At 65.0% G+C, this 57289-nt stretch carries 52 protein-coding genes and 1 tRNA gene (1 of these 53 only partly in view); 31 read left to right on the forward strand and 22 right to left on the reverse strand.

Annotated elements, in window-relative coordinates:
• The 3 genes from JNM03_RS01425 to JNM03_RS01435 all read right to left on the reverse strand — a co-directional run.
• Window positions 1-195: the beginning of a DUF4402 domain-containing protein gene (locus JNM03_RS01425; protein WP_294033880.1), read on the reverse strand. It extends 357 nt beyond the left edge of the window; 195 of the gene's 552 nt are visible here — the first part of the coding sequence; its start codon is at window positions 193-195; its stop codon lies beyond the left edge, outside the window.
• 92 nt (window positions 196-287) lie between these two features.
• Entirely contained in the window at window positions 288-491 is a 204-nt protein-coding gene (locus tag JNM03_RS01430) for a zinc-finger domain-containing protein (protein ID WP_294033881.1), read from the reverse strand.
• A 42-nt stretch (window positions 492-533) separates the two neighbouring features.
• Window positions 534-1094: a DUF4402 domain-containing protein gene (locus JNM03_RS01435; RefSeq protein ID WP_294033882.1), complete on the reverse strand. Its 561-nt coding sequence runs from the start codon at window positions 1092-1094 to the stop codon at window positions 534-536.
• 101 nt (window positions 1095-1195) lie between these two features.
• On the opposite strand from JNM03_RS01435, the gene JNM03_RS01440 reads away from it, so the two are divergent.
• Both JNM03_RS01440 and nadB read left to right on the forward strand, forming a co-directional pair.
• Window positions 1196-2119: an ABC transporter ATP-binding protein gene (locus JNM03_RS01440; protein WP_294033883.1), complete on the forward strand. Its 924-nt coding sequence runs from the start codon at window positions 1196-1198 to the stop codon at window positions 2117-2119.
• Window positions 2120-2174: 55 nt separating this feature from the next.
• On the forward strand, window positions 2175-4148 hold the full coding sequence (gene nadB / locus JNM03_RS01445) for an L-aspartate oxidase (RefSeq protein ID WP_294033884.1): 1974 nt from the start codon (window positions 2175-2177) through the stop codon (window positions 4146-4148).
• On the opposite strand, the gene JNM03_RS01450 is transcribed toward nadB, so the two are convergent.
• The 5 genes from JNM03_RS01450 to JNM03_RS01470 are packed head-to-tail and all read right to left on the reverse strand — an operon-like array spanning window position 4145 to window position 8228.
• Window positions 4145-4393 carry a GlsB/YeaQ/YmgE family stress response membrane protein gene (locus tag JNM03_RS01450; RefSeq protein WP_294033885.1) on the reverse strand — a complete coding sequence of 83 codons (249 nt, stop codon included), beginning with the start codon at window positions 4391-4393 and terminating at the stop codon, window positions 4145-4147. The genes nadB and JNM03_RS01450 overlap by 4 nt on opposite strands.
• Before the next feature lie 39 nt (window positions 4394-4432).
• Entirely contained in the window at window positions 4433-5149 is a 717-nt protein-coding gene (locus JNM03_RS01455; protein WP_294033886.1) for a rhomboid family intramembrane serine protease, read from the reverse strand.
• Window positions 5150-5159: 10 nt separating this feature from the next.
• Window positions 5160-6362: a M20 family metallopeptidase gene (locus tag JNM03_RS01460; RefSeq protein ID WP_294033887.1), complete on the reverse strand. Its 1203-nt coding sequence runs from the start codon at window positions 6360-6362 to the stop codon at window positions 5160-5162.
• A 16-nt stretch (window positions 6363-6378) separates the two neighbouring features.
• The gene (locus JNM03_RS01465; RefSeq protein ID WP_294033888.1) at window positions 6379-7038 is read right to left on the reverse strand and encodes a hypothetical protein; all 660 of its coding nucleotides are present in this window, start codon (window positions 7036-7038) and stop codon (window positions 6379-6381) included.
• A 17-nt stretch (window positions 7039-7055) separates the two neighbouring features.
• Window positions 7056-8228 carry an acyl-CoA dehydrogenase family protein gene (locus JNM03_RS01470; protein ID WP_294033889.1) on the reverse strand — a complete coding sequence of 391 codons (1173 nt, stop codon included), beginning with the start codon at window positions 8226-8228 and terminating at the stop codon, window positions 7056-7058.
• 78 nt (window positions 8229-8306) lie between these two features.
• On the opposite strand from JNM03_RS01470, the gene JNM03_RS01475 reads away from it, so the two are divergent.
• Window positions 8307-9578 carry a dipeptidase gene (locus JNM03_RS01475; RefSeq protein WP_294033890.1) on the forward strand — a complete coding sequence of 424 codons (1272 nt, stop codon included), beginning with the start codon at window positions 8307-8309 and terminating at the stop codon, window positions 9576-9578.
• Window positions 9579-9629: 51 nt separating this feature from the next.
• On the opposite strand, the gene JNM03_RS01480 is transcribed toward JNM03_RS01475, so the two are convergent.
• Both JNM03_RS01480 and JNM03_RS01485 read right to left on the reverse strand, forming a co-directional pair.
• Window positions 9630-10031 carry a DoxX family protein gene (locus tag JNM03_RS01480; RefSeq protein ID WP_294033891.1) on the reverse strand — a complete coding sequence of 134 codons (402 nt, stop codon included), beginning with the start codon at window positions 10029-10031 and terminating at the stop codon, window positions 9630-9632.
• Window positions 10028-11320, reverse strand: a complete 1293-nt coding sequence (locus tag JNM03_RS01485) for an FAD-dependent oxidoreductase (RefSeq protein WP_294033892.1) — start codon at window positions 11318-11320, stop codon at window positions 10028-10030. The genes JNM03_RS01480 and JNM03_RS01485 overlap by 4 nt, the downstream gene beginning before the upstream one ends.
• A gap of 166 nt (window positions 11321-11486) precedes the next feature.
• On the opposite strand from JNM03_RS01485, the gene JNM03_RS01490 reads away from it, so the two are divergent.
• Window positions 11487-11560, forward strand: a tRNA-Gln gene (locus JNM03_RS01490).
• Window positions 11561-11738: 178 nt separating this feature from the next.
• Window positions 11739-12764 (forward strand): acyl-CoA dehydrogenase family protein, encoded by a 1026-nt coding sequence (locus JNM03_RS01495; RefSeq protein ID WP_294033893.1) that lies wholly within the window; start codon window positions 11739-11741, stop codon window positions 12762-12764.
• A 24-nt stretch (window positions 12765-12788) separates the two neighbouring features.
• Here JNM03_RS01495 and JNM03_RS01500 read toward each other — a convergent pair whose 3' ends face one another.
• Together JNM03_RS01500 and JNM03_RS01505 are read right to left on the reverse strand one after the other, a co-directional pair.
• The gene (locus JNM03_RS01500) at window positions 12789-13919 is read right to left on the reverse strand and encodes an acyl-CoA dehydrogenase family protein (protein WP_294033894.1); all 1131 of its coding nucleotides are present in this window, start codon (window positions 13917-13919) and stop codon (window positions 12789-12791) included.
• Window positions 13920-13968: 49 nt separating this feature from the next.
• Window positions 13969-14718, reverse strand: a complete 750-nt coding sequence (locus tag JNM03_RS01505; protein ID WP_294033895.1) for a helix-turn-helix transcriptional regulator — start codon at window positions 14716-14718, stop codon at window positions 13969-13971.
• 137 nt (window positions 14719-14855) lie between these two features.
• On the opposite strand from JNM03_RS01505, the gene JNM03_RS01510 reads away from it, so the two are divergent.
• The 3 genes from JNM03_RS01510 to JNM03_RS01520 all read left to right on the forward strand — a co-directional run bounded on the left by JNM03_RS01510 (window position 14856) and on the right by JNM03_RS01520 (window position 19223).
• Window positions 14856-17306 (forward strand): TonB-dependent receptor, encoded by a 2451-nt coding sequence (locus JNM03_RS01510; RefSeq protein WP_294033896.1) that lies wholly within the window; start codon window positions 14856-14858, stop codon window positions 17304-17306.
• Window positions 17307-17321: 15 nt separating this feature from the next.
• Window positions 17322-18215: an oxygenase MpaB family protein gene (locus tag JNM03_RS01515; protein ID WP_294033897.1), complete on the forward strand. Its 894-nt coding sequence runs from the start codon at window positions 17322-17324 to the stop codon at window positions 18213-18215.
• Between the two features lie 147 nt (window positions 18216-18362).
• Window positions 18363-19223, forward strand: coding sequence for an ROK family protein (locus tag JNM03_RS01520; protein WP_294033898.1), 861 nt, complete (start codon window positions 18363-18365; stop codon window positions 19221-19223).
• 42 nt (window positions 19224-19265) lie between these two features.
• Here the strand turns inward: JNM03_RS01520 and JNM03_RS01525 are convergent, their stop codons facing one another.
• Both JNM03_RS01525 and JNM03_RS01530 read right to left on the reverse strand, forming a co-directional pair.
• Window positions 19266-20963 (reverse strand): amidohydrolase family protein, encoded by a 1698-nt coding sequence (locus JNM03_RS01525; RefSeq protein WP_294033899.1) that lies wholly within the window; start codon window positions 20961-20963, stop codon window positions 19266-19268.
• Window positions 20956-21579 (reverse strand): helix-turn-helix domain-containing protein, encoded by a 624-nt coding sequence (locus JNM03_RS01530; protein ID WP_294033900.1) that lies wholly within the window; start codon window positions 21577-21579, stop codon window positions 20956-20958. Before JNM03_RS01530 ends, JNM03_RS01525 begins: the two co-directional genes overlap by 8 nt.
• A 139-nt stretch (window positions 21580-21718) precedes the next feature.
• Here JNM03_RS01530 and JNM03_RS01535 point away from each other — a divergent pair, with 139 nt between their 5' ends.
• The 8 genes from JNM03_RS01535 to JNM03_RS01570 all read left to right on the forward strand — a co-directional run bounded on the left by JNM03_RS01535 (window position 21719) and on the right by JNM03_RS01570 (window position 33116).
• Entirely contained in the window at window positions 21719-23698 is a 1980-nt protein-coding gene (locus JNM03_RS01535; RefSeq protein WP_294033901.1) for a serine hydrolase, read from the forward strand.
• Window positions 23698-24705 carry a dipeptide epimerase gene (locus JNM03_RS01540; protein ID WP_294033902.1) on the forward strand — a complete coding sequence of 336 codons (1008 nt, stop codon included), beginning with the start codon at window positions 23698-23700 and terminating at the stop codon, window positions 24703-24705. The genes JNM03_RS01535 and JNM03_RS01540 overlap by 1 nt, the downstream gene beginning before the upstream one ends.
• Before the next feature lie 82 nt (window positions 24706-24787).
• The gene (locus tag JNM03_RS01545; protein WP_294033903.1) at window positions 24788-25930 is read left to right on the forward strand and encodes a membrane dipeptidase; all 1143 of its coding nucleotides are present in this window, start codon (window positions 24788-24790) and stop codon (window positions 25928-25930) included.
• 4 nt (window positions 25931-25934) lie between these two features.
• On the forward strand, window positions 25935-28139 hold the full coding sequence (locus JNM03_RS01550; RefSeq protein ID WP_294033904.1) for a TonB-dependent receptor: 2205 nt from the start codon (window positions 25935-25937) through the stop codon (window positions 28137-28139).
• A gap of 18 nt (window positions 28140-28157) precedes the next feature.
• On the forward strand, window positions 28158-29219 hold the full coding sequence (locus JNM03_RS01555) for a DUF1611 domain-containing protein (RefSeq protein ID WP_294033905.1): 1062 nt from the start codon (window positions 28158-28160) through the stop codon (window positions 29217-29219).
• Window positions 29219-30367 (forward strand): hypothetical protein, encoded by a 1149-nt coding sequence (locus JNM03_RS01560; protein ID WP_294033906.1) that lies wholly within the window; start codon window positions 29219-29221, stop codon window positions 30365-30367. The genes JNM03_RS01555 and JNM03_RS01560 overlap by 1 nt, the downstream gene beginning before the upstream one ends.
• Window positions 30364-31941, forward strand: coding sequence for a serine hydrolase (locus tag JNM03_RS01565; RefSeq protein ID WP_294033907.1), 1578 nt, complete (start codon window positions 30364-30366; stop codon window positions 31939-31941). Before JNM03_RS01560 ends, JNM03_RS01565 begins: the two co-directional genes overlap by 4 nt.
• A complete protein-coding gene (locus tag JNM03_RS01570) occupies window positions 31938-33116 on the forward strand; it encodes a dipeptidase (RefSeq protein WP_294033908.1) in 1179 nt (392 codons plus the stop codon). The genes JNM03_RS01565 and JNM03_RS01570 overlap by 4 nt, the downstream gene beginning before the upstream one ends.
• On the opposite strand, the gene JNM03_RS01575 is transcribed toward JNM03_RS01570, so the two are convergent.
• Together JNM03_RS01575 and JNM03_RS01580 are read right to left on the reverse strand one after the other, a co-directional pair.
• On the reverse strand, window positions 33117-33362 hold the full coding sequence (locus JNM03_RS01575) for a hypothetical protein (protein WP_294033909.1): 246 nt from the start codon (window positions 33360-33362) through the stop codon (window positions 33117-33119).
• Entirely contained in the window at window positions 33362-34414 is a 1053-nt protein-coding gene (locus JNM03_RS01580) for a Glu/Leu/Phe/Val dehydrogenase dimerization domain-containing protein (RefSeq protein ID WP_294033910.1), read from the reverse strand. Before JNM03_RS01580 ends, JNM03_RS01575 begins: the two co-directional genes overlap by 1 nt.
• Window positions 34415-34539: 125 nt before the next feature.
• On the opposite strand from JNM03_RS01580, the gene JNM03_RS01585 reads away from it, so the two are divergent.
• The 7 genes from JNM03_RS01585 to JNM03_RS01615 all read left to right on the forward strand — a co-directional run bounded on the left by JNM03_RS01585 (window position 34540) and on the right by JNM03_RS01615 (window position 39796).
• Window positions 34540-35004 (forward strand): Lrp/AsnC family transcriptional regulator, encoded by a 465-nt coding sequence (locus tag JNM03_RS01585; RefSeq protein WP_294033911.1) that lies wholly within the window; start codon window positions 34540-34542, stop codon window positions 35002-35004.
• 54 nt (window positions 35005-35058) lie between these two features.
• Window positions 35059-35646: a methylated-DNA--[protein]-cysteine S-methyltransferase gene (locus tag JNM03_RS01590; RefSeq protein ID WP_294033912.1), complete on the forward strand. Its 588-nt coding sequence runs from the start codon at window positions 35059-35061 to the stop codon at window positions 35644-35646.
• A gap of 166 nt (window positions 35647-35812) precedes the next feature.
• Complete coding sequence (locus JNM03_RS01595) at window positions 35813-36706, forward strand: TauD/TfdA family dioxygenase (protein ID WP_294033913.1); 894 nt, start codon at window positions 35813-35815, stop codon at window positions 36704-36706.
• Complete coding sequence (locus JNM03_RS01600) at window positions 36703-38106, forward strand: FAD/NAD(P)-binding protein (protein WP_294033914.1); 1404 nt, start codon at window positions 36703-36705, stop codon at window positions 38104-38106. The genes JNM03_RS01595 and JNM03_RS01600 overlap by 4 nt, the downstream gene beginning before the upstream one ends.
• Before the next feature lie 232 nt (window positions 38107-38338).
• Complete coding sequence (locus tag JNM03_RS01605) at window positions 38339-38938, forward strand: hypothetical protein (RefSeq protein WP_294033915.1); 600 nt, start codon at window positions 38339-38341, stop codon at window positions 38936-38938.
• On the forward strand, window positions 38898-39473 hold the full coding sequence (locus JNM03_RS01610) for an RNA polymerase sigma factor (protein WP_294033916.1): 576 nt from the start codon (window positions 38898-38900) through the stop codon (window positions 39471-39473). The genes JNM03_RS01605 and JNM03_RS01610 overlap by 41 nt, the downstream gene beginning before the upstream one ends.
• The gene (locus JNM03_RS01615) at window positions 39470-39796 is read left to right on the forward strand and encodes a hypothetical protein (RefSeq protein WP_294033917.1); all 327 of its coding nucleotides are present in this window, start codon (window positions 39470-39472) and stop codon (window positions 39794-39796) included. The genes JNM03_RS01610 and JNM03_RS01615 overlap by 4 nt, the downstream gene beginning before the upstream one ends.
• On the opposite strand, the gene JNM03_RS01620 is transcribed toward JNM03_RS01615, so the two are convergent.
• The 3 genes from JNM03_RS01620 to JNM03_RS01630 form a co-directional block, all read right to left on the reverse strand.
• On the reverse strand, window positions 39793-40515 hold the full coding sequence (locus JNM03_RS01620) for a hypothetical protein (RefSeq protein WP_294033918.1): 723 nt from the start codon (window positions 40513-40515) through the stop codon (window positions 39793-39795). The genes JNM03_RS01615 and JNM03_RS01620 overlap by 4 nt on opposite strands.
• An 11-nt stretch (window positions 40516-40526) precedes the next feature.
• Window positions 40527-41738 carry a toxic anion resistance protein gene (locus JNM03_RS01625; protein WP_294033919.1) on the reverse strand — a complete coding sequence of 404 codons (1212 nt, stop codon included), beginning with the start codon at window positions 41736-41738 and terminating at the stop codon, window positions 40527-40529.
• 74 nt (window positions 41739-41812) lie between these two features.
• Window positions 41813-42772, reverse strand: a complete 960-nt coding sequence (locus JNM03_RS01630) for a bile acid:sodium symporter family protein (RefSeq protein ID WP_294033920.1) — start codon at window positions 42770-42772, stop codon at window positions 41813-41815.
• Between the two features lie 99 nt (window positions 42773-42871).
• Here JNM03_RS01630 and JNM03_RS01635 point away from each other — a divergent pair, with 99 nt between their 5' ends.
• The 7 genes from JNM03_RS01635 (at window position 42872) to JNM03_RS01665 (ending at window position 52017) form a co-directional block, all read left to right on the forward strand.
• Entirely contained in the window at window positions 42872-43525 is a 654-nt protein-coding gene (locus JNM03_RS01635) for a purine phosphorylase (protein ID WP_294033921.1), read from the forward strand.
• A 63-nt stretch (window positions 43526-43588) separates the two neighbouring features.
• A complete protein-coding gene (locus JNM03_RS01640; protein WP_294033922.1) occupies window positions 43589-44515 on the forward strand; it encodes a tetratricopeptide repeat protein in 927 nt (308 codons plus the stop codon).
• 26 nt (window positions 44516-44541) lie between these two features.
• Entirely contained in the window at window positions 44542-45414 is an 873-nt protein-coding gene (locus JNM03_RS01645; protein WP_294033923.1) for a hypothetical protein, read from the forward strand.
• Between the two features lie 109 nt (window positions 45415-45523).
• Window positions 45524-47356: a translational GTPase TypA gene (gene typA / locus JNM03_RS01650; protein WP_294033924.1), complete on the forward strand. Its 1833-nt coding sequence runs from the start codon at window positions 45524-45526 to the stop codon at window positions 47354-47356.
• A gap of 89 nt (window positions 47357-47445) precedes the next feature.
• On the forward strand, window positions 47446-49059 hold the full coding sequence (locus JNM03_RS01655; protein ID WP_294033926.1) for an NAD(P)/FAD-dependent oxidoreductase: 1614 nt from the start codon (window positions 47446-47448) through the stop codon (window positions 49057-49059).
• Entirely contained in the window at window positions 49056-49610 is a 555-nt protein-coding gene (locus JNM03_RS01660; RefSeq protein ID WP_294033928.1) for a pseudouridine synthase, read from the forward strand. Before JNM03_RS01655 ends, JNM03_RS01660 begins: the two co-directional genes overlap by 4 nt.
• Window positions 49611-49845: 235 nt before the next feature.
• Window positions 49846-52017, forward strand: coding sequence for a TonB-dependent siderophore receptor (locus JNM03_RS01665; protein ID WP_294033930.1), 2172 nt, complete (start codon window positions 49846-49848; stop codon window positions 52015-52017).
• 82 nt (window positions 52018-52099) lie between these two features.
• On the opposite strand, the gene JNM03_RS01670 is transcribed toward JNM03_RS01665, so the two are convergent.
• Both JNM03_RS01670 and JNM03_RS01675 read right to left on the reverse strand, forming a co-directional pair.
• The gene (locus JNM03_RS01670) at window positions 52100-52279 is read right to left on the reverse strand and encodes a hypothetical protein (RefSeq protein ID WP_294033931.1); all 180 of its coding nucleotides are present in this window, start codon (window positions 52277-52279) and stop codon (window positions 52100-52102) included.
• The gene (locus JNM03_RS01675; RefSeq protein ID WP_294033932.1) at window positions 52276-53442 is read right to left on the reverse strand and encodes a PepSY domain-containing protein; all 1167 of its coding nucleotides are present in this window, start codon (window positions 53440-53442) and stop codon (window positions 52276-52278) included. The genes JNM03_RS01670 and JNM03_RS01675 overlap by 4 nt, the downstream gene beginning before the upstream one ends.
• Window positions 53443-53656: 214 nt before the next feature.
• On the opposite strand from JNM03_RS01675, the gene JNM03_RS01680 reads away from it, so the two are divergent.
• Window positions 53657-54127 (forward strand): hemerythrin domain-containing protein, encoded by a 471-nt coding sequence (locus JNM03_RS01680; protein ID WP_294033933.1) that lies wholly within the window; start codon window positions 53657-53659, stop codon window positions 54125-54127.
• Window positions 54128-54168: 41 nt separating this feature from the next.
• Here the strand turns inward: JNM03_RS01680 and JNM03_RS01685 are convergent, their stop codons facing one another.
• On the reverse strand, window positions 54169-57105 hold the full coding sequence (locus JNM03_RS01685) for a CHAT domain-containing protein (protein WP_294033934.1): 2937 nt from the start codon (window positions 57103-57105) through the stop codon (window positions 54169-54171).
• Between the last annotated feature and the right edge of the window lie 184 nt (window positions 57106-57289).

Consider the following 57289-nt stretch of genomic DNA (forward strand, 5'->3'; position numbering starts at 1 on the left):
CGGCCCGGCGACGAGCGTGCCGAAATCGAGATCGTCCGATTTGACGAGCGTGTTGGGGCGCACGACCACCGATGTGGCGGTGCCGGTCTGGCTCGCGGCATAGGCCGGACTGCACGCAAGCGTGCCCGCCGCCGCAGCGGCGATAGCGAGGTGGCGGAGCGCCGCTCGCGAATAGCTGGTCCCTCGAATCCCCACGATTCTGCTCCTGTCTGGAACAGACCCATAAGGTCAGGCGATGAATCGATGATGCGCGGGGATGGTAAAGTCGCGCTTAACTTCTGCGCGGCTCAGGCGTGGTCCGCCACGCCGCCGGTCAGGATGAAGCGCCGGTCGCAATAGCCGCAATCGGCATAGCCCTGGTCGGGGTCGATCTCCAGCCACACGCGCGGATGGCCGAGCGCGGCGTTGGCGAGCCCGTCGCCGGTGCCGTCGCAGGCAATGCGGGTCTTGGGCGTGCGGATCGTCTCGGGCTGGGGTGCGGGCTGGGTCATCGACGCGCCTTTAGCAAGCGTGATGGCCGCCCGCAATCGGTCTCAAAGATAGTTCAGCGTGATCGTGAAGGTGCCGGCATAGTCGCCCGGCACCTGGTTCGCCCCGACTTCGAGCGTCGCGCCGACCGGGAAATTATAATTTCCGGCCGAGGTCGCGATCGTGAAGCGGGTCGGGGTCGTCGACAATATCGCCGTCGGGGTCGATCCGATCTCGAAATCGCGCACGCGCATCCGCACCCCCGGCCCGGTGATGAAGATCGAATTCGCGCCGAGCGAGATATTGACCTGGCGGTTCGGCGTGCCGAGCCCCGCGAAGCGCGCGGGTTCGCCGCCGTTGCCGGCGAGCGTGGCGCCGCCGGCACGGGTGCGTGTTCCGTCGGGCGCGATCCGCACCGTTCCGGCGGTTCCCGAAGCGATGATGTCGCCGAAGTCGAGGTCATTGACCTTGAAGAAGGAAAGCGGCCGCAGCACGATGGCGTCGGTCTGGGCCGGCGTGCTGGTCTGCGCGACGGCCGGCGATGCGATGGCGGCCGCGAACAGGGGCGCAAAGGCGATGAAGGCGCGCTGCACCGGCAGGGCGCGAAAGATGTGGCTGGTCCTCACATCACCCCCAATAGCGGCGAGTTTCCAATTTAGCGTTAACGCCGCTCTCATCAGGAAATCGCGGCTTTCGCGTCCGCAACGTCGCGGCTATGGAGACGGCCATGAGTGAAGCCGCCATCCGCATCGACGCCGTCTCCAAACTTTATGCCGGCGGCAAGCAGGCCCTCGACAATGTCAGTTTCGACGTGCCGCGCGGCCAGATTTTCGGGCTGCTGGGGCCGAACGGTGCGGGCAAATCGACACTGATCAATATTCTTGCCGGGCTGGTCAACAAGACGAGCGGCGCGGCAAGCATCTGGGGCTTCGACATCGACGCCGATCCGCGCAATGCCAAATATTCGATCGGCATCGTCCCGCAGGAGATCGTCTTCGATCCCTTCTTTACCCCGTTCGAGACGCTGGAGAATCAGGCCGGCCTTTATGGAGTGCCCAAGGACCGCCGCATTTCGGACGACCTGCTGGCCGCCGTGCATCTGTCGGACAAGCGCGATGCCTATGCCCGTACGCTGTCGGGCGGGATGAAGCGCCGCCTGCTGGTTGCAAAGGCGATGGTCCATTCGCCGCCGATCATCGTCCTCGATGAACCCACCGCGGGCGTCGACATCGAACTCCGCCAGCAGCTCTGGGAATATGTGCAGTCCTTGAACGATCGCGGCGTTACCGTCGTGCTGACGACGCACTATCTGGAAGAGGCCGAGGAGCTTTGCGACCGTATCGCGATCATCAACCATGGCAAGCTCATTGCCAACAAGCCGACCCGCGAACTGGTCGACATGGCGCGCGAGAAGGTGGTGCTCGTGACGCTCGATGCCGATGTCACGGTGCTGCCGACGCACCCGGCGTTCGAGAAAGTCGAACGCGAGGGCGAACGCGGCCTTGCGATCAGCTACAACAAGGACCGCATGAACGCAGGCGAAGTCCTCGCGGCGGTGAATGCGATGGGGCACGGCATCGTCGACGTATCGACGCGCGAGGCCGATCTGGAAGATGTGTTCCTCAACCTGACGCGCGCGGCGAATGGGTGAAGGCGGCGCCTCTTCTCCCCTCCCGCAGGCGGGAGGGGCCGGGGGTGGGCCTGTTGTGCGCAAATTCCGGCCACGCGAGACACAAAAGGCGCAAAAGCTTCGTCGCGAGGCCACTCCTCCCGAACGCTTGCTCTGGCGCGAGATCTCGAAGCGTCAGCTTGAAGGCTGGAAATTCAGCCGACAGATGCCGATCGGACCTTATGTAACCGATTTCCTATGCCGCGAAGCGAGGCTTGTCGTCGAGTTGGATGGCGTCTCCCACGATGCGCGGCAGGAGGCGGATCGTCGCAGAGATGGCTATCTGCGCGTGCAAGGCTATCAGACGCTGCGTTTTGCCAATGCCGATGTCATGTCGAATCTGGAAGGTGTGTTGATGGCGATTCTTGCGGTGCTGAATTCGGGCCCACCCCCCACCCCCTCCCGCCTGCGGGAGGGGCGAAGCATGACCGACACGACCCCTCACGACGTCATAATCGTCGGCTCGGGCGCGGCCGGCCTGACTGCCGCCATCGCGCTCGCCGATCATTGCCGGGTGCTGGTGCTTGCCAAGGGAGAACTCACCGGCGGGTCGACCGCCTGGGCGCAGGGCGGGATCGCGGCGGTGCTCGACGCGGGCGACACGTTCGAAAATCATATCGAGGATACGATGGTCGCGGGCGCCGGGCTCAACCGGCGCGAGACGGTCGAGTTCGTGGTCGAGAATGCGCCGCACGCGATCGAGCGGCTGATCGAGATGGGCGTGCCCTTCAACAAGGAAGCCGAAGCGCTGCATTTGACGCGCGAGGGCGGGCATTCGCACCGCCGTATCGTCCATGTCGACGACGCAACCGGCTGGGCGGTGCAGGCGGCGCTTTTGAAGACGGCGGAGGCGCATCCGAATATCACCCTGCTGCCGGGACAGGCGTGCATCGACCTGATCACCGGTCGGCATGAGCAACGCTATTCGGGCTCGGGCCGCGTCTGGGGCGTCTATGCGCTCGACGAGAAAAGCGGCGAGGTCCACGCGCATATCGGCCGCGCGACGATCCTTGCGAGCGGCGGGGCGGGGCGCGTCTATCAATTCTCGACCGCGCCGCGCGGCGCGACCGGCGACGGCATCGCGATGGCGTGGCGCGCGGGCTGCCGCGTCTCGAACATGGAGATGATGCAGTTCCACCCGACCTGCCTCTACAATCTGGAGGTCAAGAATTTCCTGATTACCGAGGCGGTACGCGGCGAGGGCGGCATCCTGAAACATCCGGTCACCGGACACCGTTACATGCCCGATTACGACCCACGCGCCGAACTTGCGCCGCGCGATATCGTGGCGCGCGCGAACGACGATCAGATCAAGCGCTTCGGCCTCGATTTCGTCCATCTCGACATCAGCCACAAGGACCCGGATTTCGTCGCGGGCCATTTCCCGAATATCTATGAAAAGCTGCTGACGCTCGGCATCGACATGACAAAGCAGCCGATCCCGGTGGTGCCCGCACAGCATTATACCTGCGGCGGCGTCCTGATCGACCTCGACGGGCGGACCGACCTGCCGGGGCTGTACGCCGCCGGCGAATGCACCGAAAGCGGGCTCCACGGTGCGAACCGGCTGGCGTCCAATTCCCTGCTCGAATGTTTCGTGTTCGGCGAAGCGGCGGCGAAGGATATTATCGCGCGCTGGGATCATCTCGACGCGCCGCCGGCGATTCGGCCGTGGGATGCCAGCCGCGTCACCGATTCGGATGAAGAGGTGGTGATCAAGCAGAACTGGACCGAGATCCGCCGCTTCATGTGGAACTATGTCGGCATCGTGCGCACGACGAAGCGGCTCGAGCGCGCGCAGCACCGCATCCAGATGATGACGCACGAGGTAGAGGACTATTACGGCCACTTCCGCGTCACGACCGACCTCATCGAGCTGCGCAACCTGTTGCAATGCGCCGACCTGATCGTCCGCAGCGCGCTACACCGCAAGGAAAGCCGCGGGCTGCACTATACGCTCGACTATCCGAAGATGCTCGCCGAAGCGCGCGATACGGTGCTGGTGCCTTAGCCGCCGATCCCGAGTAGCCGCCCGACGAAGATCAGCGCGATTCCACCGATGATCGAGGCGAAGCAGCCCGCGCGATGAAACTCGCCGCGTACGCCGCGGGTCGTGACCAGCCCCGCGAGCAGCGAACCGCCTATTCCGAGCAGCATCGTGGCTAGCCACCCCATCTGCACTGCACCCGGATAGAAGAAGCGCGCGAGTACGCCGATGACGAGGCCCGAGATGATCGCGCCGATAATGTTGACCACGACAATGTCCTTTCGATCCGAGATGGTCGTCCCGTAAAGCTAGGGTGTGGGATGGTCGCTCGCAAGCGGTGGTGCTTCCGTATCCGCCGTCTCGCTTGCGAGGCTGCGAAAGAAGAGCGGCGCCGCAAAAAGGCCGAACAGAAAGCCGCCGAGATGCGCCTCCCACGCCACGCCGCCTTCGCGGCCCATCAGCAGGTTCGGCACGGTGAACATCAGGAAGAGCCATCCATTGTCGCGCACGAATTCCTTGGCGAGTCGCCAGCCATGATTGCGATCGATCGGGACGATGTCCGTGCCGTCGACCGGCAGGCGGACCAATGCCCCAAACAGTCCGTATAGAGCGCCCGATGCGCCGATCATCGGCACCGTTCCGTGCGGATGGAGCACAACGAACAGCGCTGCGCCGCAAACCCCTGACCCGACGAACAACAATAGGAAGGCTTTGGCGCCCCGAAACGGATGCCCGAGCCGAGCCAGCAGCCGAGGCGCGAGCGCGTAAAGCGCGAACATGTTCATCGCGATATGGACGATCGGACCATGCGCGGCCATGTGGAGCAGGATATTCTCATAGTGTCCGGCGGCGAGTGCCTTTGCGGAAACGCCCCATGCGCCGATCCTGTCGGCCGCAAACTGCTGGACCCAGATCGCCGACATGCCGACAATCATGAGCCAGGGGAGAATATAGGCATTCCGCGGCACCGGCCAGTTGAAACGCTGGCTGTTCTCGTCGGGTTCGGGATAGTCGTTGTAGCTCACGCGGAGCGCGTCATCCGAAGCCGTCGTTCAAGTAACGTTCGGCGAGCGCCGCGTGCAGCGCCGCGCCGCGGGCCATGACCTTTTCGTCGAGCACCATGTGGTTGCTGTGCAGCCCGCAGCACTGCCGCCAGTCGCTGCCCGCCTCGCTCGCGCCGAGCCAGAACATCGCGCCCGGCACCTTTTCGAGAACGTAGGAGAAATCCTCGGCGCCCATTACCGGATTGTCCATGGTCAGCCAGGCTTCCTCGCCAAAGGTCTGCTCGACGACAGTCTGGCCGAACGCGACCGCGCGCGCGTCGCAGATGGTGACCGGGAAACCCTCTTCGATCCGGACCTCGGCGGTGCAGCCATGCGCCTCGGCGATCGCGGGGGCGAGGCGTTTCAATTCGCGCGCGACCATCGCGCGGCGCTCGGGCGACAGGGTGCGGATCGTTCCCAGCATCTCGGCGGTTTCGGGGATGATATTGTTCGTCGTTCCCGCCGCAATCTTTGCGACTGTCACCACCGCGGGGTCGAAGACCGAGATACGGCGCGTCACCATCGTCTGGATCGCGGTAACGATCGCGCAGGCGACGGGGATCGGATCGACCGCGTCGTGCGGCATCGATGCGTGGCCGCCAGCACCCTTGACCGTGATCTCCAGCAGGTCGGACGAGGCAAGCAGCGGCCCCGCGCGCCCGGCGAAGATGCCATGCGGCGCATTGGGCATGATGTGGAGCGCAAAGGCGGCATCGGGAAGCGGATCGATGATCCCATCCTCCAGCATGAAGCGCGCGCCATGGTGGCCCTCCTCGCCCGGCTGGAACATGAAGAGGACGGTCCCGGGCAATCGGTCGCGCGCCGCGCAGAGCAGCTTCGCGGCGCCGACGAGCATCGCGACATGCGTATCGTGCCCGCACGCATGCATCGCCCCGCTGATCTCGGAGGTGAAATCGAGCCCCGTCTCTTCGAGCAGGGGCAGCGCGTCCATGTCGCCGCGCAGCAGCACGGTGCGCCCGTTGGCGGGCCCCCGCAGGATCGCGATCAGCCCGGTCGTCGAGGGTCCCTCGCGAAATTCGAGCGGCAGGCCTGCGAGCGCCGCCTTGATCTTCGCCAGAGTCTTGGGGTTCTGCAGCCCCAACTCCGGCTCGCGATGAATCGCGCGGCGAAGATCGACAAGATCGTCCAGCAGGGTTTCGGCCTCGGCGGGCCAGCTTTGGGTGAACTCGTTCATGTCATTCCTCGCAATCTCATGGCGCGTAGATTTTTGAGTCCAGCCAATCCACTAGGGCTTCAACCTGCTCCAATGCTTCGAACAAATTTTCCTTTGAAACCTTCAAACGCGGCATCAGGAACCAAGACAAACTTCCTTCTTCTCTCGGCCAATCCTTCAGTTCGCTTTCGCTGGCAAAAAAAGGCGCCGGGTATTTCTTGAGTGTTTTGCCGTCGTGCACAACCTCCAAGGACGTCAAATCGGTTCTATGCTGCCCGCGATTTCGAGCCAGAATGATTTGCTCGATGATCCCTAGGTCCGCTGGGCATTCAGCCCAATCCAACTCCAAAATCTCCCCCAGCACTTGTAGATTGGGGGCTAGGAAGCCGTTCTTGAAGGCGGTGCGTTCGTTTTGGAAACGAAAGCGCACAACCCGCTCCTGAAGGGTTAGGAAGTACAGCTTCAACGAATCGGAAAGTAGTGAGACGCAGGCAAGACCTTGAACCTGTTCCGCGGCAGCGGTATCCATCCATTCGTCAAGGTACGCTGGTTCGCCATCATTACTCCAAGGTGGATCATCGTAAGGCGGCAATTCGTCTTCGATGCACCGTCGAACCTCCACGAAAGCCGGAATCGCTGTGTTATAGTAGAAGCGGATGAAGTTAGTTCGCTTCTTCAGGAAATATCCGGCGTCCACAATCACATCTTCCGCGCTTAGCGGCCCCCGAACAATTGCCGCCCCGCGAGGTCGAGCATGATTTCCTCGCTGCCGCCGCCGATCGCGTTGACGCGGACTTCGCGGTAGATGCGTTCGACCTTGCTGCCAGTGATATAGCTTGCCCCGCCCAGGATCTGCGCTGCCTCGCGGGCCACGGATTCGAGCATGCGGGTCGCTTGCACTTTCAGCATCGCGAAATCGGCGGGGCGGTCCTTGCCTTCGCGGACCTGCCAGGCGGCGAGATCGACCCACGCCTGCGTTGCCTCGATCTGGCGTTCCATGTCGGCGAGCTTGATGCGGATCGACTGGTGGCCGACGAGCGGACGCCCGAAGGTCTCGCGGTTTTGCGCCCATTCGGCGGCTTCGGCGAGCGCGACGCGGGCGTAGGCGCAGCAGCCCATCGCCATGCCGAGCCGTTCGCTGTTGAAATTGCGCATGATGCCAATGAAGCCGCCATTTTCGGGGCCGATCAGATTGTCTGCCGGGACACGGACGTCGCCGAAATGGATCGCGGCGGTGTCGCTGCAGCGCCAGCCCATCTTGTCGAGCCGCGTCCGCTCGACGCCGGGCGACGCCATGTCGATCAGCAGCAGCGAGATACCTCCCGCGCCGGGGCCGCCGGTGCGCACCGCGCAGGTCAGCCAGTCCGCGCGCATCCCGCTGGTGATGAACATCTTGCCGCCGTTGACGACATATGTGTCGCCATCGCGCACGGCCGTGGTCTTGAGGTTCGCGACGTCGCTGCCGCCGCCGGCTTCGGTGATGCCGAGCGCGATGATCTTTTCGCCCACAAGCACCGGCGGTGCGATGCGCTGCTTCAGTTCTTCGGAGCCGAGCGCGAGGATCGGCGGCAGGCCGATACCATGGGTCATCAGCGAGGCGCCCAGCCCCCCTGCACCGACCGCCGCCAGTTCCTCGGTGACGACGAGGCTGTGGAAATTGTCGAAGCCTTCCGAATGTCCGCCATATTGTTCGGGATAGCGCAGGCCGAGGATGCCGGCCTCTGCGGCTTTCCTGTGAAGCTCGCGCGGCAGTTCGCCCTCCGCCTCCCAGCGGTCGATGTGTGGCGCGATTTCGCGCGCGACGAAGCGGCGGACGCTTTGCGCCAACGCTTCGTGGGTTTCGTCATAATAGGGCGATCGGGCGCGCCAGTCGTCGAAGGCTGTCATGCCGCGATGCTGCGCGGGCCTGACGGGAACGTCAAGCGAGGCTTGCACCGCGCCGCCAACGACTTAAGGTCGCATGCCATGAACAAAGCCCCCCTGCTTGCCGGCCTGGCCGCACTCGCCCTTGTCTCCACCCCCGCGCTGGCGCAGGCCTCCCCCGAGGCGACCGCCGAAGCCGCGCTGAAGAAGGCGCCCGTCTTTGACGGGCATAATGACGTGCCCTGGGCGCTGCGCGGGCGGTTCGACAATGTCATCAACGGTTTCGATTTCGTCGACACGACCGACACGGCAAAGCCTGATGCGACCCCGCCGGCGATCGCGATGCACACCGACCTCCAGCGTTTGCGCAAGGGCCATGTCGGCGCACAATTCTGGTCGGTCTATGTCCCCGCGAACACGAACGAGCAGCAGGCGGTGCAGCAGACGCTCGAACAGATCGACGTCACCAAGCGGCTTGTCGCGCGCTACCCGAATGACCTGGCACTGGCGTCGAACAGCGCCGAACTCGAAAAGGCGATGAAGGCGGGCAAGATCGCGGGCATGATGGGGATGGAAGGCGGCCAGTCGATCGGCTCGTCGCTTGCCGTGCTGCGCCAGATGTACGCGCTCGGCGCGCGCTACATGACGCTGACCCACTCGAAGAACATCCCCTGGGCCGATAGTGCGACCGACGCGCCGTCGCTGGACGGCCTCAACGATTTCGGACGACAGGTCGTTCGCGAAATGAACCGCATAGGCATGATCGTCGACCTCAGTCACGTAAGCGAAGCGACGATGAAGGACGCGCTCGCCGAATCGAAGGCGCCGGTGATGTTCAGTCATTCCGGGGTGCGCGCGGTGAATCCGCATCCGCGCAATGTCCCCGACAGCGTATTGCCGCTGGTCAAGGCGAATGGCGGGATCGTGATGGTCGTGTTCCTGCCAAGCTTTCTTGACGCCGACGTCCGCGCGCAGGGGTTGGCGCGCACCGCCGAACAGGCGCGGCTGAAAGCGATGTATCCGGGCGATCCGGCTTCCGCCGATGCCGGGCTCAAGGCCTGGGATGCGGCGAATCCGGTGCCGACGACCAACGTTCGGAAGGTCGCCGACCATATCGACCATCTGAAGAAGACGATCGGGGTGGATCATATCGGCGTCGGCGGCGATTATGACGGGATGGATTCAGCGCCGGTCGGCATGGAGGATGTGTCGGGATACCCCGCGCTGTTCACCGAGCTGGCAAGGCGCGGCTATTCGCAGGCCGAGCTGGAAAAGATCGCGAGCGGCAACATGCTGCGCGTGCTGAAAGCGGTCGAGGCTTATGCCGCCAGCCAGAAGGGGCAGCCGCCGGTCGAAACGCCGGTTGCGAAATAGCCTATCGTCCTTGCGAGCGAAGCGACGCAGTCTCCTCGCAATGATGGCTTGTTATGTTCGTTTGCCGAACGGCCAGTCGGTTGAACCGCTGGCCCACAGCGCCCACCAGATGATCAGCGGCTGCAGTGCGAGGCGCGGGCCGTGATACCACCAGCTCAGTGTCTCGCCATGGATCGCGACATTGGCGAGCGCATGGTGGATATTCGCCGGCCAGACGCAAAGGGCATAGAGCGCGAGGCCCCAGCCGGCGGCCTTGCGGACCGGGGGAAGCATCAGCCCCAGCGCACCCGCCAGTTCGGCGACTCCGGTTGCCGCAACGACGAACGCCGGCTGTGGCACCCAGGGCGGCGTGATCGCGAGAAAGGGCGCCGGGGTCGCGAGATGGCGATAGCCCGCATAGGCATATGCGAGCGCGAGCAGCCATCGCAGTGCCGCGCGGACGGGCTGCTTCACCGCCCGATCGCGGCGAGCATCGCCTCGACGCTGGTGAATTTCTCACGCGGGTTGCCGTCGAGCGCGGCGGCGACCTCCGCAGCTTCGATCCGTCGCCAGTCGCGGAAGGTGACCGGGGTGACGGTCCGGCTTGCCAGCAGCGCGTCAAGCCCCGCGCGTCCCGTCTTGCCGGCACCGCGGCCGATGTCCTCCAGCACCAGTTCGGCGATGCGGGCGCCGTCGGGCTTGTTGGTACCGATCGTTCCTGAGGGGCCACGCCGCGCCCAGCCGACCGCATAGAGCCCGGGAAGAATTCGCCCTTCGTCGCTCGCGAAACGGCCGCGTCCATGTTCATAGGGAACGCCAGGAATCGCCGGCGTCTGATAGCCGATACAGCTTACGACGAGCCCCGCCTCGATCGCATAGGTTTCGCCGGTACCGCGACTGCGCAGATCGGCGTCGAGCCTGGTCCGTTCGATGATGACGCGCTGGACACGGCCATCCCCTTCGATCGCGATCGGCATGGCGAAGAAGTCGAAATCGATCGTCACCGGCTTCGCGACGGGGTTCGCGGCGAAGCTGCGCAGGTGCGTCACCGACTTGCGCATCCCGGGTTCGAGCATCGCATCGGCACCTTCGTCGGGCAGATCGGTGGGATCGACGCGCGGGCCGGCGCGTTCGAGGTGGCCGAGTTCGCCCAGTTCCTTCGGCGTCATCGCGATCTGGTGCGGGCCGCGCCGGCCAAGAATATGGATCTCGCGCACCGCGCTTGCCGCCAGCGCCGCGCGCGCGTGGGCGACGATGTCGCTGCCGGTAAATTCCGCGGGCGTCTTGGCAAGGATACGTGCAACGTCGAGCGCGACATTGCCGTTCCCGATCACCGCGACGCCGGGGGCATCGAGCAGCGGGTCGAGCCCTGCGAAGTCGGGGTGGCCATTGTACCAGCCGACGAAGGCGGCGCTGCCGATCACGCCGGGAAGGTCCGCGCCGGGAATGTCGAGCGGCCGATCGTGCGGTGCGCCGGTCGCCAGAACGACGGCGTCGTAAAGCTCCGCAAGCTCGTCGATACTGACGTCGGTGCCTACTGAAACATGGCCGACGAAGCGGACATTGTCGGCAAGCGCGACGCCTTCGTATCGGCGCGATACGGCCTTGATCGACTGGTGGTCGGGTGCAACGCCGGTTCGGATGAGGCCATAAGGGACGGGCAGGCGATCGATGACGTCGATTGCGATATCCTCGGCCTTTTGCAGGGCCTCCGCGGTATAATAGCCAGCGGGGCCCGACCCGACGATCGCGACATGACGCATCACCCACCTCCATGTGCGGGACCTGCGCCGGGCGCGGTCCCCCTTTTGTTATGGCGCGATGCTAGCGGCGAAATACGTGAGGGCAAGCGGGCTGTTATGCGACCGTCGCGTGCGACCGCAGCGGCCTTGACACGCGGCCCACGCAATCATATTGCGCCCGCCTCGTTGCCCCGTCGTCTAATGGTAAGACTACGGATTCTGATTCCGTCTATCGAGGTTCGAATCCTCGCGGGGCATCCAGCATTTTCCTCCACATCTCGGGCTTGATTCGGCCGCGACGCGCGCGGACCGGACCTGTTACGCCCGATAGCTGGACTTGTCGGTCCTGACCGACCAACAAGAACCGCAAGGGCGGCGTACCGTCCGCGGGGGCGTCGCGGGTGTCCTGGCCGGACCGCGTTCAACCAGGGGGAGTAATATGGCCACGCTTGATCTTCTTCTTGGTGAAGACCGACAATTGCTGCGCGACAGCGTCCAGCGCTTTCTGGCCGACCACAACCGGCCGCACTGGCGCGACCTGTCCGACGGGCTGGGCCTTGCCGGCCTTGCGCTCCCGGAGGAAGCGGGCGGATTCGGCGGCGGGCCGGCCGACATTGCGCTTGTCATGGCAGAACTTGGCCCTGCGTTGGCGGGAGCCGACTGGTTGGCGCACGCCGCAGGGTCGATGCTGCTCGCGCGGGCCGTGCCGGGGCATGCGGCGCTGCGCGATCTCGCGTCGGGCGCGCTGCGCATCGCCGCGATCTGTCCTGCCTCGGCGCTTTCGATGCCGATCGTCGATGCTGACGGCATGGTTCGCGGAACGGCGGCTCTGGTGGCGGGGGCGGCAGAGGCCGACCTGTTCCTGATTGCCGCCGACGAAGCTCTCCTGCTCGTTCCCGCCCATCCCGAGAAAGTCGAGCAGCGACATCGCGTCATGCATGACGGCTGCGTCTCGGCCGACCTTGGCTTCATGCTGAAGGCCGGGGACGCCGACATCCTTGCAACGGGTGCCGAAGCGCGCGTCCTTGCCGACCATGCGAACGCGCTGATTCTTGTGGGTCGCTGCGCCGAGGCCGTGGGCTTGATGCAACGGATGATCGCGGACAGCGCCGCATATATGGAGCAGCGCAGGCAGTTCGGGGCGGCGATTGCGTCGTTCCAGGCGTTGCGGCATCGCATTGTCGATATGCAGCTTGCGGAAATGGCGTCCGCGGCGCTGGTCGAAGCGGCGGTCGTCGCGGTCGAGGCGGATCATCCCGATCATATGGACGTTGTTGCCGCCGCCTGCGTGGAGGTTGCCGACGCGGTGCGCCGGGTCGGCGAGGGGGCGGTGCAAATCCACGGCGCCATGGGGCTGACCGAAGAGCTTGACCTTGGCGCTCATTTCAAGCGCGGCCTGGCTATTGTCGCCGCGATGCGGTCGCGGGCCGACCAGGTGGCCCGCTTTGCCGACGCGGATGCCTAGGGCCCCGACCCTGGGATCCCGACCCTAGCCCAGTATCTGCCGCGCGATCAGGTCGCGCTGGATCTCGTTCGATCCGGCATAGATGCTGGCCGCGCGGTCATTAAGGTAGCGCGGCACCGCGACCGCCAGTTCGGTCGGCGTCTGGCCGTCGCTGTCGGCCCATGCGGCATAGCCCGCGATATCGCAGGCGAGCACGTCGATACGCTGCGCCGCTTCGGTGCCGAGGATTTTCAGGGCCGAGGCGTAAAGTGCCGGGTTTCCGCCCAACCCGCGCATCGCCTTGAGTTCGAGCGCCTGTAGCGCTCGCAAGCTCACGGCTTCACGTCCGAGCCGCGTACGCAGCACGGGGTCGGCGATCGGCCGTTCGCGCAGCCGTTCGATTCGGCCAAGCAGGGATGGTGCATATTTGCCGCCGCGTTCGAATGTCAGCAGATGTTTCGCGACCGACCAGCCCTGATTCTCGGCGCCGAGACGGTTGGCCTGTGGTACGCGGACGTCATCGAAAAACACCTGATTGAACTCGTGATCGCCCGCCAGCGTGCGGATCGGTTCGATCTGGATGCCCGGGGTCGCCATGTCGAGCAGGAGGAAGCTGATTCCGGCTTGCGGCTTTCCTTCGCTCGATGTCCGGACGAGGGCGAACATGCGGTTGGCGAAATGGGCGTGGGTGGTCCAGATCTTCGATCCGTTGAGGACATAATCATCGCCGTCGGACGTCGCGCGTAGCTGGAGCGCCGCGAGGTCGGACCCCGCGCCCGGTTCCGAGAACCCCTGGCACCAATAGTCCTGGCCCGACAGGATGCGCGGCAGATAATGGGCCCGCTGTTCGGCGCTTCCATAATGCATGATGACAGGCGCGACCATCTTGAGTCCCATCGGCGCAAGGTTCGGCGCCCCCGCGCGCGCGCATTCGGCCGCGAAGATATAGCGTTCGATCTCGCTCCATCCGGGGCCGCCGAATTCCGCCGGCCAGTCGGGCGCCGCCCAGCCGCGCGCGTTCAGGATGCGCTGCCAGGGCAACGAGATGGCGGGGTCGATGAAGACGCTGGTCGCGCGCGCGGCGGCGTGGCGCAGACCGTCGGGAAGCGCCGCGTCGAGAAAGGCGCGGACTTCGCTCTGAAAGGCGTCGAGTGCCGGATCGTTCAGCATGTCCATCCGCAGGGTCTAGAGGGAAGGCGAGCCACTGGCCAAGCTGACGAATGCATCAGGCGGCCCGTGCGCCGACGAAACCCAATCCCGCAGCGATCTGGATCGACTGCGCGCGGCCCGTCGCACCGAGTTTTGCCGCGGCATTGCGCAGGTGAAAGCGCACGGTCGATACCGACAGGGTCAGGATGATGCCGATCTCTCCGTCGGTCTTGCCCGCCGCCGCCCAGCGCAAGCACTGCACTTCGCGCCGCGTCAGCGTTTGCGGGACCGTCGCGTTGCGCGGCCGGCCGCGCGCTTCATTGTGCGTCGCGACCAGTTTGAGCGCGAGATTGTGCAGATCGCCGGCGTGGCTGGCGAACAGCGCCTCGACGCCGACCGGTTCGCGCGAACACCAGAAGACCGCACCGACAAGGCCGCGCGGCAAGTGCACCGGCGCGATGATCGCTTCTCCGAAATTGGGCGTGTTTCTGGCCTGTTCGCAATCGACGGCGTCCAGCAATTCGGTCGACCGCCATGTCCGGAGCCGACCGTCGCTGTAGAAAAAGGGTTCGGCGACGAGCCGTGCGGCGGTCAGAAATGCGATCTGGAGCGCCAGCTTGCGATCGCGCCAATAGGCATAGTCGGGGTCGATCCAGCGGAAACTCGTCTCCGCATAGGGGCGCCCGCCTTGGTCCGCCATCGGCTCGGGATCGCCAAGGTCGGCCTGCGCGGCGATGAAGGGCAGACCGATCGTGTTGCCCGCATTTTGTACCGCGGCGACGAGCGATGGGAGCTCGGCCCAGCATTTTGCCCGGTGATCCGTCACGCAACCTCCTCCCTTCATCCTGCCACAGGTGCCAGCTTGCCGCCGACCGCGCAATTTAGTCCTTGGGCAGCGTCCGGTTGCTGCGACGCTCGCACAAAGACGAGCCCCGCGACAAGCCGTTTGAGGGAGGATCAGTCATGAAGACAATGCGAATTATTCTGCTGGCGGGCACTGCGGCCGGTCTTGCGATTGCGGCACCGGCCTTTGCCGCCGAAGAGGCCGGCGCGGACGCTGCGTCAGCCGAGGGCGAGATCATCGTGACGGCGCAGCGCCGTGCTGAATCGATCAACGACGTCGGCATGGCGATCCAGGCGGTCGACGGTGCAACGCTGGAAAATCTGCGCGTCACCGACCTTCGTGACCTGACTGCGGTCGCGCCCAGCTTTACCGTCTCGCAAAGCTATCAGGGCGTGCCGACCTACACACTGCGCGGGATCGGCTTCAACACGATCAACCTGTCGTCGACGTCGACCGTCGGTACCTATGTCGACGAAGTCGCCTATGCCTATCCGATCATGAACACCGGGCCGGTCATGGATCTGGAGCGGGTCGAGGTGCTCAAGGGGCCGCAAGGAACGCTTTATGGCCGCAACACCACTGCGGGGCTCATCAACTTCATCACTGCGAAGCCGACCGACAGTTTCGAGGGCAGCATCAGGGCCGATCTGGGCAATTACCAGACGTACAATATCGGCGGTCATCTCTCCGGTCCGCTTGGCGAAGGGATCGCGGCACGCATCGCCTTCCGGAGCGAGAACAGCGACAAGGGCTGGCAGGTCAGCAACACGCGCGGCGAGCGGCAGGGGGAAGTTCAAAAGCTGGGTGTGCGCGGCGCGTTGGCGATCGACCCTGCTGTCGGCACCCATTTCGACCTGTCGGTGACCTGGTGGCAGAACAAGTCGGACACGGTTGTCGGACAGGGAATCGGCTTCACGCCGGCGACCAATCCGGTGACCGGCACCAGCAACTCGCGCTTCTTCAACGCGCCGGGCCTTGCAACCTATCTTGCGGCGAATGCGCCGACCAAAGCGTCGCAGGCGGACTGGGCCCCCTATGCGCAGCGCTCGGCAGACATCGGCACGGGGCTCGGCCTCGATGGGCCGCTGGCGGAGGATAATCGCTTCTGGGGTCTCAAGCTGCGCTGGGATCAGGACCTTGGCGACACGGCGAAGCTCGTCTCGCTCACCAGCTATAATGATTTCAAGCGCAACGCGCTGTCCGACTGGAGCGGCGCGTCGTATGAAATCCTGCTGCAGAACACCGTCGGCCGGATCAAGAGCTTTGCGCAGGACGTGCATGTGGAGGGCGAGTCGGGTCCGGTGACCTGGCTGGTCGGCGCCTATTACGCCAATGACCGGATCATCGATTCCAACCGCACCATGCTGGGCCAGAACGCCAATGTCGGGCTGATCCGCGCGGCAGGTGCGCCCTTGCTTGCCAGCCCGATCTTCAACTCGGGCGGCTATACGCTGGCCCAGCTTCAGCAAGCCTTCCGCACCTATGAGGATTTCGGCCGCATCCGTACCAGGACCTGGAGTGTCTTCGCGAACGCCGACTGGGAGCTTGGCGATCAGTTCAAGATCAGCGGCGGGCTCCGCTACACCGAGGACAAGCAGCGCTACAACGGCTGTTCGCGTGACTTCAACGGCAATATGTTGCCCAACGTCAACGTCGTGAACCGGGCGCTGTACCTCCAGACCTATGGGGTCCTCGCGGCGCCGATTTCGCAGGGGCAGTGCAATACCTTCGACCCCGTGACCGGGACGTTCGGCGAAGTCCGATCGACCCTTGACGAGAATAATGTCGCGTGGCGCGTCGCGTTCAACTGGACGCCGAATTCCGACACGCTGGTCTATTCGTCGGTCTCGCGCGGCTATAAATCGGGGACGACGCCAATCAATGCGGCGAACCTTGCGCGGCAGAATGCGCCGGTGACCCAGGAAAAACTGACCGCCTATGAAGTCGGCATCAAGGCCACGCTCGCCGACCGCGCAGTGCAGGCCAACCTGTCGGCTTTCTATTATGATTATGCCGACAAGCAGATCAGCACCTATTTCGCGGACCCGATCTACACGGCGTTGTCGCGGCTCGACAATGTGCCGAAGTCGAAGGCCTATGGCGTCGAGGGCGAATTGACGGTCCGACCGGCGACGGGGTTGACGCTGGCGGCGAACGCGCTGTGGCTGAAGACGCGGATCAATGATTACAACGGGACCAACGCGGCCGGACAGGCGCAAAATTTCGACGGCGCTGAATTCATCTACAGCCCCGAATTCCAGGGTAGCCTGACGCTCGCCTATGATGCGCCGGTCAGCGATACGCTGAACCTCACCGGCGCGGTGAGCGCGCGGTATCAGAGCAAGTCGAACACGATCTTCGAGGATCTCGACCTGTACAAGGTCGATGCCTATGGCACGGTCAACGCGAGCCTGGGACTCAAGAGCGAAAGTGGCTGGTCGGTGTCGCTCTGGGCGAAGAACCTGTTCGACAAATATTATTGGTCGGCGGTTGCCAGCAACGCCAATGTGGTGGTGCGCTTCCCCAATCCGCCGCGCACCTATGGCCTGACATTAGGCTTCGACTTCTGAGGGAGTGCGAACAGAGTGCGACAAGGCGGTCTCGATACGTATCTGGGTACGGAAATCGACTTCTCGTCGCCGGTCGGTGAGCCTGCCTTGTTGTCGCCGGACAGCGTTCAGTGGCGGGTCTACAAGAATCCGATCGCGCTCGGCATTGGAGGGATCGCCGCCGTCCTGCTCGAGTTCGCCGAACCACGAATCCGTTCGGGGGTGTGGGATCATTCGACCTACAAGGTCGATCCGATCGGCCGGTCGCGCCGCACCGGCCTTGTCGCGATGCTTGCCTGCTACGGTCCCGCCAGCGTCGCGAAGGAGGTGATTGGCAAGGTCAACCGGATGCACGCGCAGGTAAAGGGCAAAACGCCGGCGGGTGAGGCGTATCGCGCGCTCGACCCGGAGCTGCTCGATTGGGTTGCCGCCACCGCCTCCTATGGCTTCCTGATGGCCTACGACCGTTTCGTGCGGCCGCTGACGCCGGCGGACAAGGACCGGTTCTTGCGCGATGGCGATGCGATCGGGCGTGAATTCGGCGCACGGCACACGCCGCCGACGATCGATGCGTTCATGGCGATGATGGCCATTTTGGAACAGCGCTTCGAGCCGCACCCGATCCTGTTCGAATTTCTCGCCATTATCGAGTCGGGCCGTGCTGCTCCCGGCGTTCCGCGTGCCCTGCACCGCGCCATTGCCCGGGCCTCGGTGTCGCTGTTGCCGCCATCCATCCGGCAGCGGCTGGACCTTGGCGCCCGTTACGACCTCTCGCGGCTCGATCGCTTTGTCTTGCGTACCGCAGGTCGTCTGGCCGACCGGCGCGTCGATCGGACGTCGCCGCCATGCCAGGCGAGCGTGCGGCTCGGTCTGCCGCACGATTTCCTGTTCAAGTCGCCCGCCGAGCAGGGCCGAATTCTGGCGCGGTGAATCAACATCGCTGCGGCCGGCCCCCGCTCGCCGGTACGGTCGCACGGCATGTCGAAATGCGATACGCTATCTCCGAAGGCAACGAACCGATCATCGTGGCATGCGGGTGCACATCCGCTTTTCCCCGGTCGGTGCAAGGGACAGGATATGGGCGACAAGATCGCGCTCGTCGAGGCGGGCGGCACCAAGTTCATTGTCGGCGTCGGCGATACCTCGCGGCAAATCCATGCGCGCACCCGCATCGAAACGACGCGCCCCGAGGACACGATCCCCGCCGCGGTCGAGTGGCTCCGCGCGCGGGGAGGCGACTATGCCGCAGTCGGCATCGCGAGCTTTGGACCGCTCGACCTCGACCGTGCGTCGCCTACATGGGGCCGTATCACGCGCACCGCCAAGCCGCATTGGAGTGGCGCCGATATCGCGGGGCCGTTCGCGCGCGCGTTCGGCTGCGCGGTCGCAATCGACACCGACGTCAATGGTGCCGCACTCGCCGAATGGCGTTGGGGCGCCGGGCAGGGCGCGGCGACGGTGCTCTATCTGACCGTGGGAACCGGCATCGGCGGCGGCGCGGTCGTCGGCGGTCGGCTCATCCACGGCCTCAGCCATCCCGAGATGGGCCATATCCGTATGCCGCGGCATCCCGCCGACGCGGACTTTCCCGGTCATTGTCCTTTCCACGGCGACTGCCTGGAAGGGCTTGCGGCCGGTCCGTCGATCATCGCGCGGTGGGGCGTTTCGCTGTCCGACCTTTCCGCCGACCACCCCGCGCACGACATCATTGCCTGGTATCTCGCGCAGGCGAGCCAGACCTTTCGCGCTGTTCTCGACCCCGCGCGCATCATCCTTGGCGGCGGCGTCATGAGCACGCCGGGCCTGCTGGATCGGGTCAGGGCTCATGTCGGCAGACTGTGGGGCGGCTATTTTCCCGGAAACCCCGACGATATCATCGTTCCGCCTGCTCTTGGCCCCGACACCGGCTTGCTCGGCGCGCTCGCACTCGTGCGCTGACCTTGCTGGCCGCGCCGGAACGCCGGTGCCCGAGGGGGCGGCTTAGTGGCATGCCTTCCATCCCGGGCCACGGACGGCGCGTCCGGGGGTGGCCCCGCTCGGTTCGCCATTCGTCAGGACGGCCACGCCGTTGACGTAAACATCGCGCATTCCGACGGCATATTGATGCGGCTTTTCGAAGGTCGCACGGTCAGCGACGGTTGCCGGGTCGAAAATCACGACATCGGCAAAATAGCCGGGCCTGAGCGCGCCGCGCTCTCGAATGCCAAGGTTGGTTGCGGGCAGCGACGTCAGGCGGTGGATCGCTTCTTCGAGCGAGATCAGCTTCTCGTCCCGGACATAGTGGCCAAGCAGGCGTGCGAAATTGCCGTAGGTGCGGGGATGCGAGCCAGATTTCAGAAAGACGCCTTCCGCCGATTGGGACGCGGCATCCGACCCGAAGCTCATCCATGGGAGCTGGACCTGCTTCCGAACATTGTCCTCGGACATCAGGAAGTAGACGGTGCCAACGCGCGATCCGTCCTCGATCACGAGGTTCATCGCGGTTTCTTCGGGCGATGTGCCGCGCATCGCCGCGACCTCGGCAAGGGTCTTGCCGGTCAGCGGTTTCAGCGCCTCGCTCTTGAAGCCGGTCAGGATCATCTTGTCTGCGCCGGCGCCCAGATAGAGATTCTCCCAGTCGCTGCCGGGTTTCTGCATTTCGGCGGCTACCTGCGCGCGCGTCGCGGGGTCTTTCAGCCGTTCGATCCAGGCTTCGAGCCCGCCCGATTGCACCCAGGTCGGCATTGCGGCGTCAAGCCCCGTCGCGCCTGCGGTATAGGTGTACATGTCGGTGGTGATGCGCAGGCCGTCGGCGCGCGCCGCTTCGATCTTCTTCACGACCGCGTCGAACTTGTCCCAGTTGCCGCGGCCCGCCATCTTGAGGTGATAGATTTCGGCCGGCGCGCCCGAGCGGCGCGCGATATCGATCAGTTCGTCGACGGCCTCTTCGAGCCGGTCGCCTTCGGATCGCATGTGACTGATATACATGCCGCCGCACTGTCCGGCTTCGCGCATCAGGGCAACGAGTTCGTCGGTTTCGGCATAGGAGCCGGGCGCGTAGATGAGCGAGCTGCCGACGCCCAGCGCGCCCTCGTCCATCGCCTGTCGGACGAGCAGCTGCATCCGGTCGAGTTGTTCGGGTGTCGGGTCGACATCGTCTTCGCCAAGCTCGTGGACACGGACCGTCGCGGCACCGACGAAGCTGGCGACATTGGTCGCGATTCCTCGCCTTTCCAGATAGGCCAGATAGTCGCCGAGGCTTGTCCAATCGATCCGGTACTTGATGTCGCCCTGCCGCTCGGTCTCCTGCGCCTTCATCGTCGCGTTGAGCGGACCCATCGACCAGCCTTCGCCCATCACCTCCAGTGTGACGCCCTGGCGGATGTCGCTCTGACTGCGCGGGTCGGCAATCAGCGATTCGGTCGCCCAGCTCAGCATGTTGATGAAGCCCGGTGCGACTGCCATTCCGCGTGCCGATATCTCGCGCTTCGCCGACCCTTCGACCCGGCCAACCGCGACGATGCGATCGCCCCTGATTGCGACGTCGCCGGTGACGGGCGGTGCGCCCGAGCCGTCATACAGGGTGCCGCCGCGAATGATCAGGTCATAGGGCGGGGCGGCGGGGCGGGCCGCGACGGGCGCCGCGACCAGCAGCATGCCGCCGAGCAGCATGGCGCGAAGCGGGAGGCGCTCAACCATGGAGGCTCATCAGCGAGTCCATGAGGCCGTCGTCGGCGCTGGAGCAGACCCCCAGTACGAGTGCTTCCTCGCACCCTTCAGCGACCACATAGGCGTGGCCCATCGACGAATCGATGTAGATGCCCTGACCGACTTCGAGTGTGACCGGGTCGTAGAATTCGCTGTGCACTTCGATCCGTCCTTCCAGAACATAGATGAATTCCTCGCCCTGGTGATGAACGAGTTCGCCGAATTCGCTCGCGCTGTGGGCGCGGATGCGCGTCAGAATGGGGATCATCCGCTTCTGGCGCAGGTCGGTGCAAAGATAGTGATAGTCGTAATTGTCGGTCGTGACGCGCGCGGCGCGCTCGATCGTTCCGATGCTGCGGCGGCCGGTCACGCGCGGTGCGGCATCCTCTTCATCCTCGGCGAACAGGTCCGACATGCGAATCTGGAGTCGCTGGCTGAGCTGCTGGAGCTTGTCATAGCTCAGCGTCAGCCGGTCGTGTTCGACCTTTGACAGCGTCGAGACGGGTATGCCCGATTTCGCGCTCATTTCCTTGAGCGTCCAGCCGTTCCGCGCGCGAATGCCTTTCATCACCGCGCCGAGCGTCGGCGGGCTTGATCGGTCCGCCATCAGTTTTTCCATTCCAGGTTTGACAATTTTCTAATCAGGATCATTATGTCCCCATCGGGCCAACGGATGTTGGCCCCTTGGTAAGGGTTCGCGCGGTTCGCTGCAAGGGTCAGAGAGCGCGCCGGCAAAAAGGGGGACGATGATGCAATTCATCCACAAGCTGATGGTCGGGCTGGCCGCGCTCGCTGCGGTGCCGCTGGCAGCGCAGGGGCCGGTTCCGGCGCCCGCGACGAAAAAGGCGGAGGTACCGCCATTGATCGCGGCAAAGCCTGTGCAGACCGCGAATCTGACCCGCACTGACCTTGAGGCCTTCCTTGACGGCTTTCTCCCCTATGCGCTCGAACGCGCCCGTATCCCGGGTGCCGTCGTCGTCGTCGTGCGCGGCGATCAGGTCGTGCTGGAAAAGGGTTATGGCTTTGCCGATGTCGCGAAGCGCAGGCCCGTCCTGCCCGAGACAACGCTTTTCCGTCCGGGATCGGTGTCGAAGCTCTTCACCTGGACAGCGGTGATGCAACAGGTCGAGGCCGGCAAGCTGGACCTCGACAAGGATGTGAACAGCTATATCGACTTCAAGATTCCGGCCTATCAAGGCAAGCCGATCACGCTGCGCAACATCATGACGCACACGGCGGGCTTCGAGGAGTCGGTCCGCTACCTGATCAGCAATGATCCCAAGGCGGTCATGACGCTGAAGAAGCAGATGCCGTTGGCGTTGCCCGAACGGGTCTTCGCGCCGGGAACCACACCTGCCTATTCGAACTACGCCACCGCCCTTGCCGGCTATATCGTCGAGCGCGTCAGCGGCGAGAGTTTCGACGATTATGTCGACAACCATATCTTCAAGCCACTCGGCATGACGCATGCAAGCTTCCGTCAGCCGCTTCCCAAAACGCTCGTCGCCGATATGGCGAGCGGATATCCCGACATCACCCAGAAGGCGCGACCCTTTGAAATCGTGATTCCGGCGCCGGCGGGCAGCCTGTCGGCGAGCGGCGCCGACATGGGCAAGTTCATGATCGCGCATCTGAACGACGGTGCCGGCATACTGAAGCCCGAAACCGCAAAAATGATGCATGATTACAAGGCGCCTGGCGTCGGTCCGCTTAACGCCATGGCGCTCGGCTTCTACGAACAATGGGTCAACGGTCACCGGGCGATCGCGCATGGCGGCGACACCGTCTGGTTCCATTCCTATCTGTGGCTGTTCCCCGATGCCGATGTGGGCGTCTACATCTCGATGAACAGCCCCGGCAAGGAAGGGGCGGCGGGTGCGATCCGCAGCGCATTGTTCCATAAATTCGCTGACCGATACCTGCCCGGAACCGAGGCGCCCGGCCAGGTCGACGCGAAGGCCGCCAGGCAGCACGCACAGATGATGGCCGGCAATTATGTCACCAGCCGTGGTTCGTTCACCAACTTCATGAGCCTGTTCGGCCTGCTCGGCCAACCGACGGTCACGCTGACCGAAGAGGGCAAGATCAGCGTTCCGGGGCTTGATGGCCTGGGGGCCGGCGCACGCGACTGGGTCGAGGTCGAGCCGTTCGTATGGCGCGATACCGGCACCGGCGAACGTCTCGCGGCCGAAGTCAGAGACGGCCGGATCGTGCGCTGGAGCCTCGATGCCGGGTCGCCCTTCATGGTGTTCGAGCCCGCCCCTGCCGGGATCAACGCGGCCTGGCTGAACGTGGCGCTGATCGCTGCCATCGGCATCGCATTGCTCGCCGCGCTTGCATGGCCGGTGCGCGCACTGGTCCGGCGCAGCTTCAAGGCGGATTTCGCGCTCACCGGCCAGGCGCGCCGCGCCTATCGCCTGTCGCGCCTGTGCGCGTGGCTGATACTGGTCGCGCTGGCCGGCTGGGTCGTACTGGTGGTCGCCTTCACGCTCGATATCGGCAGCATCGGCGGTCCGCTCGACTGGCTGATATATCTGCTGCGCGTCCTGACGCCGGTCGCGACGTTTGGCCTGCTCGGCACGGCGGCATGGCATCTGTGGCTTTGCGTCAGGGACAAGCGCCGCTGGACGATGAAGCTTGGTGCGGTGCTGCTGCTTTTCGCCGGCGCGGTGCTGACGTGGGTCACGCTCGCCTTCCATCTCTATGGCTTCGGGATGGTCTATTGATGGCAACGCAGAGCACGCGCGAACTGACGCTCGACCTTCGGGTCGAGCGTTTTCCCTATCACCAGCCGTTCCGCATTTCGGGTCATGTCTTCACCGAGACCGCCTTGCTTGTCGCGGAGTTGTCCGACGGCACGAACGTCGGTCGCGGCGAGGGGGCGGGAGTATATTATCTCGGCGACGATATCGACCATATGCTGGCCGAGGCGTCGCGCGTTCGCGACCCGATCGAGCGGGGGGCAAGCCGGCAGGACCTCCAGGCCCTGCTGCCGCCCGGCGGCGCGCGCAACGCGCTGGACTGCGCTTTCTGGGATCTCGAGGCAAAGCGGACCGGGCGGCCGGTATGGGATCTGGCCGGCATGGGACCGCCAAAAGCCTTGCGCTCGACCCTGACGCTGGGCGCCGATGGCCCGGGCAACATGGCGAAGGCATCGCTAGCGCTCGACCCCGAGGCTCCGGTGAAGGTCAAGCTGACGGGCGATCTGTCGGATGACATCGCGCGCGTCGTCGCGATCCGAACCGCGCGCCCCGATGCGTGGATCGGGGTTGATGCGAATCAGGGCTATTCCATCGCGACGCTTGCCGAACTGCTCCCGGTTCTCGTCCAGATGGGCGTGGCGCAGCTCGAGCAGCCGCTGCCCCGCGGGCGCGAGGCCGATCTCGACGGGCTGAAGCGCCCGCTTCCCTTCGTTGCCGACGAAAGCGCGGTGACGCTGGGCGATACCGCCTCGCTTGTCGGCCGCTTCGATGTCGTGAATATCAAGCTCGACAAATGTGGCGGGCTTACCGAGGGTTTGGCGATCGCGCGGCAGGCGCGCAAATTGGGGCTCGACGTGATGGTCGGCAACATGATGGGAACCAGCCTGTCGATGGCGCCATCCTATCTTGTCGGCCAGCTTTGCGACATCGTCGACCTCGACGGACCGACCTTCCTCGCGCGCGATCGCGAACCGGGCGTCGAATATCGCGGCGGCATGATCCACTGTCCTGCAGAAATTTGGGGCGAATGACGAATTGATGTCCTAAATGGGTTGACAATTTTCTGATTAGGACAATAGTCTCTGAATTGCAATTTTGGGAGGTAGAAACGGAATGGCATTGTCATTCCCTGTGACGCGCCGTGCGATATTCGCGGGCGCGGTCGGGGCCGCTTTGTCCGCGCCGATGATCAACCGGGGCGCCTTCGCTTTCGCGGCGGCGCCTGCGCAAAGCTATTCGCGCCGCGCCATCGACCTCGTCGCAGCGTCGCTCGTCATCGACATGCTGGCTCCGCTCAAGATCACCCTGTCGCCCGATTATATCGCACACCGGCTGACCGATGCCGAAGCGGCAGAGTTTCGTGGCAGCGGGATCACCGGCTTTCACAACGCCTATGGCCTTGGCGGTCCCAACGCGAAAGCGCAGGCGATGGAATATCTCGCCGGCTGGCAGGGGTTCGCGGGGCGCAACAGCCATGTCTTCACGCTCGTCGACGATGCGGCCGATCTCGATCGCGCCAAGAAGGATGGCAAGTGCGCCGTCATCATGGGAATCCAGAACGCCGACCAGTTCGAGAGCGCGGAGGATGTCGCGCTGTTCCGCCGCCTCGGGCTTCGCTGTGCGCAGCTGACCTACAACAGCCAGAACCGCATCGGATCGGGAAGCACCGACCGCGTTGACGGCGGAATCAGCGATTATGGCGCGGCGATCATCGCGGCGATGGAAAAGGCGGGCATGCTCATCGACGTGTCGCATTGCGGCGACAGGACGACGCTTGATGCGATCGCGATCGCCGGCGGGCCGATCGCGATCACCCACAGCAACGCCCGTGCCCTGGTCGACCATCCGCGCGTCAAGACCGACGAGGCGATCCGGGCATTGGCGGCAAAGGGCGGCGTGATGGGCATCACCGGTGTGCGCATGTTCGTGCGGGCGACCGATCCGACGGATGTCGGGCATATGGCGGACCATATCGACCATGTCGCAAAGCTAGTGGGGATCGACCATGTCGGCATCGGGTCCGACGCCGATCTCAACGGCTATGACGACATGAAGCCCGACGAATATGCGCTGCTGAAGGCAGGCTACAAGGACAGCTACGCCTTTCGCGACAAGATCGACATCGACGGCTTTGATCACCCCAAGAAGGTCTTCGACCTGACGGAGGAACTGATCCGTCGCCGCTATTCCGACAAAAACATCAAGGCCGTGCTCGGGGGCAATTTCCGCCGCCTGCTTGGCCAAGTCTGGGGGTAAGACGATGAACAAGGGATTTTTGATTGCAGGAAGCCTGGTCGCGCTGGCGACCGCGATGCCGGCTTGGGCCGACGAAGCCGCGGGGGAGAATGAGAACGACATCGTCGTCACCGCGCAAAAGCGCGAGCAGCGCCTGATCGATGTCCCGCAGTCGGTGAGCGTCGTGTCGGGCGATGCGCTGGAGAATGTCCAGGCCACCAACTTTTCCGACTATCTGAAGCTCGTGCCGGGGCTTCAGCTCAACCAGACGACGGCCGGTTTCGGCCGCCTCGTGCTGCGCGGCGTCAATACCGGCGGCGTGGCATCGACGGTCGCGGTCTACCAGGACGAAACGACCTTCGGGTCGAGCAGCGGCCTCGTCAACGGCGCGATCCTCGCGGGCGATTTCGATACCTTCGACATCGAACGGATCGAGGTTCTGCGCGGGCCGCAGGGGACCATCTATGGCGCCAGCTCGATGGGCGGCGTCCTCAAATATGTGACGCGCAAGCCCGAGACGGGCGCGTTCGAAGTCCGCGCCCGCGGCAGCGTCGAAACGGTCAAGGGCGGCGATGAATCCTATCTGGGCAGCGCGGTCGTCAATGTCCCGCTGGGTGACACGTTCGCGGTCCGCGCATCGGGGTTCTACCGCGACTTCGGCGGGTTCATCGATTCGATCGGGACCGGCGGATCGGATATCGAATCGGACATCAACAGCTCGAAAAGCTATGGCGGGCGCGCTTCGGTGCTGTTCAAACCGAGCGAGGGCCTTTCGATCCAGCTTAGCGCTTATCTTCAGAATCTGAAGACCCATGCCTCGAACAGCGTCGACAGTGACCCGTCGACCGGCCGAACGCTCTACGGTCGCCTCTCTCAGTCGCAGTTCGTGCCTGAATTTACCGACGTCCGCTACCGCGTCTACAGCGCGGTCGTCGATGCCGACCTCGGTTTCGCCAATCTGGTGTCGGCGACAAGCTACAGCACCCTGTCGCAGTCGTTCCGTGGTGACCTGACGCCGCAGTTCGGGGGGCTGATCGAGGCGATCTTTGGCACGCCGAACGATTTCTATCAGGGGCAGCTTACGCGCGTTCGGCGCGTTTCGCAGGAAATCCGCCTCCAGTCGCCCGAAAGCGACAGCTTCGAATGGCTCGTCGGCGCCTATTATACCCGCGAGAAGGGGGTCATCGATCAGACATACAACGCGGTCCAGCCGGGGACGCTGACCCCGGTTGCCGGGCTGCCGCTGCTGGGCGTCGCAACGCTGAATTCGCGCTATCGCGAACTGGCAGGTTTCGCGAATGCGACACTTCACCTTGGCGAACGCTTCGACCTGACTTTCGGCGGCCGCTACAGTGGCAACCGGCAGGTGGCGAACCAGGTGTCGGACGGCATTCTTGCGGGAGGGCTCATCGTCCTGCCCGATACCCGGTCGTCCGAAAATGTCTTCACCTTCTCCGTCGCGCCCCAGTTCGAAATCAGCGATCAGGCAACCGTCTATGCCCGCGTCGCGAAGGGGTTCCGGCCCGGCGGCCCGAACGTCCTCGCGCCGGGAGCTCCGGACGAACTGCGTTCCTACGCCTCGGACTCGCTCGTCAGCTATGAAGTCGGCGTCAAGGCGGAGACGGTCGATCGCAGCTTCTCGATCGACATCGCCGCGTTCCACATCGACTGGAAGGACATCCAGGTCTTTGGCCTCGTCAACAATTTCGGGATCAACTTCAACGGCGGCAAGGCGAAGAGCGACGGTCTGGAATTCACGACCACGCTGCGCCCGACCGATGGCCTCAGCTTCTCGCTCAATGGTGCCTACACCAACGCGAAGCTGAAGGACGACACGCCGGCGCAGGTCGGCGGCCTGACGGGCGATCGCCTGCCCTATACGCCCAAATACAGCATCGGCGCCAACGCCGACTATGAATGGGCGGTGGGCGGCGAGACCAAGGCCTATGTCGGCGCGTCGGTGCGCAGCCTGTCGAAACAGCCTGCCGGCTTTGATTTCGCTTTCCGCAGCATCAATGGGCGCCAGCGCTATCTGCCGTCCTATGAGGTGGTCGATCTGCGTGCGGGGCTCGACTTCGGGAAATATTCGCTCGAACTCTATGCGAAGAATCTGACCGATGCCGAGGGCAAGACCTCGCTGGAGGCGCCGGCGAATATTCCGCTCGGCGCCGCGGGGACCGCGGTCATCCGGCCGCGCACCTTTGGCGTAACACTGACAGCCGGCTTCTGACGGCCGGATAGGAGACGAATGACCATGGCCACCGTGCTGCAACGGCGTGCAGACGCCGAACGGGAGGGTGTACCCACGCTTCCGCAGCCCTACCTGCTCTTCCTCGGCGACACCAGCGAGGCGGGCTATGCGAAGACCGCTTTCGGCCTTGCCGACTGGGCGGGTGACCGCTGCGTCGGCGAATGGTCGATCGCTGGCTGCACGGTCACCACCGGCCTGCCGCGCCTGTCGCCAGCCGACGCGGCGGCGGCCGGTGCGCGGTCGCTGGTGATCGGGGTTGCGAACCAGGGTGGCATCATCGGCGAGCGCTGGGTCGCCGTTCTGGTCGAGGCGATGGAGGCCGGACTCGATATCGTCAGCGGGCTACACACCCGGCTGGCCAACATTCCGGCGCTGGTCGACGCGGCGCGGCGGACCGGGCGGCACCTGATCGACGTTCGCACGCCGCCGCCCCTGATTCCGGTCGGTAACGGTCGCAAGCGGAGCGGCAAGCGGCTGCTGACCGTCGGCACCGATTGCGCGCTCGGCAAGAAATACACTGCGCTCGCGCTGCACCGGGCCTTCGTCCGGCGCGGCGTCGATGCCGACTTTCGCGCGACCGGCCAGACGGGCATCATGATCGCGGGAGGTGGAATGCCGATGGACGCGGTCGTTTCGGATTTCGAGGCGGGAGCTGCTGAAATGTTGAGTCCCGACGCGCCTGATGACCATTGGGACCTGATCGAAGGGCAGGGGTCGATCTTCAACCCCGCCTATGCTGCCGTATCGCTCGGCCTGCTCCACGGCAGCCAGCCCGATGTGTTCGTCGTCTGCCACGATCCGACGCGCAAGGTGATCCTTGGCATGGAGAGCTTCGCGCTGCCGACGGTTGAAGACGTGATCGACCTGACGATCCGCCTCGGCAGCCGGACCAACCCCGCGATCCGCTGCGGCGGCATCAGCCTCAATACCGCAAGTTTCGATGCCGACAGTGCCGAAGCGCTGATGGCGGCCGAGCGCAAGCGGCTGGGGCTGCCGGTCAGCGATCCGATCCGCGGAGGCGCAAGCTTCGACGCACTCGTCGAAAACATTCTCGCGTGATGGTGGGCGATCCGGGCAGCAGGTTGAGTACGGACCCTAACTGGTTTCAGCGCTTCCTGCTGCCCGGCTTCGCGCTCAAGGCGGTCATCATTGGCGGCGGTTACGCCACCGGGCGCGAGCTGGCCGAATATTTCGTACCGTCCGGGCCGTGGGGCGGGCTGGCCGCGATGGCGCTGGCGACGCTGATCTGGAGCATCGTTGCCGCATTGACCTTCGCGCTGGCGCGCCAGTTCGGCGCCTATGATTACCGGGCCTTCTTCAGGGGGCTGCTCGGCCCCGGATGGATCGCGTTCGAGGGCGCGTATCTGGTCTTCGTCATCCTGATTCTCGCGGTGTTCGGTGCCGCGGCGGGAGCGATCGGCGCGGCGACCTTCGGCTGGCCCGAATGGGCGGGCGCGGTGCTGCTTGCGGCCGCGATCGTTGCGGTCGTCACCAGGGGGACCGGAGTCGTAGAGCAGATGTTCAAATATGTCTCGATCCTGCTGTACACGGTTTACGGCCTGTTCCTGATCCTCGCGCTTGCGAGCTTCGGTGGGCTGATCGGACAGGGATTTGCCAACGCTCCGCCGCCGTCGGGCAACTGGATGGCGGGTGGCATCACCTATGCGAGTTACAACATCGTCGGGGCGGTTGTGATCCTGCCGGTGCTGCGGCACCTGACGAGCCGGCGCGACGCGATCGTCGCCGGGTTGATCGCCGGTCCGTTGTCGATGTTGCCGGCGATCCTGTTCTTCGTCGCCATGATGGCCTTCTATCCCGCGATCGGTGCCGAGACCTTGCCGTCGGATTTCCTGCTCCGCCAGATGACGGTGCCGGGCTTTCACATCCTGTTTCAGGTGATGATCTTTGCCGCGCTGCTCGAAAGCGGTGCGGGGGCCGTGCATGCGATCAACGAACGTATCTCGGGCGCGCTCGAAAGCCGGGGGCGCCCCGCGCTGACCGCGCGGGCCCGCGCTATCATCGGCGCCGGCATCCTTGCCGTCTGCATGTTCGTCGCCGGCGAGATCGGCCTCGTCGATCTGATCGCCAGCGGATACCGCTTCCTCGCCTGGCTGTTCCTCGCGGTCTTCGTCGTCCCGCTTCTCACCATCGGCACATGGCGCCTGCTGCGCCGCCAACCCGTCACCACCATGGAGACTCCGGCATGAAATCGATCCGCCTGTTCGCCCTGTCGCTGATGCTGTCGGCCGCGACGCCGGTTTGGGCCGATCCGCCCGCCGATATCGGCGAGAGCGTCGAGGCACTGCGGCAGAAGGTCGGCGCGCCCGGCGTATCGATCGCCATCGTCGAGGATGGCAAGACGACGTTGTCGCGCGGCTGGGGCGTGCGCAAACTCGGCGAGAAGGCGCCGATCGACGCGCAGACGATCTTCCAGACCGGTTCGACCGGCAAGGCGATGACCGCCGCCGCGCTCGCGGTGCTGGTCGATGAAGGCAAGATCGCGTGGGACGATCCCGTCATCAAGCATATGCCCTGGTTCCGCATGTACGACCCGTGGGTCACGCGCGAGATCACCATTCGTGACCTGCTCGTCCACCGCAGCGGGCTGGGGCTGGGGCAGGGCGATCTGATGTTCGTGCCGCGCACCAACCTGACGCGCAAGCAGACGGTCGAGCGCGTCGCCTATCTCAAGCCCAGGACGAGTTTCAGATCGGCCTATGCCTATGACAATATCCTCTATGCCGTCGCGGGGCAGTTGATCGAGGACGTCACCGGCCAGCGCTGGGAGGATTTCATCCGCGCGCGGGTACTCCGGCCAGGCGGCATGAAGAATGCGACCAGCGACAGCGAGGAGCGCTTTGCCGTTGCCAACCGCAGTTGGCCGCACGCGCGCCTGTCGGGGCCGTTGCGTGGGCTCGGCGATCAGCAGGCGCTGAACGAACGCGACGAGCTTGGGCGCAACGGCGCGCCGGCGGGCGGGCTGGCGCTTAGCGCCAACGACATGGCGGCGTGGCTCAAGATCCAGCTCGCACATGGCGCACTGCCCGATGGCAAGCGGCTGTTCAGCGAGAAGCAGGCCGCCGAAATGTGGGCGCCGGTCATCCCGATGCCGATCACCCAGCTACCCGACCAGCTCAAACCGGCGCAACCGATGCAACAGGCCTATGCGCTTGGCTGGCAGGTGCAGGACTATCGTGGCCATCGCATCATTTCGCATGGCGGCGGTGTTTTCGGCTCGATCACCCGGGTCGTCATCATTCCTGACAAGAATGTGGCTTTCGCGATCATGATGAACAGCGAGGAGAGTGGGATGCTGCTCGGCCTCACCTACGAGCTGCTCGACCATTATCTGGGAGAGCCCGACTATGGCTGGACCACCAAATGGCAGGATTGGTATGCGGCGCGACTCGAAGGCGGCAAGGCGTTCCTTGAACAGAAGGCGGCGTCACCGGCCAAATCGGGTCCGTCGCTGCCACTTGCGGGCTACGCCGGGCGCTATCGCGATCCCTGGTATGGCGATATCGTGATCGGACAGGACGCAAATGGCCTGACGATCGACTTCACGTCGACGCCGCGGATGGCGGGACGACTCAAACATTGGCAGTATGACAGCTTCGTCACCGGCTTCGACGATCCGGCGATCGAGCCCGCCTATGTCACGTTCGCGCTCGACGCCGACGGCAAGGTCACCGACGTGACGATGAAGGCGGTGAGCCAGATCGCCGATTTCAGCTGGGACTATCACGACCTCGACCTGAAACCCGTGGAGGACAAGAAGTGAAGCGTATCGCGATCCTGCTGACGGCGACGGCGCTGTCGGCCTGTTCAACCGGCGGCAACGCGCCGAAAGGTCCGGAGGCACCGTTGCACAGCCGGATGCTGGTCCTCGACACGCACCTCGACACACCGCTGCATTTCGAGCGAGCGGGCTGGAACTTCGCCGACCGGCACGCGCTCGCCGATGACATGGCACAGATCGATATCCCGCGGATGAAGGACGGCAATCTCGATGGCGGCTTCTTCGCCATTTACACCGAACAGGGACCGCTCACCGCGAAAGGCTATGCCGACGCGCTGGCGTTCGCGCGGAAGCGGTCGGACCTGATCGACCGGACGATCGCGGCGAATTCGGGTGCGATCGCCCCCGCGCTGACGGCGGCTGATGCGCTGCGGCTCAATAAGGAAGGCAAGCTGATCGCTTTCAAGTCGATGGAGAACAGCTATCCGCTCGGCGAGGATCTGTCGCTGCTCAAGGAATTCTACGACAAGGGTGTTCGCCTGGCGGGGCCGGTGCATTCGAAGGACAACCAGTTCGCCGACAGCGCAACGGGCGAGGCGCGCTGGAATGGGCTGAGCCCGCTTGGCAAAGAGTGGGTTGCCGAGATGAACCGGCTCGGCATCGTCATCGACGCGAGCCATGCGTCGGACGCGGCGTTCGACCAGATCCTTGCGCTCTCGAAATATCCGATCCTGCTTTCGCACTCCAGCTTGCGGTCGGCCTATAATCATCCGCGTAATCTGGACGAGGCGCGGTTGAAGGCGCTTGCTGCGAAGGGAGGCGCGATGTGCATTTCGACGATCTTCCTGTCGGAGATGAACATGTCGCCCGCGCGCGCCGACCTGTTCGGCAAATATGAGCATATCGGCAGCATGACCCCGGCCGAGCAGGCCGACCTCAACCGCCGCTGGCGCGAACTCGACAAGACCGAGGCGTTATGGGCGGCCGGCTTCGAGGATTATATGAAGATGGTTCTCCGCGCTATCGAAGTCGGCGGGGTCGACCATATCTGCTTTGGGGCCGACTGGGATGGCGGCGGTGGCCTTCAGGGTATCGAGGATATCGCCGCGCTGCCCAAAGTCACCGACCGGCTGAAGGCCGCGGGCTATTCGGACACCGATATCGAAAAGATGTGGAGCGGCAACATCCTGCGCGTACTCGCGGCGCAGGGGAAATAGTCAGGCCGCCGCCGCCAGTTCGGCGGTCAGCTCGACCTCGATCACCATGACCATCTCGCCAAGCTTGGCCGCAAGGATGGCGGCTTGCGGAGGGTCGAGACCGGCGACGGCGATCTCGACCCTCAGATGTTCGCGCAGATGACGCATCCGCATCGTCGACGGCACGATCGCGCGCTGCGCGAAGAAGCCGGCTATGCGCGGCAGTGACCCCGGATCGGGGGTCGCATCGATCCGGAATCGATGCATCAGGCCGCGACTCGTTCGGCGCAAGCAATCGCCTCTTCTGCCATCTCGTCGGCCACGACAGCGGGCGAGCGCCGCTCGCGAGCCGCGCGATCGAGCAAGGCTGCGACCCGCGGCGCGATGGCCGATACGCGCGCTTCGACGGCGTTTTCGTCCTCACCCAGATATTCCGCCGAGACATTGATGATGCCGCCGGCATTGACGACATAGTCGGGCGCGTAGGTGATGCCGCGATCCATCAACAGGTCGGCGACGTCGGGCGACGCGAGTTGGTTGTTCGCCGCGCCGCAAACGAGTTTCGCCCGGAGGCCGAGGGCGGCGGCGCGGGTCAGCGCCCCGCCGAGGGCGCAGGGCGCGAAGACATCGGCCTCGACAGTGGCGATCTCGTGGCTATCGACCACCCTTGCGCCGTGGACCGCGGCAAGCCGGTCACGCCGTGTCGGATTCGGGTCGGCGATGATCAGGCGTGCACCGACGTCGGCGAGGCGGCGGCAGAGGTCGGCGCCGACATTGCCGGTGCCCTGGACCGCTACCGTCAAGCCGGCGAGGTCGGTGCTGAGTGCAAAGCGCGCCGCGGCCTGCATCGATTCGAAAACGCCTCTTGCGGTCCAGGGCGACGGATCGCCCCCTGCGCGTCCGGCGGCGGATGGCAAGCCGGCCACATGGCGCGTCGCGCTGGCGACGTCCTGCATGTCGGCAACCGTGGTCCCGACATCTTCGGCAGTGATGTAGGCGCCGCCGAGCGCCTCGACCGCGCGGCCGAAGGCGCGGAAGAGGGCGACGCGGTCGAACGCGCCTTCGGGTTTGCGGAGCACCGCCTTTGCGCCTCCGAGCGGCAGGCCGGCGAGCGCGTTCTTGTAGCTCATGCCCTCGGCCAGGCGGATCGCGTCGGCCAGTGCATGATCGAGATCGGGATAGCTCCACAGCCGGCATCCGCCGGCGCCGGGCCCCAATGTTCGCGAGTGAATCGCGATGATGCCGTCGAGCCCGCTGCCGAGATCATACAACCGCACGCATTCAAGCGGTGGGGCGAGGCGGGTCGGACGTGAAACCATGACATCTCTCCTGTTGGACACGGCGGCAATATGTCGCTCCATTGCGGAGAAAACTTGCTCGATTTTCGCGATGCCGTGAGATATTCAGGAGTATGAAACCGGAATTTCGGTAATTTGGGGATGAAATGACCGATCTTGACCCATTCGAGATGAAAATCCTCCGCGAGTTGCAACGCGATGCCAGTCTGACGACGGCCGAGATTGCGGAGCGCGTCGGGCTGTCGGCGTCGCCGTGCTGGCGGCGGATCGACCGGCTGGAGCGTGACGGCTTCATTCGTAAACGGGTCGCGCTGGTCGACCGGCGCAAGGTCGGGCTGAACGCGCATGTTTTCGCGCAGGTCAAGCTGAACGCCCATGGTCGCGCGAATCTCGATGAATTCAGCGCAACGATCCGCGGCTTTCCGGAAGTCCTCGATGCCTATGTCCTGATGGGCACGACCGATTTCATGCTGCGCATCGTCGCAAAAGACATCGACGCCTATGAACGCTTTTTCTTCGATCAGCTCAGCAAACTGCCGGGGGTGCAGGAAATCAACTCGACCGTGGCGCTGTCGGAAATCAAGGCGACGACCGAATTGCCCCTGTCCTGATCGGATTTCCCCGCGGATGTTGCATTTGGCGAACGGCGATAAAATATTGGGGGTATGGCGCGGCAGACTTGTTTTCATATCTTCGAAACGACGGCGGGTGTCGCCGCGTTGGGCTGGAATGAAACCGGCGTTTCTGCCTTGCGCCTGCCGGCGGCGACGGCCTTTGCGGCAGAGCGCGCCCTGACCCGGCGGTTTCCGGCAGCACATCTCGCCCTGCCTTCGCCGCCGGTCCAGTCGGTCGTCGATTCCGTGGTGCGCTATTTTGCCGGCGACAGGGTCGATTTTGCCGACGTGCCGGTCGATCTGGGTGTGCAGGAGCCCTTTTTTCGACAGGTTTACGCATTTGTCCGTACTCTGGGGTGGGGTGAGACGACGACCTATGGCGCGGTTGCCAGGGCCCTTGGCGCCGGCCCGGAATTCGCGCGTGATGTCGGACAGGCGATGGCGAATAATCCGGTACCGCTGATCGTTCCCTGCCACCGTGTGATGGGAGCGGGCGGCAAGATCGGCGGATTTTCGGCGCCCGGCGGATCGATGTCGAAAGCGCGCATGCTCGAACTTGAGGGCGTGGTGATCGATCCCGCTTCGGTCGCAAAAGGGGCGGTGCGTGCGGACGACGCGCAGGCGGGTTTCGACTTCTGAAGACCACAACCGTGCTTCGATACCTGCCGATCGAAGCGATCAGTCGCAGCTTTCGCGCGGCTCGGCGCGCGCTCTATTGTCAATTATATTAATTGAGTTATTTCAGGCGTTGCGGGACGTAAGCCGAGTCGACCGAATTTCATCCGAGCGACCAGAGGAGCGAGCCATGGCCACCCTTGCCCAGACCCCCGATATCTTCGACGCCGCGCGTGCGCTTGGCGTCGCGATCCTGCCCGCGACGCCCACGATTGGCGCCGAAATCAGCGGGCTCGACCTTGATCGGCCGTTGTCGTCGGAAGAGGGCGACCTGCTGCGCGCGGCCTGGCTGCGCTTCAAGGTCCTGTTCTTTCGCGACCAGGATATCAGCCATGAAAGCCATGTCCGGCTCGGCCGTTTTTTTGGCGAGCTTGAAGGGCATCCGGTTATTCCGTCGGTAGAGGGCTATCCCGAGATATTGCGGATCGAGGGTGTCGAGGGCGTACAGCTTTCTGCCGAGACGCTTGCGCCATTTCAAGCCTACAACAAATGGCACACCGACGTCACGTTTCGCGAGCGACCGTCGATCGCGTCGATCCTTCGCGCGCGGCACCTGCCCCCGCTTGGTGGCGATACGATGTGGGCCGATGCCGCCGCCGCCTATGTCGGCCTGCCACAGGCGGTAAAGGACCGCATCGACGGGTTCGATGCCGAGCATGACATCGTCCGCAGCTTTGGCGGACGGGTGAGCGAGGAAAAACGTGCGCAGCTCGCGCGCGATTTTCCGCCGGTGCGACATCCGGTCGTGCGTATCCACCCCGAAACGGGCCAGAAGATCCTCTACGTCAACTTTACCTTCACGACGCGAATCCTCGGACTTCCCGAGGATGAAAGCGACAGCCTGCTTCGTCTGCTCTTCGACCGGATCAAGGTTCCCGAATATCAGGTCCGGTTCCGCTGGACGCCGAATGCGATCGGAATCTGGGACAATCGTTCGACCCAGCATTATGCCGTCGGCGACTATTGGCCCGAATATCGTGCGCTTGAGCGCGTCACGGTGTCGGGCGACGTCGTTACGCGATGAGGATGATCGAGGCTCAGCTCCATTCGCCGCGCCCGCGATTCCGGACCGCGACACGCGTTGCGATCGTCGGCGCAGGCTTTTCGGGTACGATGCTGGCGCTCAACCTGCTTGAACAGGCCGATGTCGAGGTACTGCTGATCGAGCGCGACCGGCACCGGATGGGGGCGGGGGTGGCTTACAGCAGCAGCGAAAGCGCGCATCTGCTCAACGTGCGTGCGGGCAACATGAGTGCGTTCGCCGATCGCCCCGATCATTTCTGTGACTGGCTGGCAGCCCGCGGGCTCGGCTGTGACGCGGCATTCGTGACGCGATCGACCTATGGACGCTATCTGCGCGAAACGCTGGCGGAGGCGATGGAGCGCCACGGCCGGCGTTTGAAGCTGGTCGATGACGAAGTCCTCGACATCGAGGAGCGCGGCGGACAGGTCACGCTGGGCCTCGTCAACGGCGGACTGATCGAGGCCGACCGCGCGGTGCTCGCGATCGGTAATCTGCCGCCGCATGATCCGCCCGCGCTCGCCAGCGCGCATCTGCCCTCGCATCGCTATATCGGCGATCCGTGGGCGAGCGCCTTCGAAGATGGTCTGCCCAACGACGCGCCGGTGCTGGTGATCGGAACGGGGCTGACGGCCGTCGACGTGATCCTGCGGCTGGTGGCTCATGGGCATCAGGGATCGATTACCGCACTGTCGCGGCGCGGCCTGCGCCCGCATCGTCATGTCGACGGATTGACGCGCCCACGGCCGGTACTCGCCAGGCCTGCCCCTGAACTGTCCGACCTTGTCGGGTGGGCGCGGACCGAAGCACGGACGCAGGACTGGCGGCTGGTCGTTGATTCGATCCGTCCGATCACGCAAATGATGTGGGCATCCGCCGATGCGACCAAGCGCGCGCGTTTCCTTCGCCACTTGCGGCCATTCTGGGATGTCCATCGCCACCGGCTCGCGCCGGAGGTGGCCGATCGCATCGATGCGCTTCTCAACGCGGGGCAGCTTGGCTTTCGGGCCGGCAAGATCGCAAATGTCGCGGTCGAACGCGACGCGCTGGCCGTCGCATGGCGTCCGCGCGGCGAGACGGAGCCGACGGTGACACGGGCGGCACGGGTGATCAATTGCACCGGGCCGCAGGGCGACCTGCTCCGTTCGACCGACCCGCTGGTGAAGCGCATGCTCGCCGCCAAACGCATCCGCCCCGATGCGCTGCGGCTGGGGCTCGATATCGACCGCGACGGGCATGTCGTCGATGCCCGCGGCGCGGCGTCCGAACATATCCTCGCGATCGGTCCGATGACGCGCGGGGACCTTTGGGAAGTCATCGCGGTTCCCGATATCCGCATCCAGGTCGGGGCGCTCGCACGCCGTCTTGTCAACGCGCACTGGACCGGCGGCGAAGGGCTCTGAACGCATGCCCGTGCCTTCGCGGCGCCGGCTCGTCGATCCAGCCATCCGAAAAATATTCGCGCGATGTGCATCCGCGGGCGCGCCTGATGTCGTCTAGTCCCTGATCGGTGTTCGCGCCGGTCCGGCGGCGGCTCCGCGCGCATCGTTTTCCGTTTCCCCGTTTGCGGATGACGATGCGTCTTGCCGGGAGTCGCCGCCTGTGGTTTCACCATGCCATCGGGCATGAAGGAGGATGATGATGACCTATCTGCTCGCCGCGACCGCCGCGGCTGCTGCCGTACCGGCAACGGCGCCCGCCGCCGTCACCGTGCCGGTAACCCCTGGCCAGTCGATCAGCGCGGCCGAAGTCGCCGCCTATATCGATCCGCGCGAAATCGCGTCCTTTCTGCCGCCGCCGCCGCCGACCACCGAAATGGTCGCGATCAGCGACAGCTTCTTCAATCTTCTTGAGAATATCACGATGGTGGCGCTGTTCGTGATCGGTTTTTTCCTGCTTGCGCGCCTGCTGCACGCCTGGATGCTCCACCGGTCGATCCGCCGCGCGCTCGAGGCGAAATCGGACTCCGCGCTGGCGATGATCGACAAGCTCAACAAGCCGTACGAACATATCGGATTTACTCGCACGGGTGACGTCGGAGGCGACGATCGCAATGGGCTGGTGCTGATCGCGCTGGGACTGGCAATGGCAGGCTTCGGCTTGATTCAGGGGCATGAGCAACTGATCCGTATCTCGGCAGGCGCGGCGCTTTTTCCCGGCTTTGTCGGGGCCGCGCTCCTCTATCGCCGGCGCCTTGCCCGCGCCGCCGCTGCCGAGGAGCGCACCGCTGCGTGACACGGCCGGCAGTTCCGATGAGGACGAAGCTCTCAACCAGCGTGTCGCGGCCGGGGATCGTGCGGCCTTCCAGCTCCTCGTGCTGCGGCACGAGGGGCGGCTGCGCAGTTTTCTGGCGCGCGTCGCGGGCGGAGATGCCGACGACCTGGCCCAGGAAGCGTTCGTTCGGGCGTGGCAGCGCGCGGGCGATTATCGCGGCGAGGGGAGCTACGCGGGCTGGATCATCGGGATCGGCTGGCGGCTCTTTCTCGACCAGCGGCGCACCGCGCGGCGCCGCGAAGCGCTTGGTGCGCGTGATGACGCCCCGACATCGACGGACCCGCGCGGCAGCGCCGACGCGGCGATCGACGCCAACAGGCTGCTGGCCGGCCTTTCGGCGCAGGAACGCGCGGCGCTTACGCTCTGTTTCGGCCATGGCTGGTCGCACGGTGAGGCTGCCGCGATCATGGGCGTGCCGCTGGGGACGCTCAAATCGTTGGTCTTGCGCGGGCGGGCAAAGGCGCAGAAGATGATCGCGGAAGGAGCGCAGCGATGACGCCGCCGGACGAGAGCGAGATCGAGACGATGCTGGCGGCCATGCTCGCGCCGCCCGAACGGCCGGGCGACCGCGTCTTCACAGCGCGCGTTGATCGGGCGATCGACGTGCAGGCCGCGCTGGTGCGTGCCGAACGCCGGTTCTGGCGTAGCTTCGCTTTCGAGGCGCTGGCGATCGGCGCGCTACTCGCCGCGTTGTGGCTCCTGTCGTCGTCGTCGCTGCTCGCCCCGCTCGCGGGATCGGCACAGTGGGGCCTGGCGCCGCCCCTGTTGCTGATCCTCGCCCTCTGGTTCGTGGGGACGCAGCGCCTGCGTCAGACCTAGCCGATCGGCTGATCCTCGCCCTCGATGCCCTGATATTTGAGCTGGAGATACCGTTCGCGGGTGGCGAGTTTGTCCAGTTCGCCCGCGGCAAGGCTTCGTGCCGCGTCGCCGATTTCGCGTTCGAGCATGGTCAGTCCGCCCACGAGGGTTTCGTCTGGGGTGCGGCCGGCGTGTGCTTCCTTGCGGAGGCCCGCCGGGATGCGTTGATAGCCTGCGACGAGTTCGGGGAGATCTTCGCCAACGAGCTTGCGGATGTTCGCCGCCGCCGGGCTGGCGGCATCGAGCGTCTGGAGCTGCGGCGCCAGCAGGTCGAGCTGGACGCCGATGCCGTCGACAAGCTGGCGCGCGGGTGCGGGCAGCGCCGGGCGCTGCGCCTCCAGCCAGATTTCGGTGCGGCCGGCGAGCTGCTTGAGATCGGCCTTGGGCAAGTCCTGTTGGCGCGGTTCGGGAAAGGGCGGCCATTTGCCGAACAGCACGGCGACGCCGATCAGCAGCACGAACAGGGCAAGGAGCCCGGTGAATCCGAGCGGCTGGATCAGCGCGCCGAACACGGCGGCCCCGATGAGCACGATACCGCCCGCGATCAGGACGCGGCCCAGCTTTTTGTACAGATGCTGACGGCGCAGCGCGACGCTCTTCGTACCGATCGGACGGCGGCGTTCGCGCGATCGCTCGATCGCCGACGTGGCCGAAAGCCGAACCTTGTCGACTTCACTCATGCTCATCGGTCCTAGCCTTCGAGCGCGGCGAGCGGACTGTCGGCACCGCCGACGCTTGCCTGCGCCTGGCTCGCGCCCTCGGCGCGCGCGATATAGCCTTTCGACTTGGCGACCTCGCCCTCCAGCGAGGTCACGGTCGTCTTCATGGTGTCGAGCGCTTTCAGCTTGAAGGTGTCGATCGCGTCCATCGTATCGTAGATATTCTGGAAGGCGCGGCTCAGCGTTTCCATCGGGATCGTGCTCGACGCCGCCTGTTCATGGATACGGGCGGTGTTGTCCTTCAGCATCTTGGACGTGCCGTCGATGATGTTCGCAGTCGTGGTGTTGAGTGCCGTGATCTGCTCGAGCACCAGCTTCTGGTTCGTCATCGCCTGTGCGACGGTGATCGCGGTCTTGAGCGCGCCGACGGTGGTCGTGCTGGCGCGGTCGACGCCCTTTACCAGTTCGACATTGTTCTTCTTGACGAGGTCGAGCGCGAGATAGCCCTGCACCGTCACCGCCATCTGGGTCAGCAGGTCCTGTGTGCGCTGGCGCGCATAGAACAGCGCATTTTCGCGGATGATCTTGGCCTTCGCGGGATCGGACCCGTCAAGCTCGCCCGCTTTCGCCTCCAGCCTGGCGTCGAGCGTGCCGGCGATGTGGATCATCTGTTCCAGCTTGCCCATCGATTCCCACATCTTGCGGCGCTCGACGTCGATGGCGGCATTGTCCATCAACAGCTCGTCCTTGCCGTTGGCAAGCGCGGTCAGGATGCCGCCGATGTGCGTCTGCGCGCTGCGATACTGGGCGAAGTAGTTGTTGATCTTGCTTCCGAAGATCTTGTCGAGGAAACCGCGCTTCGACAGCAGCTTGCCGTTCGCCGACGGGTCGAGCCGTTCGACCGTGGTGCGAAGTTCGATCAGGCTCTGGCCGATGTCGGTATCGCGGTCCATCGCGCGGATCGGGCGATCGAGAAAGCGGTTCGAATGGCTCGCCGCCTCCAGCATTTCCTTGCGGCCCATGTTGGTGATCTGGTCGACGCGCTTGCCGAACTCGGGGGAGTTTTCATCCTGCGCGACCAGGTCGTCGATGAAGCTGTCGACGCGCTCCTCAAGCTTCGATTTCTGGTCGGTCGACAGCGGCACAAGACCCGCGGCCTTTTCGGGGGCCACGGTGGGGACAGGCTCGGGCGGCGTCAGCGTCAATGTCTCGGATGCGGTCGCCGTCACGGTCTCTTCGCTCATTCCAGTTCCTTCCAACCTCCAAGTCGACCCTGGCCTTCATCCTATATGGCATGTGCATCTGTATTGTTCAAGCACTACACCTCTGCGGAACGCGCCAGCCCCGGCGCGATCCACGCGGAGATGACGAGCTGCGCCATATGATAGACGAGGATCGGGACGAGTACCACGCCCGCGATTGCGGGGGGAAACAGCGTCGCGGCGAGCGGCGCCCCCACGGCGATGCTCTTTTGCGCGCCGGCAAAGAGCAAGGTGATGCGGTCGGCGTGACGCAGGCGGAGCACGCCGCCGAGCGCCCATGCGCCGCCAAAGGCCAGCGCCAGCAGGGCCGCGACCGCGGCGAAGGCGACGCCGATCTCGCGGGCGTCGAGCTGGTGCCAGATGCCGCCGACGACCGCCGCCGAAAAGGCGACATAGACCGCGATCGCGATCGAGGTTCGATCCATGAAGGTCGCCGCGCCGCGATGCGCGAGAACCCATGGGCGCAGCCAGCGCTGGACGAGCTGGCCGGCGATGAAGGGCAGCAGCAGGATCGCGACGATACGCAGCGCCGCCGCGCCGTGGATGGCGCCGGCGCTGCCCGCGAGCGCCGCGAACAGAAGCGGCGAGGCGATCACGCCGACGAGATTGAGCAGCGCCGCTGCGACGACGCTGGCGGCGACATTGCCGCCGGCCATGCTGCTTGCTGCGGTCGCCGACTGGACGGTCGAGGGGAGGATGCCGAGAAAGAGGAAACCAAGCGCCAGCGTCGCGGGCAAAAACGGCGCTGTAACCGCCTGTGCCGCGACGCCGAACAGCGGCATGGCGAGGAAGCAGAAGGCAAGGTTGGCGCCCTGCAGTTTCCAGTTGCGGATGCCGTGCAGCACTTCGTCGCGTGGCAGGCGCACGCCGTTCAGGAAGAAGAGCAGGACGATCGCCGCCGTCGATACGCCCTGTGCGACCGGCACGGCCGCACCCTCGACCGGCAGAAGGCTGGCGAGCAGGATGGTGGCGAACAGCACCGGGACGAACCGGTCGGGGAAGATACGGGCAAGCATGCGGCGATGCGATGGCTGGGCGCGGGACGCTTGGCAAGCCCGTCCATCCGATCGCCCGGTATCGCTCGACTCGGCGCGATGGCGCGCTAAAGGGCGGCGATGACCCGCATCCTCCTGCTCGCCGCGCTTCCCGAAGAGAGCGATGCCCTGTTTCCGGGCGAAGGCGTGCGGGACGATGGTGCTTTCGCCGTCCGCCGCCTCGTCGCGCATGGCCATGACCTTGTCATCGCCACCTGCGGGCTCGGCAAGGTCAATGCGGCGCTTGCGGCGGGTCTGTTCGGGGCCGACGCCGATTTGCTGTTGATGAGCGGTACCTGCGGATCGGTCGGCGCCGCGCCGGGCGCCTATTGGCTCGCCGAGGCGGTGCAGCATGATTATGGCGCCGCGCACCCAGGGTTGTTCCGCCGGTATCGTGCGGGGGCGTGGCCGATGGGCGAGCCCGGCGAGGTGCATTTTACCGCCATGGGCGATCCGGGCCTCGGCTTGCCGCACGCGCGCATCGCGAGCGGTGACAGCTTCATTGCCTGCCCCGATGCCGCCAGCGGCCTAGCGCGCGATCTGGGCGCAACGCTGGTCGACATGGAGGTCGGCGCGGTCGCGCAGGTGGCGGCGCGGCTCGGCAAACCCTGGGCGGCGGTGAAGGCGGTGACCGACGATGCAGATGATGCGAGCGGGCATGATTTTCAGTCCAATCTCGTTCGTGCGGCGCGTGCTGCTGCGTGCGAAATTGAAAAGCTGATCGGATTGTTCTGACCGTTCCGCGCCCGTCATGGCTGTGCTAGATCAGGTCCCGTATCGGACTAGGGAGAGGTCGCCATGCGGTACAGATATTCACTGGCTTTGTTTGCGGTCGGCGCAATCGTTGCGGCGCCATGGGCGTATGCGGCGGGCGGCGGTGGCGGAGGCGGCGGCGCGATGCCCAGCCAGAGCGCGCCTGCCTATGATCCGACGGTCGATTACAAGAAGGGTGCCGATGCCTTTGCGTCGGGCAACTACGCCGACGCAGCGAAGGCCTTCAAGAAGGTGGTCTCGGCGGTGCCGAAGAATCCACAAGCGAACTATCTGCTCGGCGCGAGCTATATGGCGCAGGGAGATTTCGCCCATGCCGTAAAGCCGCTGGAGGCGGCGGTACGCTATGACGAGAAGATGGTCGAGGCGCGCCGCGATCTCGGCATCGCGCAGGCGAAGCTTGGCAAAAGCGAAAAGGCGGCCGAACAGTTGGGGGCGCTGAAGGCGATACAGGAGAGTTGCGGCGGTATCTGTGCCAATGCCGCGAAGCTCACCGACGCGATCGCCAAGGTCGACGCGGCGATCGCGGCCGGACCGCAGGCGCAAAGTGCGGTCGAGCCCGAGGTTCGGCTGGCATCGGCGGGGTCGCTCGATGCTACCTATGTTGCCGCGGTCTCGCTGATCAACGAACATCGCTATGAACAGGCGATCGCGACGCTGGACCAGGCATTGTGGGCGGCGGGTCCGCATCCCGACGTGCTGACCTATCTGGGCTTTGCGAACCGCAAGTTGAAGCGGTATGACAAGGCCGAATATTATTACCGGACCGCGCTGGACATCGCGCCGACGCATCGCGGCGCGCTGGAATATTATGGCGAGTTGAAACTCGAACGCGGCGACGTGGCCGGCGCCCGGGCCAATCTGGCGAAACTGGAGGGCATTTGCGGCTTTGGATGCCACGAGGTCGATGAACTTCGTCGCTGGATCGTGGAGGGGCGCTCATCCGCAACCTGATCGCGCTGGCGGCGCTGACCCTTGGCGTGGCCGCGACGCCGGGTGATGCTCCGCCGACGTTCGAACAACTGCGCTGGACCGCACCCGGGTCGGAATTGGCGTTGCTGTCGGCGCAGCCGGCATCGTGCCTCGCGAGCAGCGATCCGCTTGTCCGAAGCGGCCGGGCGCTGTTCGGGGTCCCGACCCTGCTCGGCGGCCAGGCGGCCAAGGCTGGGCTGAGCTGTGCAAGCTGCCATATCAACGGCCGGGACAACCCGCATTTCCTGCTGTCGGGGGTTTCCAGCGCGCCGGGGACAGCCGATGTTTCCAACAGCTTCTTCAGTGCGGCGCGCGGCAATGCGCGCTTCGATCCGGTCGTGATTCCCGATCTCGCGATGCCGGGAAAAATATCGCGCGATGTGCGGGAAAAGGCGCTGGAGCCCTTTCTGCGTACCCTGATCGTCGAGGAATTCGGTGGCGCCGAACCGAGCGCATCGATGCTGGATGCGCTCGCGACCTATGTGCGCGCCATCCGGCGCTGCAATCCGGACGCGCCGGTTGCGCGGACCCTGAGCGACCAACTCCGCGGGATCGACGATGGCATGGTGGGAAGCGCGACGATGCTGGAACGCGGCGATGCCGCCGGCGTGCGTCTGTCGATCGCCGCGATCCGCCATCAGCTTGGCCTGATTTCCGAACGCTACCCCGGTGCGGGTTTCGTGGGTGAGCGGGCGGGGCTGTTGTCGGCGTCGCGGGCCTTGCAGGCGATCGAGGAAGGCGGCGTGGACGGGAACAGCGATATCGGGCCCGCACTTCGGCGCTGGAAGGGTGATTTCGACAGGCGGCTGGTGCCACGACTGCAGCGCGTCGAGGGGCGTTCGCTATACCGGGAAGATCGATTGGCGCGCGCGCTTCGCTAGGGTCGGGCGCTCTCGGCAATCATGTTGCGCTGCAGCGACCATTCTGTTAGGGGCGCGGCGTTTCGCGGCGCTCCGGGTGCTGCCCCCTTCCATCAAGGCTTAAATCCGCATGTCTCTGCGCAATATCGCCATCATCGCGCACGTCGATCATGGCAAGACCACTCTCGTGGATCAGCTCTTTCGCCAGTCGGGCACCTTCCGCGACAACCAGCGCGTCGAAGAGCGCGCGATGGATTCGAACGACCTCGAAAAGGAACGCGGGATCACCATTCTCGCCAAGTGCACCTCGGTCGAATGGGGCGAAGGCGCCGACCAGACGCGGATCAACATCGTCGACACCCCGGGCCACGCCGACTTTGGCGGCGAGGTCGAACGCATCCTCTCGATGGTCGACGGTGTCATCCTGCTCGTCGACGCCGCCGAAGGCCCGATGCCGCAGACCAAGTTCGTGACCGGCAAGGCGCTTGCGCTGGGGCTGAAGCCGATCGTCGTCGTCAACAAGATCGACCGCAGCGACGCGCGCGCTGCCGAAGTGCTCGACGAAGTGTTCGAACTCTTCCTCGCGCTCGAAGCCAATGATGAACAGCTCGATTTCCCGATCCTCTACGCTTCGGGCCGTGGCGGCTATGCTTCGGAAAGCCCCGAAGCGCGCGAAGGCACGCTGGAACCGCTGTTCAAGACGATCGTGTCGCACGTCCCGACCCCGGGCCTCGACGAAGATGCGCCCTTCACCTTCCTCGCGACGCTGCTTGACCGCGACAATTTCATCGGCCGCATCCTGACCGGCCGCGTCCAGTCGGGCACGGTCAAGGTCAACCAGCCGATCCACGCGCTCGACATGGACGGCAAAGTGATCGAAACCGGCCGTGCCTCGAAGCTGCTGGCGTTCCGCGGGCTCGACCGCGTGCCGGTCGAGGAAGCGAAGGCGGGCGACATCGTCGCGATCGCGGGCCTGACCAACGCGACCGTCGCGAACACGATCGCCGACACCAGCGTCAGCGAGCCGATCGCCGCGCAGCCGATCGATCCGCCGACGCTGTCGATGCGCTTTGCCGTCAACGATTCGCCGATGGCGGGCCGCGAGGGCAGCAAGGTCACGAGCCGCATGATCCGCGATCGCCTGCTCCGCGAAGCCGAAACCAATGTCGCGATCCGCATCACCGAAAGCGCCGACAAGGACAGCTTCGACGTCGCGGGCCGCGGCGAGCTTCAGCTTGGCGTCCTCATCGAGACGATGCGCCGCGAGGGCTTCGAACTCGGCATCAGCCGCCCGAAGGTGCTGTACGGCGAAGACGAAGCCGGCAAGCGCACCGAACCTTATGAAACCGTCGTCATCGACGTCGACGACGAACATTCGGGCACGGTCGTCGAGAAGATGCAGATCCGCAAGGCCGACCTCACCGACATGCGTCCGTCGGGCGGCGGCAAGACCCGCATCACCTTCTCGGGCCCCTCGCGCGGCCTGATCGGCTATCATGGCGAATTCCTGTCCGACACGCGCGGCACCGGGATCATGAACCGCCTGTTCGAGAAATATGGTCCGTACAAGGGCCAGATCGAGGGTCGCAAGAACGGCGTCCTGATCTCGAACGGCAATGGCGAAGCCGTCGCTTATGCGCTCGGCCCGCTCGAAGAGCGTGGCATCCTGTTCGTCTCGCCCGGCGAGGCGCTCTATGAGGGCATGATCATCGGCGAGAACGCCAAGCCCGACGACCTTGAGGTCAACCCGATGAAGTCGAAGCAGCTCACCAACTTCCGCTCGACGGGCAAGGACGACGCGATCCGCCTGACCCCGCCGCGCCGCATGACGCTGGAACAGGCGATCGCCTATATCGACGACGATGAAATGGTCGAAGTGACCCCGAAGAACATCCGCATCCGCAAGGCGCTGCTCGACCCGCACGAGCGCAAGAAGGCGTCGCGCAAGAAGGAAGCGGCGTAAAGATCAAAGAGGGGGCGGTCAGCAATGACCGCCCCCTTTTCTTTTCGAACAGCGTTCCCCCCGGCGGGCTTGCGCATTACAGGCGTCCGATGCTTCGCCTGACCGAACTGACCTTGCCGCTGCACCATGCGCCGGAGGATTTGCCCGCCGCGATCTGCAAGCGGTTGCGCATTACTCCGCGCGAGCTGATCCGCCACGTCGTCGCGCGCCGTGCGAACGATGCGCGCGACAAGACCAACATCAAGCTGATCTATTCGGTCGACGTGAATGTGAAGGACGAGGGCGCGGTGCTGGCGCGCTTTCGCAAGGACCGCAACGTCCAGCAGACGCCGAACACCGCGTATAAATTCATCATGCAGGCCCCGAAGGGGATCAAGCGGCCGATCGTCGTCGGTGCGGGGCCGTGCGGGCTGTTCGTCGGGCTGATCCTCGCGCAAATGGGGTTCCGCCCGATCATCCTCGACCGTGGCAAGGTGGTACGAGAGCGCACCAGGGACACATGGGATTTGTGGCGGCGCAGCGTGCTCCACCCTGAATCGAACGTTCAGTTCGGCGAGGGCGGCGCGGGCACCTTCTCCGATGGCAAGCTCTACAGCCGGATCAAGGATCCGCGGCACCTCGACCGCAAGGTGCTCACCGAATTCGTCAAGGCCGGCGCACCGCCCGAAATATTGACCGAGGCGCACCCGCATATCGGCACCTTCAGGCTGGTGACGATGGTCGAAAGCCTGCGCGAGACGATCGAGGGGCTGGGCGGTGAATATCGCTGGCAGCACAAGGTCGACGGACTCGACATCGTTACCGACGGCGCCGGCGAGCGCCGCGTGCAGGGCGTGCACCTGGCGGGCGGCGACTATATCGAGGCCGACCGCGTCGTCATGGCGATCGGGCACAGCGCGCGCGACACTTTTGCGATGCTCCTTGCGGCGGGCGTCCATGTCGAGGCGAAGCCCTTTTCGATCGGCGTACGGATCGAGCATCCGCAATCGTGGATCGATACCTCGAGGTTCGGGGCAGATGCGGGCAATCCCATCCTGGGCGCAGCCGAATATCATATCTCGCACCACTGCAAGAACGGGCGTACGGTCTATAGTTTCTGCATGTGCCCCGGCGGCACCGTCGTCGCCGCGACGTCCGAGGAAGGGCGCGTCGCCACGAACGGCATGAGCCAATATTCGCGCAACGAGCGCAACGCCAATTCGGGCTTCGTCGTCGCGATCGACCCCGCGCGCGATTATCCCGGCGATCCGCTCGCGGGCATCGCCTTTCAGCGGCACTGGGAATCGCTCGCCTTTGTCGCCGGCGGTTCGAACTACAGGGCGCCCGCGCAGCGCGTCGGCGATTTTCTGAAGGGGCGTCCGTCGACCGAGCTCGGCAGCGTCATTCCCTCCTATCGCCCCGGCGTCACCCCGACCGACCTGTCGCAGTGCCTGCCCGATTTCGCGGTCGAGGCGATGCGCGAGGCGATCCCGGTTTTCGGGCGCCAGATCGCGGGATATGACCATCCCGATGTCGTGATGACGGGGGTCGAGACGCGCACCTCGTCCCCGGTGCGCTTTACCCGCGGCGAGGATTTTCAGAGCCTGAACACCGCCGGATTGTTCCCCGCCGGCGAAGGCGCGGGCTATGCTGGTGGCATCTTGTCGGCGGCAGTTGACGGTATCAAGGTCGCCGAGGCGGTCGCACGGAGTTTGGTGCCGTGACGCTGATCCTGTTCAACAAGCCCTGGGGCGTGCTCAGCCAGTTCACAGACAAGAGCATGACGGGAGGCGCCGACGGCCCGCGTGCTACGCTGTCCGACTATATCGACGTGCCCGGCGTCTATCCGGCGGGCCGGCTCGATCGCGACAGCGAGGGGTTGCTGATCCTGACCGACGATGGCGCGCTGCAGGCGCGCATCGCGTCGCCGAAGCACAAGACGCCGAAGACGTATCTGGCGCAGGTCGAGGGCGAACCCGATGCCGCTGCGCTGGAGGCCCTGCGTCGCGGCGTCATGCTGAAAGACGGGCCGACGCGCCCGGCAGCCGTCCGCCGCATTGACCCGCCGCTGCTTTGGGACCGCGACCCGCCGGTACGCTACCGCAAGAGCGTCCCCGACAGCTGGATCGAGCTGACGATCACCGAAGGCCGTAACCGTCAGGTCCGCCGCATGACCGCGGCGGTCGGCTTCCCCACGTTGCGGCTGGTCCGCTGGCGGATCGGGGGGTGGGAAATCGGCGACCTTGCGCCGGGAGAATGGCGCCGCGTCGGGTGATCGCGGTCGGTGGAGACGGTGTCCGACCCGCGCCGACCACACAGGAATCTGCCTCATCATCGTCCCACGACACGCGGGTGCCGGAGCACCGGCATGGACCATTTCGGGTATGCGCGTGGCCCGATAATGATGATTTATGGCCCGATCTATGGAGAAAGGTGTGAGGTAATTATTGCAAATCGTTCTCATTTGCGTTAGCGGCGAGAGCCTGAAACTACGCAAAAAAGGGAATTTCATGCGCCGTTTTTCGAGGTTTGGCGTCGGCCATATCGCTCTTCTTGCCAGCACGGCCCTGATGCCCGCCGCGGTGCATGCACAGGATGCTCCCGCCCCGCAGGAACAGGACGACGTTGGCGTCGAGACGGTTCGCCAGGACGATGGCGCGATCATCGTCACCGCCCGCCGCTTCGTGCCGTCGGGTGCGATTACCGCGAGCAAGACCACCGCGCCGCTGATCGAGACGCCGCAGTCGGTGTCCGTGATTTCGCGCGACCAGATCGATCTTCTGAACTTCGTCGATGTGCAGCAGGCCGTGCGCTATACTGCGGGTGTCGTCGGCGAAAATTACGGGCCCGATCTCCGCTTCGATTTCATCACCCTCCGCGGCTTCATCCCCGACCAGTATATCGACGGGCTGAAGGCGCCGGTCAGCGCGACGATCGCCAATGTCGGCGTCGATCTGTACGGCTTCGAAGCGGTCGATGTGCTGAAGGGGCCGGCCGGCGTGCTGTATGGCACGACCCCGCCGGGCGGGATCTACAACCTGACCAGTCGCCGCCCCTCGACGCAGACGGGCGGCGAGTTCCAGATCAAATATGGCACAGACGATTTCAAGCAGGCGGCGGGAACGATCACCGGCGAGCTTGCCAACGGGCTGAGCGCGCGCCTGACGGGCCTGTACCGCGATCGCGACAGCCAGACCGATTTCGTGACCGCGCGACGCGCCTATGTCGCCCCGGCGGTCGCTTACGAGATTGGCCCCGATACCAAGATTACCGCCCTCGGCTATTATCAGTGGGATCGCGTCGAAGGCGATACCAACGGATTCCTGCCGGCGCTGGGCGTGCTGTATCCGAACCCCGTCGGCAAGGTCCGTCGCGGCACCAACCTTGGCGAGCCCGATTATAATTTCTATCGGCGCGAGCAATGGGGCGCAGGCTATGAATTCACGCACCGCTTTTCCCCGTCGCTGCGCTTTACGCAGAATGTGCGGTGGGGCGAGTATCACGAGTATCAGCAGATCATCTATGGCACCTTCCTGAACGCCGACAATCGCACGGTGTCGCGCGCCAATTACCCATACAAGGACGATGTCGCGAACTTCACCGCCGACAGCCGCTTCGATGGCAGTTTCGCGACGGGCGCGATCGAACACCGTCTTCTCGTCGGCCTCGATTATCGCAATTACCGCGAGGCGTCGGCGTTCGCGTTCGATTTCAACGTGCCGTCGATCGACCTGTTCAATCCGGTCTACAGCGCGACGCCGATCGCGGTGCCTGCGCTGACGACCACCTTCACCGATCAGCGGCTGAAGCAGACCGGGGTCTATCTGCAAGATCAGGCCAAGATCGGTAATTTCATCCTGACGCTGTCGGGTCGGCAGGACTGGGTGAACCTGACCAATTATGTGCCCGCAACGCCGGTCGAGACCAAGCAGGACAAGTTCACCTGGCGCGTCGGTGCGACCTATGTGACCGACGCGGGCATCGCGCCTTATGTCAGCTATGCGACATCGTTCCTGCCTGTGGTCGGTGCGACCTTCACCGGCGATGCCTTTTCGCCCAGTTCGGGCGAACAGATCGAGGCCGGCGTGAAATATGACGCGCGCCTGCTGGACGATGTGAAACTGTTCGCGACGGCGGCGGTGTTCCGGATCGAGCAGACGAATGTCGTGACCGACGATCCCGACCAGATCAACCATCCGGGGGGCAAGGTTCAGGCCGGCGAAGTCGTTTCGAAGGGATTGGAACTGGAGGTCGTCACCCGAATTCGCGAGCAGCTTTCGATCAACGCCTCCTACAGCTATATCGACGCGAAGATCACCAAGAGCAATTTCGCGCTCGAGGACAATGCGCGCCTGTCGGCGCAGCCCCGCCATAAGGCGTCGCTGTTCGTCGACTATACCAAGGCGACCGGTTCGCTCGCCGGGGCCGGCGGCGGCTTCGGCATTCGACACCTGAGCAGCAGCCCGGGCAATGTTCCGTCGGTCTTCGTCCCGCTCGTTTACACCAGTCCGGCGGCGACGCTGTTCGACGCGACGCTGCATTATGACCTTCCGGGCTGGCGGATCGCGATCAACGGCAGCAATATCTTCGACAAGCGCTATGCGGGTCGTTGCACCAGCGCGATGGGCTGTTTCTTCGCGGAAGGGCGCCAGATCGTCGGTACGCTGACCAAGCGTTTCTGAGCCGGCGCCGGCAAGACCGCCTGTGACAGGGGCCGCGGAGTAAATGCTCCGCGGCCCTTTTCGTCTCCCGATGTCCCAACCTCTAGGCGCGCCGGTTCCGCATCGCCCAGCCGACCACAAGAACGGGTATCGCAAGCGCCGCCCATGCCGCAACGTCGCGAAGGCCGTCGCCGGTCAGCGCGACGACGAGCCCGACGATACTGACAAGCGCGAGGGCGACGGGCAGCGCGAAGATGGCGCGGAGACTGCCGGGTTTCGTCATTCGGCGGGCGCCAGGTCGCCGCCGCTCTCGACCTCGCGGACAAGCGCGTCGGTGCCCGAGCGGCGCTTGCCGAGCCAGAGATAGAGGCCCGAGCCGAGGATGATCATGGTGAACAGCGTCAGGATCGCCCACAGCATCTTGAGCGGCAGTCCGCCATAGTCGCCGAAGTGGAGCGGCTGCGAAAGCGCGAGCGCCTTGGTGTACCAGGGCATCGGCCGCGCGTCGGTGAACGCCCCCGTTTCGGCATCGATCAGCGCCGATGTCAGCAACCGCTCGGTCAGCGGCGTGTTGCCCTGAAAGAAGACGGCATAATGGTGCTTGCTGGAAAAGCCGCCGCCCGGGAAGGCGATGAACTGGGGATTGTTGCCGGGGATCGCCTTGCGTGCGGCCGCCATCGCGCGGTCGATCGAACCATAGCGGTCGGGCGTGACTGCGCCCTGTCCGGCATAAGCCTTCGTCATTTCGGCCAACTCGGTGGCTTGCCAATATTGGAATATCGGGGTCGCGAGCGCGTTGATCACCCCGGTGGCGCCGACCACGGTCATCCACGCCAGTGCGACGATGCCGAGCAGGTTGTGATAGTCGAGCCACTTCAGCCGGGCGCTGCGTGACACGCGCAAGGTCCCGAAATCGAGTTTGCGCATGAAGGGGGCGTACAGCACGACGCCCGAAGCGATCGCGATCACGAAGAACAGCCCCATCAGCCCGAGAAAGAGCATGCCGGGCAGGCCGAGGAACATGTCGGTGTGGAGCTGGAGAAGGAAATGCATCACGCCGCCCTCGTCGGCGGCGCTGATCATATTTCCGGTGGAGCGGTCGAAAATCAGCAGCGTCATGTCCTCGGCCGGGGAGTCGGGCCGCGGCGCGGTGGTGATCGTCATCGACGGCTGATCATTGTCGAACGCCATGAAGACCGGCACTTCGCCGGGCCGGGCGGCAAGCGCTTTGGCGAGCATCTCGTCGAGCGGCCTGAGACCTGGCGCCTCGCCCGAAGATCCTGTGCCCGGCAGTCCGAACTGTAGCTGGCCCTCGGAAATCTCGTCGATCTCGTGATGAAAGATTAGCGGCAGGCCGGTGACGCACAGCATCAACAGAAAGGCGGTGCAGACGATGCTCGTCCATTTGTGGATCAGAAACCATGCGCGGATGGTCGAGCGTTGCATCAGGGGAACCCAGCGATGTTGCGAGTGACCATCGACGAATGCCTATGGGCGCGTCGGTGGTTTGACAACCCGCTTCGCATGGAGGATCGCGCTCATGCGGATCGCCTGTCTGTCATCCGGGTCATCGGTAGCGGCGAAGAACGCGGTTAACGGTCTTTTCATGCGCGCGGCGTACCGCTGATTGCGGAGGGGCCGCTCGCACTGGGGATTTGGAATGCACAAGACGCGCGAATTGGAGCGGTTGCGCGCCGAACATGCGGCGCTTGCGACGCTGTCGCGATTCCTGATGGAGATGGTCGCGGAGGCAGCGCCCCCGCGTGCAACCGAACTGGCCGCGGTGCGCGGGATGCTCCGCGAAACGCTGGTCCGCCATCTGAAATGCGAGGACTGGGCACTGTATCCTCGCCTGCGCGGGACAGGCGATCTCGATATCAACCGGCTGGCGAAGGGCTTCGTCGATGAAATGGGCCAGCTGGCGGGCGATTTCGAGGCATATGACGCGCGCTGGACCGCCGACTCCATTGAGCGCCGCTGGGGCTGTTTCTGTGCGGAAACGACGATCATCGTCGATGCCTTGGAAACGCGGATCGAACGCGAGGATCGCGACCTGTATCCCGTTGCCGAACGCATGGCGACGATCGAAGCCGAGCGTGCCGAATGGCGGCGGGCGCGGCGTGCCGTCTAGGGTCAGGACCTTAGCCCTGACTTGCCCCCTGGGCGCCGACCCTAACGGTCGCGGTTGGTGACCAGCGTGAAGGGCGCCCAGCTAGCCGGATGGGCCCAATGGGGCTTCCAGCCGTCGACCACGCTGCCGTCCGGATGCTTGCCGGTGCGGACCGCTTCCATCGCCGCCGCGAGCGCGCGCGCAGGCGTAGCGCCATCATTGGACAAGGTTTCGACGATCAGCGCCGCGGTGGCGTCGTCGGCGACGCGCCAGTGGCTGGCGAGCAGATTGCCCGACCCGGCGTAGAGGAAGCTGCGCGCGAGGCTGGACAGCGATTCGCCGCTTGCGCCCGCCTCGACCCCCGGCGTTGCCGTGTTGCAGGCCGACAGGACGACCCATTTGGCGCTGAGCGACAGCGCCGCGGCTTCGCTGGCGGTCAGAAGGCCGTCGTCCTCGGCGCTTGCGGTGCCGGGGGGTGTCAGCACGAGGCCCGGTTCCGATCCGATCCCCATTTCATGGGGCAGCAGGCCATGCGTTGCGAAGACGACGGTGACCGCGCGCGGCAGGTCGGTGTCGGCCTTGAGCGCCGTCTCGGTCGCCTCGGCGCCGAGCCGCGCGCCGCGGCCTTTGCCGATCGTTGCCGAAAGCCTGGTGAGTTCCATCGCGGTCCCCGGAAGCGGGGCGAGGCGGCGAAGCTTGTCGACCGATGCCATCGTCTTGTCGCCGTTCGCTTCGGTGAAGCCCGACCCGCGAACCCCGACGCCGCCGCGTCGCCGAAGCCCACCCCCGCGGTCGTCGCTTCCCGCGCCGGTCGGGCCGCTGCCCAGCAGCACTGGGGCGCCATAGGCGACAAGCGGCGGCCGCGTGGCGGCATCGGCGGGCGCCTCGCGCTGCGCCAGCGCCAGTGCGCTGACCGACGGCAGCGTGATGAAGCGGTAGCGCTTGCCGAGCCATTCGGTCGCCTCGAGGTCTGCGACGGCGCCGCTTTCGGCATCGCCCTTCGGCGCTTTCGCGACGAGCGCGGCAAGGGGCAGCCCGGCGATCGGACCGCTGACGACATTATAGACCCGCCCCTGTTGCGGGAGGGCCGCCGCCACCGGCGCGATCAACTGTTGGTACAGGCGATAGGCGGCCGCGCGGTCGTAGCGTGGATAGCGTTCGTCGATCACGCTTTTGGTGCCGCGGTTTTCGGCGGCGAGCAGGTCGTTATAGTCGGCGAGCGAGCAACTGTTTTCATCGATCCGGCACTTCAACCGCGCGACGTCGGCGGCGATGGGTGCGGCGCCGTTGTCGACGCGGTGCCAGAGCGCCTTTTTCTTCGAGATCGCGAAGGCATAATGATGTCCCTCCGACGGCAGCAGCATCAGCACCGCCTCGTCGGGTGCGAGCAGGGCCTGCACCGCTGCGACATCGATCGATTTTGGGGCCACGAGCGTCGCATAGTCGGGAAACTCGGCGGCGATGCGCGCGTCGAGCGGGGCGAGCCCGGCGGCTGCGTCGTCGAGCTGTCGGCGCAGTGTCGCGGCGCGCGCTTCGTCGCTGCCCAGCGATTGCTCGCGGTAGCGCTGACTGAGCGACACCACCGCCTGTGCAGCATCCTGCCGCTGGCGGACGAGTGCGCCGAGCGGGCCGCTGCCCGCGATGTCGCGCGCCGCCGCCTCGTTGATCGCATCGCCTGCGTCGGTCAGGGTAAGGTCCTGTGCGGCAAGGAAGGCGGGCCGTATGGTATCGGCCTTTTCGGCGCTGCGCGCCGCCCAACCCGAAGCCATAACCATGTCGAACGCGCCCGATAGCGGGTTGCGGCGCGTCCCTTTCGCGACCGCCTTGGCAAGCGCGACGACCACGGGATTGGCGCTGCCGCCGTTGAACCCGGCATCGCGTTTGGCGCGCAGGCGGTCGGCCGCCTCGACCGCTGCGGCGAGGCCGTCGCTTTCCCTGCCCTTGACCTGCGCGCGCGCGCGGGCGAGCGTGGTGAGCAGGATGATCGTATCGTCGGTCCGACCACTCCAGGGGCCGGATTCGGCGGCGCGCTGCAACGGCAGCGCTTCCTCGAAATAGGGCAGGGCTTCGCTCGCCTTGCCCTGCCCGAGCAGGGCCAGCGCATAATTATAGCGCGATTTCTGGGTGCTGATATCGTCGCGCCCATTCAGCTTTTCGCTGGCGACCGCAGCGAGGCGGCCAGGTTCTTCCGCTGCCGCGAAGCGGCCGGCGATATTGCGGTAATAGCTGATCTGGTTGTTCGCGAACTGCGTGTGGCGCACATGCCCATCGACCATCGCAAGAGTCTCGGCGAACCGCCGGTCGGCCTCTTCGTCGCGGCGGGCGAGCGTCAGCGCCTCGGCATAGGTGAGTTGCAGCTCCCAATAGTCCTGCTCCACGCCGGCCGCGTCGAGTTCGGCATAGGTGTCGTCGAGCGCGCGGAGAAATTCATCCTGCCGCCCTTCCGCCAGCAGCGGCAGGCCGGTGATCTGGATCGAGCTGCGCGCGCTGCTGGCCCAACTGCTCGACAGCAGCCCGAGCTGGGCGGCGCGGCGGTGAACGAGCCGGGCGTGCGCGAGCTGATCGTCATAGGGTAACCCGGCCGTCATCCAGTCGAGAAACATCAGTTCGCCCTTGTGATCACCCGCTTCGCGGAAGCGGTTGGCGTGGCTCCGGATCCGGTCGACGACCCGGCGATAGTCGGCACCGCCCTGTTCGCGTTTGTCACCGCTCATGAAGATCCACAGCGTGGTGTCGGCGTCGAACCGCGTGCGCCGCGACAGCCGGTCGTGGTATTTCGCGACGATATCGACCAGTTCGATCCCGACCTCGACCGTTTGCGGACCCCATACTGCCTGATAGCGATCGAGCACCGCGTTGACGGCGCGGTTCGCCTCATCGTCGCATTCGCCCTTCGCGTTTTCGGCGCAGGCCAGTGGTTCGGCAGCTCTGGCGTAAAGCTGGGCGGGGACGGCTAGCGGCAAGGCGGCCAGAACGGCAAGGGCACGGCGTATCGTCATCAAAGACTGTCCTGCGATACGCGACCCGCAGGCCTTATCGGCGGCGCGGCGACCGAGCGCAAGGGCGCGATACGATCCCCGAGCCGGTCCGTCGATCGCACGCTTTCCTGCATGGATGGACGACCCGGCGCTTGATTTGCGGCGCGTGCTCGCCTAGCGGCAGCGGCAGAAAACGGAGATTCCA

This window comes from Sphingopyxis sp. (assembly GCF_016793825.1).
Taxonomy (GTDB): domain Bacteria; phylum Pseudomonadota; class Alphaproteobacteria; order Sphingomonadales; family Sphingomonadaceae; genus Sphingopyxis.

Excerpts from the sequence above, each read along its gene's own strand:
- JNM03_RS01525 (WP_294033899.1), bottom strand. The coding sequence starts at position 20,963 with ATGGTTGAGCGCCTCCCGCTTCGCGCCATGCTGCTCGGCGGCATGCTG.
- JNM03_RS01655 (WP_294033926.1), top strand. The coding sequence starts at position 47,446 with ATGCTTCGCCTGACCGAACTGACCTTGCCGCTGCACCATGCGCCGGAG.
- JNM03_RS01595 (WP_294033913.1), top strand. The coding sequence starts at position 35,813 with ATGGCCACCCTTGCCCAGACCCCCGATATCTTCGACGCCGCGCGTGCG.
- JNM03_RS01540 (WP_294033902.1), top strand. The coding sequence starts at position 23,698 with ATGGCAACGCAGAGCACGCGCGAACTGACGCTCGACCTTCGGGTCGAG.
- JNM03_RS01630 (WP_294033920.1), bottom strand. The coding sequence starts at position 42,772 with ATGCTTGCCCGTATCTTCCCCGACCGGTTCGTCCCGGTGCTGTTCGCC.
- JNM03_RS01670 (WP_294033931.1), bottom strand. The coding sequence starts at position 52,279 with ATGACGAAACCCGGCAGTCTCCGCGCCATCTTCGCGCTGCCCGTCGCC.
- JNM03_RS01485 (WP_294033892.1), bottom strand. The coding sequence starts at position 11,320 with ATGCGTCATGTCGCGATCGTCGGGTCGGGCCCCGCTGGCTATTATACC.
- JNM03_RS01580 (WP_294033910.1), bottom strand. The coding sequence starts at position 34,414 with ATGGTTTCACGTCCGACCCGCCTCGCCCCACCGCTTGAATGCGTGCGG.
- JNM03_RS01605 (WP_294033915.1), top strand. The coding sequence starts at position 38,339 with ATGATGATGACCTATCTGCTCGCCGCGACCGCCGCGGCTGCTGCCGTA.
- JNM03_RS01470 (WP_294033889.1), bottom strand. The coding sequence starts at position 8,228 with ATGACAGCCTTCGACGACTGGCGCGCCCGATCGCCCTATTATGACGAA.
- typA (WP_294033924.1), top strand. The coding sequence starts at position 45,524 with ATGTCTCTGCGCAATATCGCCATCATCGCGCACGTCGATCATGGCAAG.
- JNM03_RS01620 (WP_294033918.1), bottom strand. The coding sequence starts at position 40,515 with ATGAGTGAAGTCGACAAGGTTCGGCTTTCGGCCACGTCGGCGATCGAG.
- JNM03_RS01665 (WP_294033930.1), top strand. The coding sequence starts at position 49,846 with ATGCGCCGTTTTTCGAGGTTTGGCGTCGGCCATATCGCTCTTCTTGCC.
- JNM03_RS01590 (WP_294033912.1), top strand. The coding sequence starts at position 35,059 with ATGGCGCGGCAGACTTGTTTTCATATCTTCGAAACGACGGCGGGTGTC.
- JNM03_RS01555 (WP_294033905.1), top strand. The coding sequence starts at position 28,158 with ATGACCATGGCCACCGTGCTGCAACGGCGTGCAGACGCCGAACGGGAG.
- JNM03_RS01560 (WP_294033906.1), top strand. The coding sequence starts at position 29,219 with ATGGTGGGCGATCCGGGCAGCAGGTTGAGTACGGACCCTAACTGGTTT.
- JNM03_RS01575 (WP_294033909.1), bottom strand. The coding sequence starts at position 33,362 with ATGCATCGATTCCGGATCGATGCGACCCCCGATCCGGGGTCACTGCCG.
- JNM03_RS01430 (WP_294033881.1), bottom strand. The coding sequence starts at position 491 with ATGACCCAGCCCGCACCCCAGCCCGAGACGATCCGCACGCCCAAGACC.
- JNM03_RS01520 (WP_294033898.1), top strand. The coding sequence starts at position 18,363 with ATGGGCGACAAGATCGCGCTCGTCGAGGCGGGCGGCACCAAGTTCATT.
- JNM03_RS01550 (WP_294033904.1), top strand. The coding sequence starts at position 25,935 with ATGAACAAGGGATTTTTGATTGCAGGAAGCCTGGTCGCGCTGGCGACC.
- JNM03_RS01680 (WP_294033933.1), top strand. The coding sequence starts at position 53,657 with ATGCACAAGACGCGCGAATTGGAGCGGTTGCGCGCCGAACATGCGGCG.
- JNM03_RS01475 (WP_294033890.1), top strand. The coding sequence starts at position 8,307 with ATGAACAAAGCCCCCCTGCTTGCCGGCCTGGCCGCACTCGCCCTTGTC.
- JNM03_RS01600 (WP_294033914.1), top strand. The coding sequence starts at position 36,703 with ATGAGGATGATCGAGGCTCAGCTCCATTCGCCGCGCCCGCGATTCCGG.
- JNM03_RS01640 (WP_294033922.1), top strand. The coding sequence starts at position 43,589 with ATGCGGTACAGATATTCACTGGCTTTGTTTGCGGTCGGCGCAATCGTT.
- JNM03_RS01625 (WP_294033919.1), bottom strand. The coding sequence starts at position 41,738 with ATGAGCGAAGAGACCGTGACGGCGACCGCATCCGAGACATTGACGCTG.
- JNM03_RS01565 (WP_294033907.1), top strand. The coding sequence starts at position 30,364 with ATGAAATCGATCCGCCTGTTCGCCCTGTCGCTGATGCTGTCGGCCGCG.
- JNM03_RS01585 (WP_294033911.1), top strand. The coding sequence starts at position 34,540 with ATGACCGATCTTGACCCATTCGAGATGAAAATCCTCCGCGAGTTGCAA.
- JNM03_RS01440 (WP_294033883.1), top strand. The coding sequence starts at position 1,196 with ATGAGTGAAGCCGCCATCCGCATCGACGCCGTCTCCAAACTTTATGCC.
- JNM03_RS01495 (WP_294033893.1), top strand. The coding sequence starts at position 11,739 with ATGGCCACGCTTGATCTTCTTCTTGGTGAAGACCGACAATTGCTGCGC.
- JNM03_RS01535 (WP_294033901.1), top strand. The coding sequence starts at position 21,719 with ATGATGCAATTCATCCACAAGCTGATGGTCGGGCTGGCCGCGCTCGCT.
- JNM03_RS01510 (WP_294033896.1), top strand. The coding sequence starts at position 14,856 with ATGAAGACAATGCGAATTATTCTGCTGGCGGGCACTGCGGCCGGTCTT.
- JNM03_RS01675 (WP_294033932.1), bottom strand. The coding sequence starts at position 53,442 with ATGCAACGCTCGACCATCCGCGCATGGTTTCTGATCCACAAATGGACG.
- JNM03_RS01685 (WP_294033934.1), bottom strand. The coding sequence starts at position 57,105 with ATGACGATACGCCGTGCCCTTGCCGTTCTGGCCGCCTTGCCGCTAGCC.
- JNM03_RS01545 (WP_294033903.1), top strand. The coding sequence starts at position 24,788 with ATGGCATTGTCATTCCCTGTGACGCGCCGTGCGATATTCGCGGGCGCG.
- JNM03_RS01460 (WP_294033887.1), bottom strand. The coding sequence starts at position 6,362 with ATGAACGAGTTCACCCAAAGCTGGCCCGCCGAGGCCGAAACCCTGCTG.
- JNM03_RS01530 (WP_294033900.1), bottom strand. The coding sequence starts at position 21,579 with ATGGCGGACCGATCAAGCCCGCCGACGCTCGGCGCGGTGATGAAAGGC.
- JNM03_RS01635 (WP_294033921.1), top strand. The coding sequence starts at position 42,872 with ATGACCCGCATCCTCCTGCTCGCCGCGCTTCCCGAAGAGAGCGATGCC.
- JNM03_RS01615 (WP_294033917.1), top strand. The coding sequence starts at position 39,470 with ATGACGCCGCCGGACGAGAGCGAGATCGAGACGATGCTGGCGGCCATG.
- JNM03_RS01500 (WP_294033894.1), bottom strand. The coding sequence starts at position 13,919 with ATGGACATGCTGAACGATCCGGCACTCGACGCCTTTCAGAGCGAAGTC.